64 protein-coding genes, 1 riboswitch and 1 other annotated feature (2 of these 66 running past the window's edge) are annotated in these 57,671 nt (G+C 36.8%); of the genes, 56 read left to right on the plus strand and 8 right to left on the minus strand.

Features of this window, described 5'->3' with window-relative positions:
- The 17 genes from BK577_RS09570 to gndA form a co-directional block, all read left to right on the plus strand.
- A protein-coding gene (locus BK577_RS09570; RefSeq protein WP_078432678.1) for a M20/M25/M40 family metallo-hydrolase crosses the window boundary here: on the plus strand, window positions 1-667 show its 3' portion. Its footprint begins 455 nt before the window's first position; the window shows 667 of its 1,122 coding nt (coding positions 456-1,122); the start codon falls outside the window, past its left edge; the stop codon is at window positions 665-667.
- Window positions 668-818: 151 nt separating this feature from the next.
- Window positions 819-1,850: a CAP domain-containing protein gene (locus tag BK577_RS09575; protein ID WP_425435924.1), complete on the plus strand. Its 1,032-nt coding sequence runs from the start codon at window positions 819-821 to the stop codon at window positions 1,848-1,850.
- Between the two features lie 292 nt (window positions 1,851-2,142).
- Window positions 2,143-3,387 (plus strand): urea ABC transporter substrate-binding protein, encoded by a 1,245-nt coding sequence (gene urtA / locus BK577_RS09580; protein WP_078433522.1) that lies wholly within the window; start codon window positions 2,143-2,145, stop codon window positions 3,385-3,387.
- 166 nt (window positions 3,388-3,553) lie between these two features.
- Window positions 3,554-4,456: an urea ABC transporter permease subunit UrtB gene (gene urtB / locus BK577_RS09585; RefSeq protein ID WP_078432679.1), complete on the plus strand. Its 903-nt coding sequence runs from the start codon at window positions 3,554-3,556 to the stop codon at window positions 4,454-4,456.
- A 15-nt stretch (window positions 4,457-4,471) separates the two neighbouring features.
- A complete protein-coding gene (gene urtC, locus BK577_RS09590; protein ID WP_425435940.1) occupies window positions 4,472-5,545 on the plus strand; it encodes an urea ABC transporter permease subunit UrtC in 1,074 nt (357 codons plus the stop codon).
- Window positions 5,520-6,263, plus strand: a complete 744-nt coding sequence (gene urtD, locus BK577_RS09595) for an urea ABC transporter ATP-binding protein UrtD (protein WP_078432681.1) — start codon at window positions 5,520-5,522, stop codon at window positions 6,261-6,263. The genes urtC and urtD overlap by 26 nt, the downstream gene beginning before the upstream one ends.
- Window position 6,264: 1 nt before the next feature.
- Entirely contained in the window at window positions 6,265-6,966 is a 702-nt protein-coding gene (gene urtE / locus BK577_RS09600) for an urea ABC transporter ATP-binding subunit UrtE (protein ID WP_078432682.1), read from the plus strand.
- A gap of 13 nt (window positions 6,967-6,979) precedes the next feature.
- Complete coding sequence (locus BK577_RS09605) at window positions 6,980-7,282, plus strand: urease subunit gamma (RefSeq protein ID WP_078432683.1); 303 nt, start codon at window positions 6,980-6,982, stop codon at window positions 7,280-7,282.
- Between the two features lie 23 nt (window positions 7,283-7,305).
- Window positions 7,306-7,623 (plus strand): urease subunit beta, encoded by a 318-nt coding sequence (locus BK577_RS09610; protein WP_078432684.1) that lies wholly within the window; start codon window positions 7,306-7,308, stop codon window positions 7,621-7,623.
- Window positions 7,624-7,625: 2 nt separating this feature from the next.
- Window positions 7,626-9,332: an urease subunit alpha gene (ureC, locus tag BK577_RS09615; RefSeq protein WP_078432685.1), complete on the plus strand. Its 1,707-nt coding sequence runs from the start codon at window positions 7,626-7,628 to the stop codon at window positions 9,330-9,332.
- Window positions 9,333-9,341: 9 nt separating this feature from the next.
- Entirely contained in the window at window positions 9,342-9,788 is a 447-nt protein-coding gene (gene ureE / locus BK577_RS09620; protein WP_078432686.1) for an urease accessory protein UreE, read from the plus strand.
- Window positions 9,781-10,467 carry an urease accessory protein UreF gene (locus tag BK577_RS09625; RefSeq protein ID WP_078432687.1) on the plus strand — a complete coding sequence of 229 codons (687 nt, stop codon included), beginning with the start codon at window positions 9,781-9,783 and terminating at the stop codon, window positions 10,465-10,467. The genes ureE and BK577_RS09625 overlap by 8 nt, the downstream gene beginning before the upstream one ends.
- 29 nt (window positions 10,468-10,496) lie before the next feature.
- Complete coding sequence (gene ureG / locus BK577_RS09630; protein WP_078432688.1) at window positions 10,497-11,114, plus strand: urease accessory protein UreG; 618 nt, start codon at window positions 10,497-10,499, stop codon at window positions 11,112-11,114.
- Window positions 11,111-11,923 (plus strand): urease accessory protein UreD, encoded by an 813-nt coding sequence (locus tag BK577_RS09635; RefSeq protein ID WP_078432689.1) that lies wholly within the window; start codon window positions 11,111-11,113, stop codon window positions 11,921-11,923. The genes ureG and BK577_RS09635 overlap by 4 nt, the downstream gene beginning before the upstream one ends.
- A 113-nt stretch (window positions 11,924-12,036) precedes the next feature.
- Window positions 12,037-12,501: a chemotaxis protein CheW gene (locus tag BK577_RS09640; protein ID WP_078432690.1), complete on the plus strand. Its 465-nt coding sequence runs from the start codon at window positions 12,037-12,039 to the stop codon at window positions 12,499-12,501.
- A 92-nt stretch (window positions 12,502-12,593) separates the two neighbouring features.
- The gene (locus BK577_RS09645; RefSeq protein ID WP_281252597.1) at window positions 12,594-13,835 is read left to right on the plus strand and encodes a DNA polymerase IV; all 1,242 of its coding nucleotides are present in this window, start codon (window positions 12,594-12,596) and stop codon (window positions 13,833-13,835) included.
- Between the two features lie 207 nt (window positions 13,836-14,042).
- Window positions 14,043-15,455, plus strand: coding sequence for an NADP-dependent phosphogluconate dehydrogenase (gene gndA / locus BK577_RS09650; protein WP_078432692.1), 1,413 nt, complete (start codon window positions 14,043-14,045; stop codon window positions 15,453-15,455).
- A gap of 384 nt (window positions 15,456-15,839) precedes the next feature.
- Here the strand turns inward: gndA and zwf are convergent, their stop codons facing one another.
- A complete protein-coding gene (zwf, locus tag BK577_RS09655) occupies window positions 15,840-17,321 on the minus strand; it encodes a glucose-6-phosphate dehydrogenase (RefSeq protein ID WP_078432693.1) in 1,482 nt (493 codons plus the stop codon).
- Window positions 17,322-17,737: 416 nt separating this feature from the next.
- On the opposite strand from zwf, the gene rnz reads away from it, so the two are divergent.
- Entirely contained in the window at window positions 17,738-18,676 is a 939-nt protein-coding gene (rnz, locus tag BK577_RS09660) for a ribonuclease Z (protein ID WP_078432694.1), read from the plus strand.
- Between the two features lie 37 nt (window positions 18,677-18,713).
- Here rnz and namA read toward each other — a convergent pair whose 3' ends face one another.
- Entirely contained in the window at window positions 18,714-19,730 is a 1,017-nt protein-coding gene (gene namA / locus BK577_RS09665; protein WP_078432695.1) for an NADPH dehydrogenase NamA, read from the minus strand.
- A gap of 533 nt (window positions 19,731-20,263) precedes the next feature.
- Here namA and BK577_RS26805 point away from each other — a divergent pair.
- Window positions 20,264-20,452 carry a cysteine-rich CWC family protein gene (locus tag BK577_RS26805; RefSeq protein ID WP_078432696.1) on the plus strand — a complete coding sequence of 63 codons (189 nt, stop codon included), beginning with the start codon at window positions 20,264-20,266 and terminating at the stop codon, window positions 20,450-20,452.
- Between the two features lie 43 nt (window positions 20,453-20,495).
- Here BK577_RS26805 and proC read toward each other — a convergent pair whose 3' ends face one another.
- Window positions 20,496-21,338 (minus strand): pyrroline-5-carboxylate reductase, encoded by an 843-nt coding sequence (proC, locus tag BK577_RS09675; protein WP_078432697.1) that lies wholly within the window; start codon window positions 21,336-21,338, stop codon window positions 20,496-20,498.
- 42 nt (window positions 21,339-21,380) lie between these two features.
- Window positions 21,381-21,588 (minus strand) — a binding site (T-box leader).
- Window positions 21,589-22,000: 412 nt separating this feature from the next.
- Between proC and BK577_RS09680 the strand changes: the two genes are divergently transcribed.
- The 3 genes from BK577_RS09680 to BK577_RS09690 are packed head-to-tail and all read left to right on the plus strand — an operon-like array spanning window position 22,001 to window position 24,385.
- On the plus strand, window positions 22,001-22,795 hold the full coding sequence (locus BK577_RS09680) for an SDR family NAD(P)-dependent oxidoreductase (RefSeq protein ID WP_078432698.1): 795 nt from the start codon (window positions 22,001-22,003) through the stop codon (window positions 22,793-22,795).
- A 51-nt stretch (window positions 22,796-22,846) separates the two neighbouring features.
- Entirely contained in the window at window positions 22,847-23,389 is a 543-nt protein-coding gene (locus tag BK577_RS09685; protein ID WP_078432699.1) for a GNAT family N-acetyltransferase, read from the plus strand.
- A 51-nt stretch (window positions 23,390-23,440) separates the two neighbouring features.
- The gene (locus BK577_RS09690) at window positions 23,441-24,385 is read left to right on the plus strand and encodes a TRM11 family SAM-dependent methyltransferase (protein ID WP_245823458.1); all 945 of its coding nucleotides are present in this window, start codon (window positions 23,441-23,443) and stop codon (window positions 24,383-24,385) included.
- Window positions 24,386-24,422: 37 nt separating this feature from the next.
- Here the strand turns inward: BK577_RS09690 and BK577_RS09695 are convergent, their stop codons facing one another.
- Window positions 24,423-24,617 (minus strand): YqzH family protein, encoded by a 195-nt coding sequence (locus BK577_RS09695; RefSeq protein ID WP_078432700.1) that lies wholly within the window; start codon window positions 24,615-24,617, stop codon window positions 24,423-24,425.
- 173 nt (window positions 24,618-24,790) lie between these two features.
- Here BK577_RS09695 and BK577_RS09700 point away from each other — a divergent pair, with 173 nt between their 5' ends.
- The 8 genes from BK577_RS09700 to BK577_RS09735 all read left to right on the plus strand — a co-directional run bounded on the left by BK577_RS09700 (window position 24,791) and on the right by BK577_RS09735 (window position 31,705).
- Window positions 24,791-26,053: a Y-family DNA polymerase gene (locus BK577_RS09700; RefSeq protein ID WP_180321206.1), complete on the plus strand. Its 1,263-nt coding sequence runs from the start codon at window positions 24,791-24,793 to the stop codon at window positions 26,051-26,053.
- Between the two features lie 116 nt (window positions 26,054-26,169).
- On the plus strand, window positions 26,170-26,820 hold the full coding sequence (locus BK577_RS09705) for a GDSL-type esterase/lipase family protein (RefSeq protein ID WP_245823499.1): 651 nt from the start codon (window positions 26,170-26,172) through the stop codon (window positions 26,818-26,820).
- Window positions 26,821-26,844: 24 nt separating this feature from the next.
- Window positions 26,845-27,177, plus strand: a complete 333-nt coding sequence (locus tag BK577_RS09710) for a YolD-like family protein (RefSeq protein WP_078432702.1) — start codon at window positions 26,845-26,847, stop codon at window positions 27,175-27,177.
- A 163-nt stretch (window positions 27,178-27,340) separates the two neighbouring features.
- A complete protein-coding gene (locus BK577_RS09715) occupies window positions 27,341-28,420 on the plus strand; it encodes an endospore germination permease (protein WP_078432703.1) in 1,080 nt (359 codons plus the stop codon).
- A gap of 9 nt (window positions 28,421-28,429) precedes the next feature.
- Window positions 28,430-29,887: a spore germination protein gene (locus BK577_RS09720; RefSeq protein WP_078433525.1), complete on the plus strand. Its 1,458-nt coding sequence runs from the start codon at window positions 28,430-28,432 to the stop codon at window positions 29,885-29,887.
- Window positions 29,884-31,041 (plus strand): Ger(x)C family spore germination protein, encoded by a 1,158-nt coding sequence (locus tag BK577_RS09725; RefSeq protein WP_078432704.1) that lies wholly within the window; start codon window positions 29,884-29,886, stop codon window positions 31,039-31,041. The genes BK577_RS09720 and BK577_RS09725 overlap by 4 nt, the downstream gene beginning before the upstream one ends.
- 85 nt (window positions 31,042-31,126) lie before the next feature.
- On the plus strand, window positions 31,127-31,450 hold the full coding sequence (locus BK577_RS09730) for an iron-sulfur cluster biosynthesis family protein (RefSeq protein ID WP_078432705.1): 324 nt from the start codon (window positions 31,127-31,129) through the stop codon (window positions 31,448-31,450).
- A gap of 12 nt (window positions 31,451-31,462) precedes the next feature.
- Complete coding sequence (locus tag BK577_RS09735; protein WP_078432706.1) at window positions 31,463-31,705, plus strand: DUF2552 family protein; 243 nt, start codon at window positions 31,463-31,465, stop codon at window positions 31,703-31,705.
- Window positions 31,706-31,737: 32 nt separating this feature from the next.
- Here the strand turns inward: BK577_RS09735 and BK577_RS09740 are convergent, their stop codons facing one another.
- The gene (locus BK577_RS09740) at window positions 31,738-32,661 is read right to left on the minus strand and encodes an alpha/beta hydrolase (RefSeq protein ID WP_078432707.1); all 924 of its coding nucleotides are present in this window, start codon (window positions 32,659-32,661) and stop codon (window positions 31,738-31,740) included.
- 415 nt (window positions 32,662-33,076) lie between these two features.
- Between BK577_RS09740 and BK577_RS09745 the strand changes: the two genes are divergently transcribed.
- Window positions 33,077-33,310, plus strand: coding sequence for a YqkE family protein (locus BK577_RS09745; protein WP_078432708.1), 234 nt, complete (start codon window positions 33,077-33,079; stop codon window positions 33,308-33,310).
- Between the two features lie 47 nt (window positions 33,311-33,357).
- Here BK577_RS09745 and BK577_RS09750 read toward each other — a convergent pair whose 3' ends face one another.
- Together BK577_RS09750 and mciZ are read right to left on the minus strand one after the other, a co-directional pair.
- Window positions 33,358-34,266, minus strand: coding sequence for an aldo/keto reductase (locus BK577_RS09750; RefSeq protein WP_078432709.1), 909 nt, complete (start codon window positions 34,264-34,266; stop codon window positions 33,358-33,360).
- A gap of 88 nt (window positions 34,267-34,354) precedes the next feature.
- Entirely contained in the window at window positions 34,355-34,528 is a 174-nt protein-coding gene (gene mciZ, locus BK577_RS09755; protein WP_078432710.1) for a Z-ring formation inhibitor MciZ, read from the minus strand.
- Window positions 34,529-34,605: 77 nt separating this feature from the next.
- Between mciZ and BK577_RS09760 the strand changes: the two genes are divergently transcribed.
- From BK577_RS09760 to lysA, 22 genes are all read left to right on the plus strand, one after another.
- Window positions 34,606-35,157 (plus strand): NUDIX hydrolase, encoded by a 552-nt coding sequence (locus BK577_RS09760; protein WP_078432711.1) that lies wholly within the window; start codon window positions 34,606-34,608, stop codon window positions 35,155-35,157.
- A 26-nt stretch (window positions 35,158-35,183) separates the two neighbouring features.
- Window positions 35,184-36,350 (plus strand): TIGR00375 family protein, encoded by a 1,167-nt coding sequence (locus BK577_RS09765; RefSeq protein ID WP_078432712.1) that lies wholly within the window; start codon window positions 35,184-35,186, stop codon window positions 36,348-36,350.
- Window positions 36,351-36,522: 172 nt separating this feature from the next.
- A complete protein-coding gene (spoIIM, locus tag BK577_RS09770; protein ID WP_078432713.1) occupies window positions 36,523-37,179 on the plus strand; it encodes a stage II sporulation protein M in 657 nt (218 codons plus the stop codon).
- Between the two features lie 117 nt (window positions 37,180-37,296).
- Window positions 37,297-37,755, plus strand: a complete 459-nt coding sequence (gene fur, locus BK577_RS09775; protein WP_078432714.1) for a ferric iron uptake transcriptional regulator — start codon at window positions 37,297-37,299, stop codon at window positions 37,753-37,755.
- Between the two features lie 124 nt (window positions 37,756-37,879).
- The gene (locus tag BK577_RS09780) at window positions 37,880-38,107 is read left to right on the plus strand and encodes a YqzK family protein (RefSeq protein WP_078432715.1); all 228 of its coding nucleotides are present in this window, start codon (window positions 37,880-37,882) and stop codon (window positions 38,105-38,107) included.
- A gap of 6 nt (window positions 38,108-38,113) precedes the next feature.
- Entirely contained in the window at window positions 38,114-39,007 is an 894-nt protein-coding gene (xerD, locus tag BK577_RS09785; RefSeq protein WP_078432716.1) for a site-specific tyrosine recombinase XerD, read from the plus strand.
- Between the two features lie 531 nt (window positions 39,008-39,538).
- Complete coding sequence (ltrA, locus tag BK577_RS09790; protein ID WP_078432717.1) at window positions 39,539-40,813, plus strand: group II intron reverse transcriptase/maturase; 1,275 nt, start codon at window positions 39,539-39,541, stop codon at window positions 40,811-40,813.
- Between the two features lie 318 nt (window positions 40,814-41,131).
- Window positions 41,132-42,316, plus strand: a complete 1,185-nt coding sequence (gene deoB, locus BK577_RS09795; protein WP_078432718.1) for a phosphopentomutase — start codon at window positions 41,132-41,134, stop codon at window positions 42,314-42,316.
- Between the two features lie 13 nt (window positions 42,317-42,329).
- Window positions 42,330-43,151, plus strand: coding sequence for a purine-nucleoside phosphorylase (locus BK577_RS09800; RefSeq protein WP_078432719.1), 822 nt, complete (start codon window positions 42,330-42,332; stop codon window positions 43,149-43,151).
- A 23-nt stretch (window positions 43,152-43,174) separates the two neighbouring features.
- A complete protein-coding gene (locus BK577_RS09805; RefSeq protein ID WP_078432720.1) occupies window positions 43,175-44,476 on the plus strand; it encodes a pyrimidine-nucleoside phosphorylase in 1,302 nt (433 codons plus the stop codon).
- Between the two features lie 250 nt (window positions 44,477-44,726).
- Window positions 44,727-45,890, plus strand: coding sequence for a D-alanyl-D-alanine carboxypeptidase family protein (locus BK577_RS09810; RefSeq protein WP_078432721.1), 1,164 nt, complete (start codon window positions 44,727-44,729; stop codon window positions 45,888-45,890).
- A 97-nt stretch (window positions 45,891-45,987) separates the two neighbouring features.
- Complete coding sequence (gene spoIIAA / locus BK577_RS09815) at window positions 45,988-46,341, plus strand: anti-sigma F factor antagonist (protein ID WP_026558930.1); 354 nt, start codon at window positions 45,988-45,990, stop codon at window positions 46,339-46,341.
- The gene (gene spoIIAB / locus BK577_RS09820) at window positions 46,338-46,778 is read left to right on the plus strand and encodes an anti-sigma F factor (protein WP_078432722.1); all 441 of its coding nucleotides are present in this window, start codon (window positions 46,338-46,340) and stop codon (window positions 46,776-46,778) included. Before spoIIAA ends, spoIIAB begins: the two co-directional genes overlap by 4 nt.
- Before the next feature lie 13 nt (window positions 46,779-46,791).
- Window positions 46,792-47,553 (plus strand): RNA polymerase sporulation sigma factor SigF, encoded by a 762-nt coding sequence (gene sigF, locus BK577_RS09825; protein ID WP_078432723.1) that lies wholly within the window; start codon window positions 46,792-46,794, stop codon window positions 47,551-47,553.
- Between the two features lie 251 nt (window positions 47,554-47,804).
- Window positions 47,805-48,431: a stage V sporulation protein AA gene (locus tag BK577_RS09835; protein ID WP_078432725.1), complete on the plus strand. Its 627-nt coding sequence runs from the start codon at window positions 47,805-47,807 to the stop codon at window positions 48,429-48,431.
- Window positions 48,418-48,840, plus strand: coding sequence for a stage V sporulation protein AB (locus BK577_RS09840; RefSeq protein WP_078433526.1), 423 nt, complete (start codon window positions 48,418-48,420; stop codon window positions 48,838-48,840). The genes BK577_RS09835 and BK577_RS09840 overlap by 14 nt, the downstream gene beginning before the upstream one ends.
- 16 nt (window positions 48,841-48,856) lie before the next feature.
- Window positions 48,857-49,306: a stage V sporulation protein AC gene (gene spoVAC, locus BK577_RS09845; protein ID WP_026558935.1), complete on the plus strand. Its 450-nt coding sequence runs from the start codon at window positions 48,857-48,859 to the stop codon at window positions 49,304-49,306.
- A 15-nt stretch (window positions 49,307-49,321) separates the two neighbouring features.
- Window positions 49,322-50,344, plus strand: coding sequence for a stage V sporulation protein AD (spoVAD, locus tag BK577_RS09850; protein ID WP_078432726.1), 1,023 nt, complete (start codon window positions 49,322-49,324; stop codon window positions 50,342-50,344).
- Window positions 50,344-50,694, plus strand: a complete 351-nt coding sequence (gene spoVAE / locus BK577_RS09855; protein ID WP_078432727.1) for a stage V sporulation protein AE — start codon at window positions 50,344-50,346, stop codon at window positions 50,692-50,694. The genes spoVAD and spoVAE overlap by 1 nt, the downstream gene beginning before the upstream one ends.
- Before the next feature lie 6 nt (window positions 50,695-50,700).
- A complete protein-coding gene (spoVAEA, locus tag BK577_RS09860) occupies window positions 50,701-51,267 on the plus strand; it encodes a stage V sporulation protein SpoVABEA (protein ID WP_078432728.1) in 567 nt (188 codons plus the stop codon).
- Window positions 51,264-52,742, plus strand: a complete 1,479-nt coding sequence (locus BK577_RS09865; protein WP_078432729.1) for a spore germination protein — start codon at window positions 51,264-51,266, stop codon at window positions 52,740-52,742. Before spoVAEA ends, BK577_RS09865 begins: the two co-directional genes overlap by 4 nt.
- 187 nt (window positions 52,743-52,929) lie before the next feature.
- On the plus strand, window positions 52,930-54,252 hold the full coding sequence (gene lysA, locus BK577_RS09870; protein ID WP_078432730.1) for a diaminopimelate decarboxylase: 1,323 nt from the start codon (window positions 52,930-52,932) through the stop codon (window positions 54,250-54,252).
- 41 nt (window positions 54,253-54,293) lie between these two features.
- On the opposite strand, the gene BK577_RS09875 is transcribed toward lysA, so the two are convergent.
- Window positions 54,294-55,178 (minus strand): DUF1002 domain-containing protein, encoded by an 885-nt coding sequence (locus BK577_RS09875; RefSeq protein WP_180321207.1) that lies wholly within the window; start codon window positions 55,176-55,178, stop codon window positions 54,294-54,296.
- Window positions 55,179-55,382: 204 nt separating this feature from the next.
- Between BK577_RS09875 and BK577_RS09880 the strand changes: the two genes are divergently transcribed.
- The 3 genes from BK577_RS09880 to BK577_RS09890 all read left to right on the plus strand — a co-directional run.
- Window positions 55,383-55,817, plus strand: coding sequence for a peptidylprolyl isomerase (locus BK577_RS09880; protein ID WP_078432731.1), 435 nt, complete (start codon window positions 55,383-55,385; stop codon window positions 55,815-55,817).
- Between the two features lie 167 nt (window positions 55,818-55,984).
- Window positions 55,985-56,134: riboswitch (FMN riboswitch) on the plus strand.
- Between the two features lie 196 nt (window positions 56,135-56,330).
- Window positions 56,331-56,978 carry a riboflavin synthase gene (ribE, locus tag BK577_RS09885; protein WP_078432732.1) on the plus strand — a complete coding sequence of 216 codons (648 nt, stop codon included), beginning with the start codon at window positions 56,331-56,333 and terminating at the stop codon, window positions 56,976-56,978.
- 73 nt (window positions 56,979-57,051) lie between these two features.
- On the plus strand, window positions 57,052-57,671 hold the 5' portion of the coding sequence (locus tag BK577_RS09890; RefSeq protein ID WP_078432733.1) for a bifunctional 3,4-dihydroxy-2-butanone-4-phosphate synthase/GTP cyclohydrolase II. The gene runs 574 nt beyond the window's last position; 620 of the gene's 1,194 nt are visible here — the first part of the coding sequence; it begins with the start codon at window positions 57,052-57,054; the stop codon falls past the right edge of the window.

Below are 57,671 nucleotides of genomic sequence, written 5' to 3' on the forward strand. Positions count from 1 at the left end.
TAGCCTTATGACGGCCAAATATGGATATGCGCTCGACAGTGATGGTAAAGTAGGTACAATCATTGTAGCTGCACCAACTCAAGCTAAAGTAAAAGCGACGATTTATGGAAAAACTGCACATGCCGGTGTAGCGCCTGAAAAAGGTGTTTCTGCTATCACAATCGCTGCAAAGGCTATTGCCAAAATGCCATTAGGAAGAATTGATCACGAAACGACAGCGAACATCGGTCGCTTTGAGGGTGGGACACAGACTAATATTGTTTGTGACCTTGTTCATATTCTAGCTGAAGCAAGATCGCTTATTCCGGAAAAAATGGAAGCGCAAGTGAAAAAAATGAAAGAAGCATTTGAAAATGTTGCCTCTGAAATGGGTGGAAGAGCTGAAGTAGAAGTGGATGTTATGTACCCTGGGTTTAAATTTGGTCATGGCGATCATGTTGTTGAAGTGGCAAAGCGAGCTGCAGCTAAAATAGGTCGTGACAGTGAGCTTCAAACAAGTGGTGGCGGCAGTGATGCAAACGTCATTGCAGGGAATGGGGTTCCAACTGTCAATTTAGCTGTTGGGTACGAAGAAATTCATACAACAAACGAAAAAATGCCAATTGAAGAACTTGAGAAAACCGCTGAACTGGTTTTGGCTATCATTCAAGAAGTGGCACAACAATAAAAACAAGAAGCTGTCTTATATGACAGCTTTTTGGTGTTTATTACCCAAAATGTATGAATTCCTCCATTTCACAAGATTATTACCATCAATACTTTTAAGAAAAAGAAAGAAAATAAAAGGGTAGGTGATCTTATAAAAGGAGGGGTTTGTATTGATAAAAAAGAAGTTCGGATTAGTTGCAACTAGTGTAATGATTGTTGGTCTAGTAGCGTGTAACAACAATGAAGGTGCATTAGATGGTGAATATAGAGATAATGTTGATGTTGCAGAAAATGTAAATTACAATGGGCGTAGCTATGGTCCGCTTGCTCGGGATATCGATACGAGAAATCCTGACAACAACATGAACGACGATGATTTCAGTAATGTACCAGACCGGATGCTAACGAAAGATCCAAATGGTATGACAATATCCAGTTCAAAAACAGATTTATCAAGTAAAGATTTTCCACATACAAGAGCCATTGCTGTCCAAGACGCTAAATATAAATTTATAAAAGCAAATTCAAAAGAAGAAGCTGAAAAGCAGGCAAGACAATTTATTGATCAGCAAAAGCAGCAAGCTCTTCAATATGGTAATCAAATTGCAAAGCAATATCAATCACAGCAACAACAGTCAGCAAACAGACAGCAGGCACCTACTGATAGACAACAAGCGCAAAATAATCAACAACAGCAAAATCAAGCTCCTGCTGAGCAACAAGAGCAAGCAACTGATCAGCAGCAAAAACAAGAACCAGCTCAACCTCAACAACAACAACCAGCTGCTGAAGCACCAAAGAAAGATGAGTCTCAGGCTCAAGGTGTTAGTCAAGTTGCACAACAGGTCATTGACTTAACAAATGCTGAAAGAAAAAAGAATGGTTTACCAGCTCTTAAAGCTGACACACAATTAAGCGGTGTTGCTCAGAAAAAATCGGAAGATATGCGACAAAATAATTATTTCTCACATACAAGTCCTACCTACGGTTCACCGTTCGATATGATGAGGGATTTTGGCGTGACGTATAAAACGGCTGGGGAAAATATTGCTCAGGGTCAACGATCAGCGCAAGAAGTCGTTCAAGCTTGGATGAATAGTGAAGGGCATAGAAAGAATATTTTAAGTAAAGATTTTACTCATATTGGAATTGGTTATGACTCTAATGGACATCACTGGACACAAATGTTTATTGGAAAATAACTCTACTTGAGGCTATCTAATTATAGATAGCCTTTTGTTTATGTCATAAAATCTAACAATAAAAAAGTTAGCGATAAAAACTATGTTTAATACTAATGAAATCGGATACAAAAAACAAAGTTATTAGCGATTAAAACAAAAAGTTTTAGGAATTTTCAAAAAAATATTGTTAAGTTAGGGAAATTATGTATAATTTGATTATATAGATGTTAACTTTTCTTACATAAAGAGTTGGTATTTATGACGTTAAATGTGAGTTGATGCAAAAAGAAGGAGTGTTGTTGTGTTGAAAATGAATAAAGGTTTTTTAGCAATGATGATGTCTGTATTTATGCTCGGTGCTTGTGCAGCCCAAACGAGTGAACCGTCTTCAGGAAATCAAACAAGTGATTCATCTGCAACAGTGAGTACTGAAAGTGATACAGTTCAGGTCGGAATTTTGCATTCGTTAAGTGGAACAATGGCAATAAGTGAGGTTTCTTTACGTGACGCAGAGCTAATGGCAATAGAGGAAATTAATGCAGCAGGAGGAGTACTAGGAAAGCAGATTGAACCAATCGTTGAGGATGGTGCTTCTGATTGGCCTACTTTTGCTGAGAAGGCTAGAAAACTTCTTCAACAAGATAAAGTAGCTACCATTTTTGGAGGATGGACATCTGCTAGCCGTAAAGCGATGCTTCCAGTTGTTGAACAAAATAATGGTTTACTATGGTATCCGGTTCAGTATGAAGGGATGGAACAATCTCCAAATATTTTTTATACAGGGGCTACAACAAATCAACAAATCGTTCCTGCAATTGACTGGATGTTAGAAAATCAAGGGAAGAATATTTTCTTGGTAGGATCTGATTATGTATTTCCTCGTACAGCAAATAAAATTGTAAATGCACAATTAAAAGCAAAAGGCGGAACAGTAGTTGCTGAAGAATATACACCTCTTGGACACACAGACTACAACACAATTATTAGCAAAATTAAAGCCGAAAAACCAGATGCTATTTTTAATACGTTAAACGGAGATAGTAATGTTGCATTCTTTAAGCAGCTTAAAGATGCAGGAATTACTCCAGAAGATATTCCGGTTATGTCAGTAAGTGTTGCTGAAGAAGAAATACGTGGGATTGGTACAGATGTATTAGAAGGTCATTATGCTGCTTGGAACTATTACCAAACAACAGATACACCCGAAAACAAGACATTTGTTGAAAATTATAAAGCGAAATACGGTGAAGACCGAGTAACAGGTGACCCGATTGAAGCTGCTTATATTGCTGTTTATTTATGGAAAGAAGCAGTTGAAAAAGCTGGATCATTTGAAGTGGATAAAGTTAAAGAAGCTTCAGATGGAATTGAATTCAAAGCACCTGGTGGTGTTGTGAAAATTGATGGTGAAACACAGCATATTTATAAGACTGTCCGAATCGGAGAAGTTCAGGCTGATGGTCTATTCAAAGAGGTTTGGAACTCAGGTGAGCAAGTAAAGCCTGATCCATACTTAAAGTCGTATGACTGGGCTGAAGGTTTAAGTCAAGAATAAGAAATGTAATAGATACCTAGCTTGCTAGATTTGCTAGGTATCTAAAATGACAAGAAGGTAACAAGCTAAATAGGGCCGGAGAAGTGATACTCGTCCTCATGGGATAATCTAACTCCATTTATTGTCATACTTACCTGTTATCTTCACAGTAAAGGAGGAAAAATCCTTGTCGATTATTATTTCACAATTATTTAACGGGCTAAGCCTAGGGTCGATTTTATTGTTGATTGCACTAGGTCTTGCGATTACTTTTGGACTTATGAATATTATAAACATGGCTCATGGGGAATTTATCATGATTGGGGCTTACACAACATATCTACTCCAACAAGTGTTTGTTCAACATCTTCCGAAATCTTTATTTGATTATTATTTTATTCTAGCCATACCATTGTCCTTTATAGTTGCCGCGCTTATTGGTCTTATTATGGAGAAAACAATTGTAAGATTTTTATATGAAAGGCCACTTGATAGCCTGCTGGCGACATGGGGAGTCAGTCTTATATTACAGCAAACAGCCCGGTCGATTTTTGGTGCACCTAATGTTGCAGTTGTAGCTCCAGAATGGTTAAGTGGAGGCCTTGCTGTAGCTGGACTTACTTTTCCGTACAAACGTCTATTTATTATTGCTCTTGTCCTCATTAGTATTCTTTTGCTGTTTATCTATTTATATAAAACCTCATCAGGAAGAAGAATGAAAGCAGTAACGTTAAATCGTGAAATGGCGTCCTGTCTGGGAGTTTCAACTAGAAAGGTAGATAGTACAGCTTTTGCTCTGGGAAGTGGATTTGCCGGGATTGCCGGATGTTCATTGACGTTAATTGGTTCAATTGGTCCAACGCTTGGTACGTCATATATAGTAGATGCTTTTATGATTGTTATCTTAGGTGGGGTTGGAAAATTAAAAGGAACAATCCTGGCAGCCATTATGTTAGGTGTTTTAAGTACATTTGTCGAGTTATCTACTAGTGCAACGATTGCAAAAGTAATTGTTTTTGCATTTATTATCATTTTCCTACAGTGGAAGCCAACTGGTCTCGTCAATGTAAAGGTTCGGGCATTAGACTAACGGAGGTGCAGTATGATTAAAAAATATAGCCAAGGTGCTTATTATGGAGTCTTTTTCCTCATGTTACTTGTAGCTCCATTGCTTCTTTCCGAGTTTAGAATGGGTTTGTTGGCAAAGTTTTTATGCTTTGCAATTATCGCGGTTGGAATAAGTTTGATATGGGGGTTCACAGGTATTTTAAGCTTGGGTCATGGTGTTTTTTTCGGGTTAGGTGCTTATTGTATGGCTATGTATTTAAAGCTTGAAGCATCACCATCAGGTATCCCGGATTTTATGGAATGGAACGGGATAACCGAAGTACCTTTTGTGTGGACGTTGTTTAAAAATCCTGTTTTTGCGATATTAGCAGCGTTATTATTGCCGTTTATCATTGCTGTTATAATCGGATATTTTACATTTAAAAATCGTATTAAGGGAGTATTTTTTTCACTAATTTCTCAAGCTGTTGTTGTGGTAACTGTTACCTTATTTATCGGTGGACAACACATTACCGGCGGTACAAGTGGATTGACAAACTTTTTTACAGTCTTTCAAGTCCCATTAGCAGATTCAGCTACGAAGCAAACACTATATTTTGTAACAGTTGCTTTACTAGCCATCATTATGGGGGTTGCACTATTATTAACAAAGTCTCGATTTGGACGGTTGCTTATCGCGATCCGGGATGGGGAAAACCGCCTTCGATTCCTCGGGTATAATCCTACATTTTATAAAGTGTTTATTTACGCATTATCAGCAGCATTTGCAGGAGTGGCCGGAGCACTTTTTGTTTTACAAGTTGGCATTATAACCCCGGAAATGATGGGGATCATCCCTTCAATTGAAATGGTCCTGTGGGTTGCAATTGGAGGTCGTTATTCCATTTTAGGTGCCGCGATAGGTGCTATTTTGACAAACACAGCCAAAAGCTTTTTGAGTGAATCATATCCGGATTTCTGGACGATCTTCCTAGGTGCATTATTTTTAATTGTTGTTCTATATTTACCAAATGGCTTAGCTGGTTTAGTTGAACAATTGAAAATGAAATTCTTTAAAAAAGAGAAGGTAAAGGAGGCGAAACAAAGTGAAGCCGATACTCTCGTGTCATGATGTTGTTGTTGATTTTTCGGGCTTTAAGGCTTTGCAAGGAGTTAATTTGGATGTGGAAACCAGCGGAGTTTTGTTTTTAATTGGTCCAAATGGCGCTGGGAAGACAACGTTATTAGACGTGATTTGTGGAAAAACCAGAGCCACAGGAGGGGAAATTACCTTTAAAGACGAGATTTCATTAGTAAAACTTCAAGAGCAGAAGATTGTCGAAGCAGGCATTGCTCGTAAGTTTCAAGCTCCAAGTATTTTTTTACACCTGACTCCTTTCGAAAATTTAGAAATTGCCATGAAACAAAAGAAAAAATTATTTTCTATTCTTTTTGCGAAATTAACAGATGTACAAAAAGACAAAATTAATACAATGTTAAGGAAAATTGGATTATTTGAAGTTAGACATGAAAAAGCCGGATCTTTATCACATGGGCAGAAGCAGTGGCTGGAAATCGGAATGCAATTAATTCAAGAGCCGACATTGTTATTATTAGATGAACCGATCGCAGGAATGTCTGGTGAAGAAAGAACAAAAACAGGTGAATTAATTTTAGAAATTTCAAAAGAATGTTCTGTTTTAATTGTGGAGCATGATATGGATTTTGTGAGGAAATATTCTACTCAAGTGGTGGTTATGCATGAAGGGAAGGTACTTTGTCAGGGTGAGATGAAGGATATTCAGGAAAATGAAGAAGTGAAAAATGTATATCTGGGAAGGAGCGGGTAAAATGCTTCACGTATCACACCTGCAAGCGGGATATGATGAGACCATTATTTTACGTGATGTTGATTTTGAAGTGCCTAAAGGGAAAATTGTAGGTCTTCTTGGACGTAATGGTGTAGGGAAAACAACTTTAATGAAAGTGTTAATGGGCCTGTTGCCTATGAAGAATGGAAACATTCAGTATGAAGGGGAAAAACTAAAAAAGGAAAGACCGGAACATCGTGCAAGATCCGGAATTGCTTATGTACCACAAGGTAGGGAAATCTTTTCTGATTTAACGATTAGAGAGAATCTTCTACTAGGAATGGAGGCATTACCTAAATCTAAACGTTCGACTACCATACCTGAGGAAATTTTTACATGGTTTCCGGTTTTAAAAGAAATGATTGATCGAAAAGGCGGGGATCTAAGTGGAGGGCAACAGCAACAGCTGGCTATAGCTAGAGCCTTAATTTCAAATCCGAAGCTATTGTTATTAGATGAGCCGATGGAGGGGATTCAACCTTCTATTGTACAGTTGATTCAAGATGTGCTTGTTCAAATTGCAAAGGAAAAAGAGATGGGAATTATGCTGGTGGAACATAATTTAGATGCAGTATTATCCTGTGCTGATCAATTTTATATTCTGGATAGAGGGCGAATGGTGATGAGTGGAAGCTGTGATGAAATAAAAGAAGAGGATCTTCAAAGGCACTTAGCGGTATAAGGAGGTAGGTAAGATGAAGCTTACATCTCGTGAGCAGGAAAAACTGATGATTGTTGTTGCGGCAGATTTAGCCAGGCGGAGACAAAATAGAGGCTTAAAGCTTAATTATCCGGAAGCTATCGCCATTTTAACTTATGAGGTACTAGAGGGAGCCCGTGATGGTAAGACAGTATCAGAACTAATGCAGTATGGCCGTCAAATACTATCGAGAGATGATGTGATGGAGGGTATTCCGGAGATGATTCATGACATACAGGTTGAAGCAACGTTTCCGGATGGAACGAAGTTAGTGACCGTTCATGAACCAATACAATAGTTTATAGTCAGGAGTGTGGAAAAATGATACCTGGTGAGCTTAAGCTCAAACAAGAAGCTATCCTTTGTAATCAACATAAACAAGCGATGAAACTGGAAGTAATAAACAATGGTGATCGTCCAGTTCAAATTGGCTCCCATTTTCATTTTTATGAGGTTAATAGATCACTAGAGTTTGATCGAAAGAAATCCTATGGAAAAAGATTGAATATTCCGGCAGGTACGGCTGTTCGATTTGAACCTGGTGATAAAAAAATAATCGAGCTGATTTCCTTTTCGGGAGAAAGAAAAATTTACGGACTTAATAATTTAACAAATGATGCACTAGATAAAGGAGTGTAGATATGAGCTTTCGTATGTCGAGACATCAATATGCAGACATGTTTGGTCCAACAGTTGGCGACCAGGTGAGACTAGGAGACACGGAACTTTTCATTGAAGTAGAGAAGGATTATACGACTTATGGTGATGAGGTGAAATTTGGTGGTGGTAAAGTAATACGTGATGGAATGGGACAACATCCTTTAGCAACAAGGAAAGAAACTGTTGACCTTGTTGTAACGAATGCTCTAATTTTTGATTATACAGGAATATATAAGGCGGATATCGGTATTAAAGAGGGAATGATCACATCGATTGGAAAGGCAGGAAACCCTCTTATCATGGATCATGTTGATATTGTCATAGGAGCTTCTACTGAAGTAATCGCTGCAGAGGGACTGATTGTTACAGCAGGGGGAATTGATGCACATATTCATTTTATTTGCCCTCAACAAATCTGGACGGCGATTGAATCAGGTGTTACAACGATGATCGGAGGAGGAACAGGTCCTGCAACCGGTACGAATGCGACAACTTGCACACCTGGTGCATGGAATATTCACCAAATGCTGAAAGCTGCTGATGAGTTTCCAGTTAATTTAGGTTTTCTTGGAAAAGGTAACGCTTCCAATGAAGAGGCTTTAATTGAACAAATTCAAGCAGGGGCAATTGGACTTAAGCTTCATGAAGATTGGGGAACAACGACGTCAAACATTGATAAAGCATTATCAGTTGCTGATCTGTATGATGTTCAAATCGCGATACATACCGATACCCTTAATGAAGGTGGTTTTGTAGAGGATACATTAAAGGCTATTGATGGCCGTGTAATTCATACATACCATACTGAAGGTGCCGGTGGGGGGCATGCCCCGGACATCATAAAGGCGGCATCGTACCCGAATATACTTCCATCCTCAACAAATCCGACGCGCCCCTTTACTGTTAATACGATTGCAGAACATTTAGATATGTTGATGGTCTGTCACCATTTAGATCCGTCGGTTCCAGAGGATTTGGCTTTTGCAGATTCACGTATTCGAAAAGAAACAATTGCAGCTGAAGACATTCTTCACGATTTAGGAGTTTTTAGTATGATTAGCTCTGATTCTCAGGCAATGGGCAGAGTTGGTGAAGTTATCTCAAGAACATGGCAAACAGCAGATAAGATGAAGCGCCAACGTGGGAAACTTGTTGAAGGGGAAGAAAATGATAATGCAAGAGCGAAAAGATATATTGCCAAATATACAATTAATCCAGCTATCACACATGGGATTTCAGAGTATGTTGGATCAATAGAGGTAGGGAAAATGGCTGACTTTGTCTTGTGGGATCCGGCCTTTTTTGGAGCAAAACCTGAATTAGTTGTGAAGGGCGGGATGATTGTATGGAGTGTAATGGGAGACCCGAATGCATCTATTCCAACACCGCAGCCAGTATTATATCGCCCGATGTTTGCGAATTTCGGCAAGGCAAAGCATTCAACATCAATGACGTTTCTTTCAAAAGCTGCATTTGACAATCACAGACATGAAGAGCTTGGGCTTGAAAAAAAGATTGGTGTTGTCAAAAATATTCGCCAACTTAAAAAGAAGGATATGAAATTAAATGGAGAAACACCAACTATCGAGGTTGATCCGCAAACTTATGAGGTCATGGTTGACGGTGAGTTAATTACTTGTGAGCCAGATAAAAAGGTTTCATTGGCGCAACGATATTTTTTATTTTGAGGTGAAAAGATGATTATTGAACAAATTATAGGAAACGTAAAAGAATTGGAAAAAGCTCCACATCATGTAGAACGTGTGTATTTAAGAAGTGATGACTTAGTGAAGAAAATCCAGCGTGTGAAAACAGATCATGGAAAAGAGCTGGGTATAAGACTTAAACAGGGGAAAGAGTTGGAAGACGGTGACATTCTGTACCAAGACCAAAAAAATTCGATCATTATAAGTGTGCTTGCAGATGATGTTATTGTCATTAAGCCAACTAGTATCTTGCAAATGGGAGAAATCGCTCATCAACTTGGTAACAGACATTTACCTGCACAATTTGAAAATAATGAAATGATTGTTCAATATGATTATCTTGTAGAAAGATTATTAGTAGAGTTGGATGTACCTTACACAAGAGAGGAACGTAAAATGAGCAAAGCCTTTAGACATATCGGACATTCCCATGACTAATCAACTGTTTCACCTTCTTCAAATTTGCGATTCCAATTTTCCATCAGGGACGTTTTCGCATTCCTTCGGGTTAGAAACGTATATCCAGGAAAATAAAATAACGGATAAAGAAACCTTTCTGGCTGCTTTAAAACAATACTTACAAACACAATTTGTATACACTGATGGTCTGGCATGCAGGTTAGTCTATGAATCTATTAAAGCAAACAAAATTGAACCGGTTTGGATGATAGATAAAGAGCTGAATGCACTTGCGATGGCGAGAGAAACTCGTGAAGGTAATCGGAGAGTTGGCAGACAAATGGTAAAGGTCATGAATCAGCTCTTTCCAAATGAGCATTTGAATATGTACCAAGTAAAAATCAAAAATAAACAAGTTTATGGTCACAGCTCAGTTGTGTTTGCAATGGTTTGTCTGGAACTGGGTATTGATATTGAAACAACGCTTTCTACTTATCTCTTTGCTACCACTTCATCACTTGTTCAAAACGCAATAAGAGGAATTCCGATTGGCCAGACAGATGGGCAAAAAATATTAGTTACATTGAAACCATACTTAATAGAAAAAGTGAATGAAATTTTGGTTTTAAATGAAGAAGATTTTGGAGCAGGTGCACCAGGCCTTGAAATAGCGCAAATGCATCATGAACAGCTTTCTGTTCGTTTATTTATGTCATAAAAAATGAATGTAAAGAAAGGATGAAAAAAATGAGTGAACCAATACGCATAGGAATCGGGGGCCCTGTTGGGGCAGGGAAAACGTTATTAGTTGACAAGTTGACAAGAGAGCTAATGAAAGATCTTGAGGTTGCGGTTATTACAAATGATATCTATACAAAAGAGGATGCTCAATTTTTAATCAAGAATGGTGCACTGCCAGAAGATCGCATCATAGGTGTTGAAACAGGTGGATGTCCACATACAGCAATTCGTGAGGATGCTTCAATGAATTTTGATGCCATTGATGAATTGAATGAACGCCACCCAAATCTTGATCTGATTTTTGTGGAAAGTGGCGGGGATAATTTGGCGGCCACCTTCAGTCCGGAATTAGTCGACTTTTCCATTTATATAATTGATGTGGCCCAGGGAGAGAAAATTCCCCGTAAAGGTGGTCAGGGAATGATTAAATCTGACTTGTTTATTATAAATAAAATTGATTTAGCCCCATATGTAGGAGCAGATCTTGAAGTGATGAGGAAAGATACATTAGTATCTCGTGGTAATCGCCCTTATATTTTTACAAATCTAAAAGACGGTACCGGGGTAAAGGAAGTGGTTGATTGGATACGCAAAGAGGCCTTTTTAGTTGGTCTTGAGGCATGACATATACCGGCTACCTGGAGTTAACGGTAGAAAAAAAGCATAACCGTTCTGTCATAAGCAATAGCTTTTTTGACGGAGTTTTAAAAATTACGAGACCAACATATCTGCCTGAAGGTCTTCCTTTATTAACGCTTATCCATGTTGGTGGTGGTTATGTTGATGGCGACTCATATAAAACAGAGGTAGTTGTTGGAGAAGGTGCGAAACTCGCCTTAACTACACAAGCTTCTACTAAAATTTACAAGTCACTTCAATTTGGTGTTCGTCAGGAAATGGATTGCTTTTTACAAGCCGGAAGCGAATTACTTGTTAAACAAGACCCATTAATAGCTTATAAAGACGCACAATTTTCTCAAGTTACGAATGTCTATATGGAGCAAACATCGATTTTTTATTATACAGATATTATTACACCAGGCTGGTCTGAAGATGGGAAGTTATTTCAGTATAAGAAGATTTCTTCTAAACTGAAACTATTTATTGATGGTGAATTACAAGTATTTGATCATCAATTATTGATGCCAGGAGAAAATTTGCAAAAATTGATGCAGCTTGAAGGCTACACTCATATCGGAACATTGTTTATGATTCATCCTCAGGTTGACGAAAATTTAATTGAAAAAATAAGAGTTGAATTACGTTCTGTAAACCATTCGCGATTTGGTATTAGTGCCCTTAGTGCAAAAGGACTATCAATGAGGGTTTTAGCATTTAGTACCCCGGAGATTGAAGAAGTCTTTTCTGTATGTGAAGAGGTCATTCGTCACCACTTAGAAAACAAAGAGAAGATCGAATGGCGGAAGTGGTAACCATTTTTCATGACAAACCGGAATAAATACTAATCGTATCTTTAAATACTAAAACATTCATAGTATGATAGTCTTAGTATTTCACCTCAAGTATTGATGGAGGAGATGATAGCATGAATGTTTCAAAATTAGTCGTTTTCCGAACAGGTAATGAAGAATATGGTATTCCTATTGAACATGTCATTTCGATTGAGAAATTGGAAGATATAAATACCATTCCCAATATGCCCTTTTATATGAAAGGTGTCGTAAAGGTAAGGGGAGAACTGATACCTGTCCTTGATACGTATCAGATTTTTTATCATCAAAATATACCAATTGATAACGACGTGAAATTAATTGTCATTCAATCTGATGAGATTTCAGCAGCATTAATTGTAAAAGAAGCAAAAGAAATTATTGATATTGAAGAGAGTCAATTAAAGACAATTGCGGTCGGTGCATTTCAATCGACTAAATATTTTTCTGCAGTAGCAAGCTTAGAGGAGCGTTTGATTACTATTATCAACCCGAATCTGTTATTGGAAAGCCTTGATAATTTTGCTATTGTGAAGGAAGAGATGATGAGCCACCAATAGAGGTGGCTTTTGTTGTTTCTAATGTTATTTTTAAAAAGCATTTCTTACAGAAAAAATGGTAAACTAGTAAGAGAATGAACTATGTGAGTGTGGTGTGGCTTGTGGAGCAGGTTGTAAGTCGGAGAATTATTTTACATGTTGATATGAATAGCTTTTATGCATCAGTAGAAATGGCATATGATCCATCTTTAAAGGGAAAGCCTTTGGCGATTGCTGGTAATGTGGAAGAGAGAAAAGGAATTATTGTAACTTGCAGTTACGAAGCACGTGCCAAAGGTGTGACGGCGACAATGCCACTTTGGCAGGCGCGTAGACTTTGTCCAGATCTTATCATCCGTAAGCCCAACTTTGAACGATACCGTACAGCCTCACAAGCGATGTTTGAATTACTTAGAGAATACACTCATTTAGTTGAGCCTGTTTCTATTGATGAGGGATATATGGATTTAAGTAATTTTGAAGGCTCCAGACCTTTGGAAATAGCGAAGTTAATTCAGGAACGATTACTTGATGAATTATTGTTGCCATGTAGTATCGGGGTAGCTCCGAATAAATTTTTAGCTAAAATGGCTTCAAATATGAAAAAGCCACTCGGGATTACCATATTAAGAAAAAGAGATATGCCAAAGACCTTATGGCCTCTACCAGTTCATGAAATGCATGGAGTCGGAGGAAAAACAGCTGAAAAACTTCACACAATTGGTGTTCATACTATTTATGATTTAGCTCATGCTAATGAGGTGCAGGTGAAAAAACTGTTAGGGGTTAATGGAGAAAGACTTATACAAAAAGCAAATGGTGTTGATAACAGAGAGGTTAATCCAAATGCAATTTATGATTTTAAAAGCATAGGGAATTCCACAACTTTAGCTAAAAATACAACGAAAGAAAATGAAATAAGAGAAGTATTAAAAAAACTATCTCATTCAGTGTCTGTTCGTTTGAAAAGAAAAGAAGTTCTTGCAACAAAATTACTTGTCACCATTCGTTATGGAAATTTAAAAACGATAACAAGAAGTAAAAAGCTGAACAATCCGATCGGTGAAGAAAAAGATTTATTTCATGAAGCAACAGAGCTCTTTTTTTCTCATTGGAATGATGAACCAGTTCGATTATTGGGTATTACGGGACAAGATTTAGTTGAAAAGGATGATGCTGTTAAACAGTTAGACTTATTTTCATATGAACAAGACGCAAAGGATGAGCCGATTCTATCGATTATTGATCAAATTAATCAAAAATATGGAGAACAGCTATTAAAAAAAGGTGTCAAAGGGAAGGGAAAAGAAACTCCAACTCCCGGAACAAGCTTTAGCAAAGATTTTTTTACGTAGAAAACGATTACATAAGTTAAGTCACTTGAAATGTTACAGAAAAATGTGTATTTTTAAAGTTGTAGTCAAATGAAATAATTCGAATTATGTGTCAATTTAGCAGTTATTGGCGGAAAACTAAACTTTTTATCGCTATCACAAAATGATAGAAGAGTTTTTCATTTGTTTAGTTTTACATATTATTAGGATTAGAAGGGACGTAAGGGAATGTCGAAACAACAAATTGGTGTTATTGGTTTGGCTGTAATGGGTAAGAACTTAGCGTTAAATATTGAAAGTCGTGGATTTTCAGTCTCAGTTTTTAACCGTTCAGCAGGAAAAACAGAAGAATTTTTAACTGAAGCAAAAGGGAAAAATGTGGTTGGAACTTACAGCATTGAAGAATTTGTTCAATCATTGGAAACTCCACGCAAAATTCTATTAATGGTTAAAGCTGGTGGACCAACTGATGCTACAATCGAACAACTTTTACCACATCTTGATAAAGGTGATATTTTAATCGATGGTGGTAACACATTATATACTGATACACAACGTCGTAACAAAGAGTTGGCGGAAAGTGGCATTCACTTCATCGGAACAGGTGTATCAGGTGGAGAAGAAGGAGCATTAAAAGGACCTTCTATCATGCCTGGCGGTCAAAAAGAAGCATTTGACTTAGTACAACCGATTCTTGAAGCAATTTCCGCAAAAGTAAATGGTGATCCATGCTGTACTTACATCGGTCCGGATGGTGCAGGTCACTATGTAAAAATGGTTCACAACGGTATTGAGTATGGAGATATGCAATTAATTTCTGAAGCGTATTTCTTACTTAAAAATGTATTAGGTTTAACAGCTGACGAGCTTCATGAAGTGTTTGCAGAGTGGAACAAAGGTGAACTTGATAGCTACTTAATTGAAATTACTGCTGACATCTTCACGAAGAAAGATGAAGAAACTGGCAAACCTATGGTTGATGTCATTCTTGACACTGCCGGTCAAAAAGGAACTGGAAAATGGACAAGTAAGAGTGCTCTTGATTTAGGAGTACCACTTCCAATTATTACAGAGTCTGTTTTTGCCCGCTTTATTTCCGCAATGAAAGAAGAACGCCAAAAAGCTAGTAAAATTCTTTCAGGACCTTCTGCAAAATCATACGAAGGAAACAAAGAAGAGCTTATTGAAGCAGTTCGTAAAGCATTATATATGAGTAAAATTTGTTCTTATGCTCAAGGATTTGCTCAAATGAGAGCAGCGTCAGAAGAGTATAATTGGGATTTAAAATACGGAGATATTGCCATGATCTTCCGTGGCGGTTGTATTATCCGTGCAGCTTTCCTTCAAAAAATTAAAGATGCATATGATAAAGACTCACAATTGGCAAACCTTTTACTGGATGATTACTTTAAAGAAATCGTTGAAGGTTACCAAGGTGCGCTTCGCCAAATCTTAACGGTTGCAATTGAAAATGGAGTTCCAGTACCATGCTTCTCATCTGCACTTGCTTACTATGATAGCTACCGTACTGAAACGTTACCAGCTAATCTACTTCAAGCTCAACGTGATTATTTTGGTGCCCACACATACCAACGTGTTGACAAAGAAGGAGTCTTCCACACTGAGTGGATGGAAAAATAATAGGATAACAAAAAACAAAGCTCAAATTTGAGCTTTGTTTTTTTGTATTGAATATAAATCAAGCGGAACTGTATAGAGCCTTTTAAGGGCCATATAAGGATTAATTAAGAAAGAGAGTACAAAGATTTAATCTACGACCATTTTAAACATGTTAAGAGGGGATAAAAAGAAGCTATCACAAATGTGATAGCTTAAAGTTAAGGAGACACAAGGGGTTGCTTCTTGCACTAACTAGTTTATTCTTCTGAATAAATTTTGTATGAGGCAAATAGACGAGCTCATTCGCACAATTTTTAGAAATAAATAAAAAGCCAATTGAATACAAGGACTCAATTGGCAAAATAAGTAATAAAATAAGATATCGATTCCAATACAATTAGTTAATTAATTAACAGGCCACCACTGGTTACCGTCTTCTTCAAGAAGTTCGTCAGCTTCTTTAGGTCCCATGGAACCGGAAGGATATGTTGCAAGTGTTGCTTTACCGTTTTTCCATGCGTCAGAAATTGGATCTACAAAGCTCCAGGATAGTGCAACTTCATCCCAATGTGTAAAGTTAGTCGCATCGCCACGCATGCAATCAAATAATAGTTTTTCATACGCTTCAGGTGTATTAATCCCGTCATAGAGGTTATTTGATAAATCAAATTTAACAGGTTTTGAATAACCACCTTCAGATTCATCTTTTTTCGCATTCAATTGCAGGGTGATCCCTTCCTCTGGCTGAATGTTAATAACTAGTAAGTTAGGAGGTACTGTTTCACCTTTGTTGTAGTAAAGATTCATTGGAATATCTTTAAATTGTACAACAATTTTTGTTGATTTAGCAGCCATACGTTTTCCTGTACGAATATAGAAAGGAACACCAGCCCATCTGAAATTATCAATCATTAACTTGCCTGCTACATATGTTTCTGTTTCAGATTTTTTATCAACATTTCCTTCTTCACGGTAACCAATGAACTCTTTATCATTAAATTTACCTGCTGCATATTGGCCTCTCACAAAGTATTCTCCAACTTGCGTGTCACTAACAGGTCTTAATGCTCTTAGTACCTTCACCTTTTCACTTCGAATCTCATCGGTTGTTAATTTAATTGGCGGTTCCATCGCAAGTAAGGCAACCATTTGAAGCATATGATTTTGAACCATATCGCGAAGTGCCCCGGATTTTTCGTAATAGCCTCCACGATCTTCGACACCTAATATTTCACTGGAAGTAACTTGAATATTAGATATGTAACGATTATTCCATAATGGTTCAAACAGAGCATTGGCAAAACGAATAACCTCAATATTTTGTACCATTTCTTTTCCTAAATAATGGTCAATACGATAGATTTGATCTTCGTTAAATGCTTCACGAATTTCCTGATTTAGTTTTTGGGCAGAAGGTAGATCATGTCCAAACGGCTTTTCAATGACAAGTCTGCTCCAGCCCTGAGTAGCTGTTAAGCCTTCTTTTTTTAAGTTTTGAGCGATTGTACCAAAGAATTCCGGTGCCATTGCTAAATAAAAGATACGGTTTCCTTCTGTTTGATAGGAGCCATCAAGCTCATTTAACAATCCGTTTAACTCTAAATAAGAGGAAGGATTTGTAACATCAAAAGGATGATAATAGAAATGAGAAGTGAATTCTTCTAAATCTTTTGATTCCTTCATCGATGTTTGAATAGAATCTGATACATTGCTTCGAAACTCTTCAGTGGTCCAAGGTCTTCTTGCAACCCCTACAACAGCAAAATTTTTACCGATTTTTTCGTTTTGAACAAGGCGATAAATAGATGGAAACAATTTTCGTTTCGCCAGATCACCAGTTGCTCCAAAGATGACAATAACTGATTTAGGATGTTCTTGTGTATTCACGTTCGTACCTCACTTTGTCATTAATACATTTATTTTTTCATCAGTATTTTGAGTTGAAATCGATTGTTGAAAAAGAAAATAAATGATGGCATCGAATTTCTTATTTATACTGATTGGAAATTACTCCTATACAAATACTTAATTTTAAAGGTAATTTCCCTTTAAATCAAACATTATAGCCTATAATGTCTTTCCACATAGTTTATTATAAACGATTATGGAAAAATTATCGTCTATTATGCACCTATTTTGTAGAAATCTTTCTATAATTCAGTCTATTTTAGACATAATATTGAATTTGGTCAAGATGATGTGCTGATTTTGTTATAGAATTTCTGAAAAAATAAAATCAATGTTATTTCGCTATTTTCAGCATTCGTGTATGCTTAAAGAAAATACGGAGGAGGAAAGCGCAAGTGAATGTAACATTTCTTGGAACGGGTGCAGGAATACCTGCCAAAGCCCGGAATGTAACAAGTATTGCTCTTCAATTATTAGAAGAGAGAAATGAAATATGGTTATTTGATTGCGGGGAGGCAACTCAACATCAAATTTTACATACCTCTATAAAACCGAGGAAAATTGAAAAGATTTTTATTACCCATTTGCATGGTGATCATATATATGGCTTGCCCGGTCTACTTAGCAGTCGTTCCTTTCAAGGAGGAGAAACACCGTTAACCATATATGGACCAAAAGGCACAGAGCAATTTGTAAGAACTGCTTTATCTGTTAGTCACACCTATCTCACATATTCAATTGAATTTGTAGATGTAAAGGAAGGAATTATTTTTGAAGATTCATCCTTTCAAGTTAAGGCAAAGAAAATTGAACATGGCATTGAATCCTATGGTTATCGCGTGATAGAAAAGGATTTACCGGGAACACTGCTAGTCGAAGAACTTAAAAAGATCGGTATTCGACCAGGACCGGTTTATCAAAAACTAAAAAATGCAGAATCTGTTCAATTAGAGGATGGTTCGATTATTCATGGAAGTGATTTCATCGGACCCTCAATAAAAGGAAGAATCATCTCTATTCTAGGTGACACTCGGTACACAGATAAAAGTGTGGAGCTTGCAGAAAATGCCGACTTATTAATTCATGAAGCAACTTTTTCAAGAGAGGATCACTATCTTGCTTATGACTATTACCATTCTACAACTGAAGATGCTGCCAATATCGCTAAAGCATCAAATGTGAAGAAATTAGTTTTAACCCATATTAGTTCGAGATATCAATCACCTGAACAACTCGATGCACTAGTTGAAGAAGCGAAATCAGTTTTTCCGCCAACTGTTATTGCTGCAGATTTAATGCAAATTGACATTCCAAAAAAACGTTCTAATCTATAAGAAAAGAGAGTTGAATCTGATCAACTCTCTTTTCTGATCACCATCCCCGATCATATTGCTTTGGAGCTTCAATTGTTTCTCCCAGCTCTTTAGCTGCAGTTCTGGGGAAATACGGGTCTCTAAGAAGTTCTCTCGCGATAAATATCAGGTCTGCTCGATTATTTTGCAAAATTTCTTCTGCTTGTATGCCGCTAGTGATTAATCCAACAGCTCCTGAAGCAATACCTGCCTTTTCTTTAACTTTTTCAGCAAATCTTACTTGGTAGCCTGGAAATACATTAATCTTTGCAGGAACAACAGCTCCTGAGCTAACATCGATCAAATCAACTCCTTGCTCTTTCATCTTACTTGCATACCCCTCATAATCTTTTATATCCAATCCCTCGGGATGATAATCCGATGCTGAAATACGAACAAATAGTGGTCCATCCCACACTTCTTTCACAGCATCAATTACTTCGCTTAAAAATCGGTATCGATTATCTTTCGAACCACCATATTCATCATCTCGCTTATTCGAAAGAGGTGATAAAAACTCATTGATAAGGTAACCGTGGGCTGCATGAATCTCGATAATATCGATGCCAGCTTTCTTTGCTCTTTTAGCTCCATCTTGAAAAGCTTGAACAGTCTCTTTAATTTCTTCCTTTGTCATGCTTTTCGGAGTTTTGTATGTATTATCAAATGGGATAGATGATGGTGCAATAATTTCTCCATTAACTGTCGATTTTCTCCCTGCATGTGCTAGCTGAATAGCTGTTGCTGAACCGTATTCTTTAATTCTTGATACTAATTCTTGAAGGGCTGGAACATGGTCATCGCTCCAAATCCCAAGATCTTGTGCTGATATACGGCCTTGAGGTGTAACAGCAGTAGCTTCAACCATTATTAAGCCAACTTGCCCAACTGCACGGCTTATATAGTGCGTGAAATGGAAATCTTCTATAAACCCCTGTTCACCTGTTGATGAATACATACACATCGGGGACATAACAATACGATTTTTAAGGGTAACATTCTTTATTTGATAAGGCTGGAATAGTTTCGTCTTCATCTTTTATCCTCCCATTTGTAGATACTTTGTTTGAAAAAATTATAACAGTTGCTGCAGCTGTTAAGCATGTTTCTTGCTTGATTAATTTCTCCTAACAGGTTTTCAGGGAGGTGGTTGGTGTAATTATCTATTGATCAGGATGAGCAGTTGAGAAAAAATAAAACAGGAATAGTAAGCAGCAAAGTACTTACCATCCTGTTCTAAGTTAATGTGAAACCTGAGATACGTAATGAATATTTTTTGCTTATATAAACTGAGGCACACTAATCAGACTTTTTATTCTTATAAGTAAATGCCTGTAAGTTGAAGCTGCCTTATGCCCTGCAAGAAACAGTGTAGTTAATAAGCTAAATAAAATATTCATCCTTTTATCCCTCCACATTAAGAATAGTGTTAATATAACACTATAGTTAGCTTGTTCTATAGAATTTTGATTTATTCTCTTCCTTAGAGACTAAGATTAATTTTCTACAGAAGAACGAACTTTTATTTTTATTGGAAAAATACTGATAGTATGGAAGAAAGGTAAAAAAATGAATAAATGTCCGATATGTAATGGTGAAAATAACTGTGGAATTTTGGATAAGAAGGCATCTTGTTGGTGTATGGACATAACGATCCCAGAAAAGGTACTTGCTCTTTCTGGAAGTAATAAGGATCGTTGCATATGCTTAACATGTATTCTCAAAGATTGGGATCAAACGATAAATTTGAAGAAGTGAGACAATACTGGAATAAATGAGGAGTGCTTTGTAAGCACTCCCGTTATTTTTTATATGATATAAGTTCTTCTGAAAACATGGATTTTAACTCTTCTGATCTTTCAGTAGCACGTCTTATGCATGAAATAAACGCATCCTCAACCTGTCTTTCTTTGAGAATGGAGATTCCGGCTTCTGTTGTCCCATTTGGGCTCGTTACTTCTTTTCTTAACTGGGAAGGATGTTTGTCTGACACAGCAATCATCTCAGATGCCCCAAGTAATGTTTGAACAATTAAATCACGAGCAACAAAAGGATCTAGTCCTACGTCAACTGCCGCTTTTTCCATTGCTTCTACCAGGTAGTAAATATAAGCAGGACCACTGCCTGATAGACCTGTAACAGCATCAAGTTGTTTTTCTTCAACAATTTTACATATACCAATTGCTTCAAAGAGAGTTTTACATCTATTCATTTGATTAGGTGTAACATTTTGACTGCCGGCAATGGCGGTTGCTGACTTAAGAATGGCTGCAGAAGTATTTGGCATCGCCCGAACAATTGCTGCTTCTTTTCCAAGTATATTTTCAATCGTATCGATAGAGATACCCGCTAATACAGACACAATAACCTGTTTATCGATCAAATGCTGAACACCATCAAGTCCCGCTTTCACATCTTTAGGCTTCATGGCTAGAACAATAATTGATGCATCTTTCACTAGTTTTTGTTTATCATGGGTTGTTTCAACACCATACTTTTGAGAAAATTCATGTAATCTTGCTGAATTTGATCGATTTGCCACTATTATTTGTCCTGCAGTAAATACTTTACCTTTAATAAGTCCTGCAACCATAGCCTCAGCCATGGAACCCGCTCCGATAAACCCTATTTTATCCATTTTTATGACTCCTTACTTTTAAAATAAAAAGCCATTCCGCCCTTACAACATAAGGACGGAATGGCTCCGCGTTACCACCTTGATTGGAGTGAATCATACTCCCAGCTTTTAAGTCTTTATCGCAGACATACGGTTAGGTTTACCTAACAGCTCCTGGGGTAGGTTCAAAAAAATGGTGGGCAATGGAGTTTTTCAGCCTTAGAACTCCAATCTCTATTACTCCATTTTTTTTACTAGTCCCAATCAACGCTAAAACTTATTTTCTATACATTAAATTAAATTTTTATTCATTATGCAGTGATGGACAGGTCCTTGTCAAGCTTTTTAAAGGTGTATGGATCTGTGAATTATTTGAATATAATGACTAAAAGAGTGTCTTCATTGTAAAATATGTCTATCTGACGTTTTTAGTTATGGATGAATGGCTTAAAGGTTTGATTGTTTTAGAAACATCGGACTTGTACATAAATTTTTAGTGGATAAACTGGTGACTGCTTTTGATGTTTGCAAAGCACTTTTCTCTGCCATTTACGTTAAGCAGCTTTATTGATAATGTCGGAAACTGCTGGATGGCTTGACTATTTACAAGAAATCGGTCAAATTAAAATCGATGAAACAAATGAAAAATATTTATATTATGCTACCTAAAGCGGTAAGAGGTGATCCATTTGAATGCACGTATACAAGGCTGCTATGTTGCAATTACTGGTGCTTCCGGCGGAATTGGAGAAAAGATTGCAATTGAATGTGCGAGACATGGGGCACATTTAGTTTTATTGGCGAGAAGAGAAGAGCTTTTAGCCAAACTTTCTGAACGGATTCAGAATGATTATGGTGTATCGTGCTACTATTATTTACTGGATGTTCAGGATGTTCACTCGATACAACAAGTATTTTCAACCATTGAATCAGAGATTGGACAAATTGACATACTTGTCAATAATGCCGGATTCGGTATTTTTAATGAAGTTCTTCATTCTTCACTTGATGAAATGAAGAACATGTTTGAAGTAAATGTGTTTGGCTTAATTGCCAGTACGAAGATGGTGTTGCCTTCAATGGTGAAAAGAAGAAGAGGTCATATTATTAATATTGCTTCACAAGCTGCTAAAATTGCTACACCTAAATCAAGTCTTTATTCTGCGAGTAAGCATGCAGTATTGGGTTTTACAAACAGTCTTCGTATGGAGGTAAAGCCACACAATGTATTCGTCACCTCAGTTAACCCGGGGCCAATTAAAACAGATTTTTTCACTATTGCCGATAAGGAAGGAAATTATGTGAAAAATGTAGAACGTTGGATGCTTGATCCTGATAAGGTTGCGCGTATTATCGTTGCTTCAATGCTTACCCCAAAGCGGGAAATTAATTTACCTGGCTGGATGAATGCGGGCAGTACAATCTATCAAATTATGCCAAATCTGTTTGAAAAACTGGCTGGAAATGCGTTTTTTAAAAAATAACTTTTTTTCAACAGCTATATAAGGAGAGTTAAATATAAAAGGAGTTCTTCTATGATTGAGTTAAACTATTTTAACCGTAGGCAAATACCTCAGCTAATAAGCTGGATTGAGACACCGGAGTTTCTACTCCAATGGGCAGGACCGACGTTTCGCTTTCCGTTGACTGAACAGCAAATTGAAAAGTACATTGAGAATGCCAATTCAGATCGTTCTACTTCATTTGTTTACAGCGTTTTGTTAAAAGAAACAAGAGAAGTGATTGGACATATTGCTTTAACGAATATTGATAGAGAGCATAAGTCTGCCCGAGTGGGAAAAGTATTAATTGGGGATCAACGTGTCCGTGGTAAAGGGATTGGATACTTGATGATGAAAGAAGTATTGAAAATTGCTTTTGAACAGTTGGATTTGCATCGAGTAAGTCTTGGCGTTTTTGACTTTAATACGTCAGCTATTGTTTGTTATGAAAAAGCAGGGTTTAAAAAGGAAGGTTTACTTCGTGAGTGTAGAAAAATTGGAAATCAATATTGGAGCCTCTGGGAGATGAGTATATTAGCCCATGAATGGCAGAAAACTTATAAAGTATTAAGTTAGGACACTCACTGTCTTAACTCAGGAGAAAAGGCTAGTAAAGGTGGAAAACGCTTGGTTGATCAGAAACAGAAGTTTATTTACACATTTTCATGTCATGAAGATGAGATTTCTTTATGTCAATTAGAAATGCGGTCATTATTTGGGTTTTACACAGGAACTAACATACTTGAAAGCTCTGTGCAAATTAATCCAAGCCGAAGTCCGTTTATAAAAGAAAGAATTGATATAATTTATAAGGCAGATTGTTTAGACGAACTCGTTCAGAAGGTGAGTGGCTATCAGGCTGAAAAGACGTTTAAAGTAATTGTAATTGAACATAGTCAAGCTATCGATTTGCAAAAAATAGGCTTTGAGCAAAGGCGTAAAATTGAACGGGAAATTGGATTGCAATTATCAGGGCAAGTAGATTTACAAAATCCTGATCAGCTTTTTGCAGTTATAAAGGTAAAAGATCACTGGGTGTTCGGACATTATAAAAAAAGTGAATCCATTTGGTTATTCCATCAAAAAAAGCCCAATAATTATTCGACAGCTCTGAGTACCCGGGTGGCTAGAGCGGTCGTAAACATTGCTGTTCCAACGATTGCGGATAAAAAAGTCATTGACCCTTGCTGTGGCGCCGGAACTGTAATCATAGAAGCATTATCGATGGGGATTGATATCGTAGGAAGTGACTTGAACCCTCTTGTTACCCGACCTGCTCGTGAAAACATTGCTCATTTTGGTTATAAGGCAAAGGTTTTATTAAGAGATATACGGGATGTGACCGAAAGGTATAATGTTGCGATTATTGACATGCCTTATAATCTCTGTTCTGTTTTAGAGCCGGAAACACAGCTTGAAATGCTTAAAAGTGCACGGGGGTTTGCCGGAAAAGTTGTTGTTATTACAACTGAAACAATTGACCCTTTAATTGAAAGGGCAGGTTTTACTATCACAGATCGGTGTGTGGCTAAAAAAGGGAGCTTTTCGAGACAAATTCTTGTTTGTTGTTAACAGTAAAGAGCCTATGATCTCATTAGGCTCTTATTTTCTATTCTTGATTCGTTAAATAGCTATATACAACATCCTCTACGACCTCATACCACTCACTTTCCTCGTTTTTATCAACTGTAATTTTCTGTATTAAGTAAATGTTATCCTCCTCTGAAAGAGGGTCTACATCCAGATTTCGGCCGTATTGGAGAAAGCTTTTTTTAAGCATCTTTTTTAATATCTGGTCTTCCATTTTCCACCTCTCTATTGGTAGTATACCGTTTTTGTATGAGTTTTTCGATCACGCTTAACATTGGAATTTGTCGTTTTCTTGGGGAAAACTACCATTGAAATCGAACGTATATTCCCTTAGTATATAGAATATAATAAACGCGAACATATATTCTATTTTAGGAGAAAGTAGCTATGATTGAAAACTACGATCAATTGCCGAAACGAAAGATTCTTTGCATTGATATGAAAAGCTTTTATGCAAGCTGTGCTGCCGTTTTACTGGGATTAGATCCATTAACTTGCTATTTAGCTGTTGTAGGTGATAAGGATCGGCAGGGAAGCATTGTCTTGGCAGCTTCTCCACGACTTAAAAAGGAATTTGGCATTAAAACAGGTTCAAGACGTTTTGAAGTACCAAATGATCCCCGTATCGCCATTGTGGATCCGAAAATGGGGATGTATATTAGGATCTCAACAGAATTAACAAAGTTGTTTCACCGCTATGTACCAAAGGATGCTATTCATACTTATAGTGTGGATGAAAGCTTTATTGAAGTAGACGGTGTGGAACATATTTGGGGAGACGCACAGACAATTGCGAAAAAAATTCGCGATGATATGGAGCGTGAATTTGGCCTTCCAAGTGCAATTGGCATCGGTCCTAATATGCTGTTAGCTAAAGTTTGTCTAGATACTGAAGCGAAAAAGAAAGGTGTGGCAGAATGGACATACGATGATGTGAAAAAAAAGCTTTGGAAGCTCGAGCCATTAAGCGAAATGTGGGGAATCGGCTCAAGAGTACAAAAAACACTAAACCGAATGGGAATCTCTAATGTGGGTCAGCTTGCAAATTATCCTCTTAAGCTGCTTGAAAAGAAGTTTGGGGTAATGGGAAACCAGCTTTACTATCATGCGTGGGGCGTGGATTTATCTGAAATTGGAGCCCCGATCATGCAAGGGCAAATCAGCTTTGGAAAAAGCCAAATTTTACTTCGTGATTACCCGGATCCGGAAGAAGTAAAGCATGTCATATTAGAGATCAGTGAAGAGGTTGCCCGCAGAGCACGTCAGCATGGAAAGGCCGGCCGAACAATTAGTCTTGGAATTGGATATAGCCGCGATGAGTTTGGCGGAGGATTTTATCGTTCTAAAACAATTGATGAGCCGACCAATATCACCATGGATATTTATGAAACATGCCTGCAATTGTTTGAAAAGTTTTATGCAAACAAAACGGTGAGAAAAATTTCAATTGCGCTTTCAAACATTGAAAATGACTGTGAAATGCAGCTTGATTTGTTCCGGCCAAACCGTGCAAATCAGCGAACACTGGGGTATGTTGTAGACTCAATTCGTCATAAGTATGGCTCAGATGCCATCTTACGTGCTGTATCTTATACTCCAGCTGGAACAGCGAAGCATCGCGCGAAGCTTGTTGGAGGCCATAAAGCGTAGGTAGAAACCAATAGATATGGCTTTTGCCTATTTCACCAAAGGAAAAGCTGCGTTTGTCTCTCCTTCGAATATTGTATAAAAACGTATTCGCTTTTGAGGGAGGATATCAAGTGGAAATGAATCAATCGTGTTTATCATATGTGGCTTTAGGTGATTCCTTGACAGTCGGAGTTGGAGCATCATTTTTAACACCCGGATTTGTCGGGCGCTATGCGAGATTAACTGAAAAAACTCTAGATAGACGTGTGATAACGAATATCTTTGCAAAATCGGGAATTGAAAGTAGCAGTGTACTGGATATTGTAAGCAGTGAACCACTACATGACAAAATAAATCGTGCCAATATCATCACCATTACTGCCGGTGGAAATGATCTTATCCAAGCAAGTAAAGACTTTATTGAATCACGTGATCAAACAGAAATTGCACAATCAGTCAAAGAGTGTCACAGCAATATGATGAAAATAATGCAGACAATTCATGAACTGAAAAAAGATTGTGGTGTACCATATATTGTGTATTTACTTAATCTATACAATCCGTTACCACAAATCACATTGGCAGATAAGTGGGTTCGATTGTTTAATCAACAGTTAAGCAGCTTTGATAACAAAAAAACAATTAGAGTTGTTGATATTTATACAGTATTTAAAGATAGGCAAGAAGAGCTTTTATCTGGAGATCGTATTCATCCAAATAGTTTTGGATATCAAGAGATAGCAAACACATTGCTTCAATTAGGCTATCCAAAAGAATTTAATGAATAATAGTAGTGAAAGCAGGGGTAAACCATGATACGAGATAGAGGGAATATCAAATGGACATCGATGATGCTTCCCGAACATGTTAAATTGCTAAGAGATTGGTCTGAAGAAGATACGTATCAAGAAAGGCCGGAGCTTGATGAACAACAGTTAGAGCAGTTTAACGAAACAATTTGCATGGCGATGGAGGAGCATATGGAGCTTGTTTTTACTTACTATAAAGATCATTTCTTGCATACATGTTCAGGGTATGTGCACTATATAGACCCCATTCGGCATATATTACGAATTGTTGATGAACAATCAGGAAATCAACTTACATTACCTCTTCACGACATCATTGATGTTAAACAAAAATAAGAGGATGAATCCTTATGAATCATCCTCTTACTCATTTACTCACCTAACATATTATTTTACGTTTCCTCATTTGAAACACATAGTACCCCATTGTAATAACAACTTCATAGTATAGAAAAAAAACCAGTACAAATAATAACGTTGAAAGTAGGTGAGGAAGAAATTGGGACCAATAAAATTTCCGTTATTAGTTTTTATGCTGATGCTGACAATAGGTTTATTTGCACATGTCCAAACCATCCCTGCTTTATTATCTGTTACCGGACGAGATGCTTGGCTGACAATCATCATAACGATTGTACCAACGGTCATCTGGCTATTCGGATTAAGCAAGCTATTAAAATTAATGGAAAAAATAAGTGTGACGGAATGGAAGAGAACACTATCACCGGTAAAATACTATCTCCTTGTTAGTCCACTTATTGTATACCTATTCCTATCAGCGTATATAACGACAAAAGATATTGTCATGTGGAGCCATATATCATACATTCCGGATATCAATTATAGCATAATCGTTGTTGCATTTTTGTTTTTATGCTTTATTGGGACAAGGTCAGGAGTTAAGTCTTTGGCGATATTAAGTGGGATTTTATTGCCGCTTGTTTCGGCATTAGGCTTCTTTGTTATGACCGTCAATGTAAAGAAAAAAGAGTATGAACAATTATTACCACTTATTGAGCATGGGTGGTCCCCCGTATTTCAAGGTTTAATATATACATTACTTCCTATAGTGGAATTATTTATTCTTATAATTATACCTTCTATACATAAACACAAAATTGGGATTGGAAAACTACTCATAGTAGGGGGCATTATATTAGGATTAATGCTCGGACCGACAATTGGGGCAATAGCAGAATTCGGTCCATTGCAAGCCTCTGAATTTAGGTATCCGGCATTTGAACAGTGGAGAATTCTAACAATAGGTAATTATTTTTCACATGTGGATTTTTTTGCAATATATCAATGGCTTTCAGGGGGAGTACTTAGAACCAGCTTATACATTTTGTTAGCTAATCAACTGCTAGTAAGGAAAGAAAAAGGGAAATATTCCGTCATTATCTGCTATCTTTGTCTTGTTATATTTTGTTTATATCGAGTCGATCAGAATACATTTTATGAACTTCTTTACGTTTATTTTATGCCGATTGCATTAGGAGTATTAGTTATTCAAATAACAATCATATTTGTCTACTTGCATATTAAAAATCGAAAAAAGAAGATTGAGGAGGTAGGATAGTTGGAAAAAGTGCTTCAACACTCAGACATTGAGTATACAATGGCAGGAATGAAGCAGTTATTTTCTTCATCCTCTGATATCACCATTAAAACAATGGAAAAAGGTGACAGTAAAGAAACGTTTCTATTAGTATACTGTGGACCATTAATTGACTCAGTATATCTAGATGAAGTTGTTTTGCCAAAGGTAAATCATTATTTTATAGAGGAAACTTTAGAAAACATAAGCAGTTTGATTCAGGTACAAAAAAAAGATAAAAAAGGTATAACAAGTGAAGATCTGAGCAATTCTATTTTTTCGGGAAAGCTTATGATGACAACAAACGAAATTAATCTAATTTATTTTTATGATATAAGCAAAGTACCAACAAGGTCGCCTGATGAATCAGTAACAGAGGTTTCAGTGAGAGGACCAAAAGATGGATTTGTTGAAGAACTTAATGTAAATCTTGGACTAGTAAGGAAACGGTTAAAAACCTCTTCTTTTATTGTAGAAGAATATATAGTTGGCACGCGGTCACAAACAAAGGTAGCGCTTCTCTATATAAAAGACATAATAAATATAGAGCTATTAAAGAATATTAAAGAGAAGTTAAACAAAATAGAAACTGATGTTTTGACAGGCAGTTCACAAATGGAAGAGTTAATTGTTGATAAACAAGTTTTCTCTCTGTTCCCTTTGGTAAATCACACAGGAAGACCTGATTTTGTTGTAGATTCGCTAAATCAAGGGAGGTTTTCTCTATTAGTGGATGGAGCTCCAACAGCCTTAATTGCACCTGCAAACCTGGCCTTTTTAATAAAAACATCTGAAGATCAGCATACAAGCTTTATTTTTGCATCTGTGGAAAGATTGCTCCGCGTAATAGGCTTATTTATTACCGTTTTTTTACCCGGATTATTTACAGCGTTAACCACACATAATGTAGGTCAGCTGCCACTGCCACTATTGGCAACCATATCGGTTTCAAGAATAGGATTACCCTTTACATCATTTATTGAAGTTATCCTTATGCTTGTGATGTTTGAGTTATTTAAAGAAGCGGGTGCCCGTCTTCCAAAGGGAGTAGGGCAAACAGTGGCTGTTTTGGGAGGGTTAATTATAGGGGATGCGGCCATTCGAGGAGGTATTACATCTCCGACAATGCTCGTTGTAATAGGAGTGACGGCAATTTCGGGTTTTACTTTAGTCAATCAATCGTTATCTGGAAATCTTTTTGTTGTTCGTTTATATATTGTGGTGTTAAGTTTTTTTGCAGGTATATTCGGATTTATTATTGGTTTTATCTCGATTATCATGTATTTGTCAACAATCAGATCGTTCGGCTACCCGTATTTATCCTATTATCAAGATCTCACATGGAAAAACTTATTTTCAATCTTTGTGAAACTACCAGAGGTAATAAAGGATAAGCGGGCCCCGGAATTGGACACAAATGATTCGACAAGACAAGGTGACAGGCAATGAAGAAGATAAGAGCATTATTTTTGGTTAGTTTGTTAGCAGTATTAACAAGTTGTCATAATGTAAAAGAAATACATAATCAAGCCTATGCAGTAGGGATGGGGGTTGACTATGTAGAGGGTGAATATCATGTAATCATACAGTTTTTAGATTTTAGTAATGTAGCAAAAACGGACCAACAAAAAAGTGCAGAACCGGTTCCAGTGTGGATGTCGAAGGGGAAAGGAAGAACAATAGAAACAGCATTAAGTGATATATTCAATACGATTCAAATGAGAGTGAATTTTGAACAATTAAATTTGGTCTTGTTTGGAGAGAACATGATCGCCTCGACAGAGCAACTTGAAGAGGCTTTTAATACATTTACTTCAAGCTTTACCGTTCGTTTAACAGCCTGGAGTTATATAACAAAGGAAAAACTAGAAGATGTTTTTACGTCATCAATAATTTTTGATTTTCCTTTTTCATATTCAAGGCTAAACCAACCGGATGAAGGCAGTAAACAAAGTGCAACCGTTCAAGCTATCTCACTAAGAGAATTTGTGATGCAATTAAACGAGAAAACGAAAACAACGGTTGTTCCTTCAATCAAATTGAATAAAGATCTAATGATGAAGGAAAAGACAAAAGAACCAGCGGCAGTAATCGATGGTGCACATCTTTTTAAGGACAAAACATATAAGGGATGGCTTTCAATACAAGAATTAACAGGATTTATTTGGACGAACAACAAATCAGAAAGATCTATTACTGAATTTGAGCCGGAAAAGGGGAAGATTCTAGCTTTGGAGTTGCTGGAACCCAATTTGAAGCTGATACCAGAAAAGGCAAATGGAAGTTACAATATTGAGGTCGATTTAACGGCATTAATAAAAGAAAGTGTCGACCAACATGTTACCCAAAATAATATAAAGAAAGAAATCGAAAACCTTATTAAAGAAGAAGTAGAAAAAACGTATAAAACAGCTAAAAAGTTAGGTGCAGATATTTTTCAACTAGAGGATCATGCATATCGATATCACTTGAAAGATTGGAGAAAATATAAAGAAGAACAAAAAAACATAAACCTCTCCGAAGTGACTGTAAATGTCCAAACATTATACAGCATTGATAAATACAAAAGTATAAAAAATGATGCCAACACAAAGAGAGAATAAAATTGAGTGATTGTAACCTAATAACATGCAGAAAAAAACTCCATATGGTACACTAAGCTCAAAAGATGCAGTGAGGAGTTTTTACATGCAAGTAACATTCTCAAAAGAAGCGATAGAACAGTTAACACCAAAATTACATGACAATAAAGACAGGTTATTAAAATTAAAATACGATACAGATGGTTGCGGGTGTGTAATGAGCGGAGTAACAGCGATGTGGCTAGTGGAGAAAGAGGACCAAGGAGATGTAAAGCTTGATACAAATCTCGTACCTCTATTAGTAGAAAAAACCAAAATGGTCTTTTTAGATGAACAACTAACCATTTCTTATAATGAAACAGCCAACAGCTTCATGTTAAAAAGTCCTTCACAAATTCTAAATCCACGAATGAGTTTACTTGTAAAGTGAGGGATTGAATAAATGAAGGATCGATTAAAGGCGATAAAAAATGTAGCATTAAACAAAACATGGGTGTCATTTTTACATGAAAACCACCCGTATAGTCTTCTCCATTGGTCAATAGGCGGAGTTCAAGATGAAACAAAGGATGTATGGTTGCTTCAAGATGAAATGTCGTTTGAAGCACAAGAATTTCCGACAATTGATGAAGCTATTCAATGGATGGAAAAAAACATGGAAAATATTTCGGATGTTTTAGGTTAAATAGAGGATGGCTCAAGAGTAATACTTTTGAGTCATCCTCTGTTTTCTTCTGTTACGCCTATTTCTATAAAAAATTCATCAATGACCTTAGAGTATTCCTCGCGGTTTTCTGCATATGACATGGCGTGAGAGCCTTTTTCAGCTATAAATAGTTTCTTGGCACCTTTCTTTTTCTCATAAAGTAATTTTGACATGTCTGAAGGTATGTAATCATCATCTTTACTGTGTATAAAAAGGATAGGGCTTTTGACGTTTGGAACAGCTTGTAGGGGTGAGACTCCTTTAATGGAGTAACGGTCGCGCAGCTGAACAAACGGCTTTGCAATTGGCATAACTAAAACACTAGGTATGTTAAATTCAACTTTAAGTCGATATAATAGTTGCGCCTCGAGTTCGGAAAAAGGGCAGTCTGCGATATAGAAGTCTGCACCGTCTTCAACCATTCCAGCATAAAGAAGTGTTGTAACAGCTCCCATAGATTCACCGTGAACACCTAAAACAATGGTGTCTCCAACCTCTTTTTTTAACCAATGAACAACCGATTGAAGATCAAATTTTTCATAATGGCCGTAGCTGGTTGTTTTTCCGCCACTTTCACCATGTCTGCGATGGTCATAAATGAGAACATTCCAACCTTTTTGAAGGAATAAATTCATGTATTTGACAGAGTTCAGCCGATTTACGGTGACACCATGACAAATAATCATATATTTGTTCGTAACATGGGGTTCAAAAACAGAACCTTTAATTGAATAACCAAATTGAGATTCAATCGAGAAATCTCTTCTATCAAGAGAGTCATAATCTTGTTGGTTAAAAAGACCAAACTTACTATCACGATCAATAATGTCCTTATTATCCTTCTTTTTGATAAACATCAGTTTATTTGTGAAGAAAAAGCCGACAATTAATATGTAGGATAGAAGAATAAGGAGTGGAATAAAAGCTTTTTTCACTTGGCTACCTCCTTGAATAAGCATTACCTTTATTGTACATGAACGATGAGGTGACATCCAAGTAAGACATCAAATATCCACATTAGAAAAGCACGATTTTACTTAATAGGAATAGAATAAGAAAAGACAAGCAAGGTTGCCTGTCCTCTTAATTATTGGGGAGAATTTTGTCTTTTTGTTGGGTGAATCGCTTTTTCCATTTCCTCGGCTGCCATCTTATTATTGGTTGTGTCAGCATTCGGCTTCCCTTTTTGACCACGCTGTTTTGCCATTGAAATCTCTCCTTTCTCCCTCTTAAAATGTCATATTGCATCGGAAATTATACAAATGACGAACACAAGAAAATATACTTGAATATCCATGAATATATTTACTATAATTTGATAAAGACAGTCGGTAAGAGGAGGCACCTAAGATGAAAAAATCAAAGAAAAGCAAGGACGATCAAGCAGTCTCATTATCAGATCACTTAAACAGTGATTTATTAGAGCAGCTAAAGTCTGTTAAAAAGAATTTAACAAAGGAGCAAGAAGAGAAAGAGGCGGCTCTTGAACAGCAAAGAATAGCAGAGAGAAAACAACGAGAAAAAAATAAAAGCTTTGAAGAGCTCTTAAACGAAAGTTCTTTAACTTGGAAGGATTTTAAATAGACCCTAATAAAGCGGAGCATAATGCTCCGCTTTTATATGAATAAATTCTAACGATGTTGCTCATATTTTTCACATTTAGTAAGATCTTGAAGCTGACGATAAACTTGAGGAGATAGTCTTTCTGCAGATCCGGCATTCACATTTTCTATTAATTGTTGTACCTTACTAGCCCCGGGAATAACTGCGCCTACTACCTCATCAAATAAGCAATATTGTAGGGCTAACCCGGTCATTGAATGGGTTGAATCAACAGTCTCGAGTTGAGATAAAACCTGTATAAGTTCTTCATTTGAATAGGATAAGTAACTTTCTGATTTCAGTTTTTCTTCAAGGGGCTTTTCGGTTAGAAGACCTTTTGCCAGAGGACCACGTGCAATCACACTGACATTATGTTCTTTTAAGAGCGGAAACCATTCCTCAGGTCTGCGGTCTAACAAGCTATATTGCATCATGATAGAAACAATATTGGACTTTTTTAAGTATTCTTTAATGACATTCGGACGAATAGAAGAAATGCCATAGTACCGAATTACACCTTCTTGTTTTAATTCCTCAAAGGCTTCGATTGTTTCATCAATATGATCTTCAATCATCCCGCCATGTAGTTGATAGAGATCGATATAGTCTGTTTGAAGACGGTGCAGACTGCTTTTGACTGCTTGTTTAATATAGGCTTTTGAAGGATCCCACGTCCATCCGGATCGATCCTCTTTCCAACGGTTACCAACTTTTGTTGCTAAAATGATGTCATGCCTACGATTTTTAATGGCTTTACCGACAAGCTCCTCGTTCACGCCTGCATCATATAAATCTGCTGTATCGAAATAGTTAATACCCAAGTCAATCGCTTGGTCAATAAGTGAATGTGCATGCTGTTCTTCGGTACCAAGTGACATGCAGCCAAGTCCGACTTCACTAACAAATAAATCTGAATGTCCGAGTTGTCTTTTTTGCAAAAATACCACTCCTTAAATTTGAGTATTCTTATCATCGAGAGTAGTATAAAGCTAACCAAAGGTCAACTGATAGGTATTTAAGGCATGCTTACTTATGGTTTTTAAGATGGAAAGGTGAAGTGTTTTTCAAAGTTGCCTTGTTTTCATCATTGATCCATTCATAGACAGTTCCGTACAAATAGCTATATTCTTTTAATTTTGTACGAATTTCCCACGCCTTTCCAACTAGAATTATCCCTTTATCCAATCGATAGATTTTCATGCAAGGATCCATTCCCTTCCATTAAGATATGATAGAATGTATGAAGATACGAAAGTTTATAGAACAGGAGTGAGAAAATGGATCATTTAAAAGAAACTACACTAACTTCAAAGGAAATTTTTAAAGGTAGAATCATTGATTTATATTTAGAGGAAGTTAAGCTACCAAATGGAAATACGAGTACGAGAGAAATTGTAAAACACCCAGGAGCAGTAGCTGTAATCGCGATAACCCCTGAAAATAAAATCCTAATGGTCGAGCAATACAGAAAACCATTAGGGAGAACGATTGTAGAAATACCTGCCGGAAAGCTGGAAAAAGGTGAGAAGCCAATCATAACAGCTAAACGGGAACTGGAAGAAGAAACAGGCTATACTTGCGAGGATTTAAAACCACTTATTTCTTTTTATACGTCACCTGGCTTTGCAGATGAATTAGTTCATTTATTTATTACTGAGAATTTAGAGAAAATGACTGAGGCTGCAGAATTAGATGAAGATGAATTTGTTGAGGTATTGGAGGTAACACTAGAGGAAGCTCAAGAAATGATTCAAAACAACAAAATTTATGATGCAAAAACAGCATATGCAGTACAATACTTACTATTAAAGGAAGCTTTAAAAAAGTAGTAGACTTAAAAAGGGATGTTACATAAATGAACAGTTATTTTGCTGACTTACATATTCATATTGGACAAACAAGCTCCGGGAAGCCAGTAAAAATTACTGCTTCTAGAAACTTAACCTTAGAAAATATTTTGATAGAGGCGAGCGAACATAAAGGGATCGATATGGTAGGTATTATTGATTGTCATGTGCCTGAAATCATTGTCACACTTCAACATCTTATCGATTCTGGTGAGTGCATAGAACTAAAAGATGGAGGAATTCGGTTTCAAAATACTACACTTATTTTAGGTAGTGAGCTTGAAATATACGATAAAACGTGTAAAGGCCCAATTCATGTGTTGGTTTTTATGCCAACTCTTCAAAAAATGAAGGAATTATCATCATGGCTTTCCTCCCGGCTTACAAATATAACACTTAGCTCTCAGCGGATTTATGAGGACGGGAAAACTCTACAACGTTTTGTGAAACAGAGAGAGGGGCTATTTATTCCGGCACATATTTTCACGCCACATAAGAGTCTATATGGAAGCGGTGTGGTAAGTTCCTTAACTGAAGTGTTGGAAGCAGATTTAATTGATGCGGTTGAGTTAGGTTTAAGCTCAGATACGAAAATGGCTGATCAAATCACTGAATTACATAAGTACACATATATAACAAATTCAGATGCACATTCTTTACCTAAGATTGGGAGGGAATATCAGAAACTTACGATGAAAGAAACGAGTTTCCTTGAGCTGAAAAAGGTCTTGAAAAAGGAAGATGGTTGCAAAATTGAAGCCAATTACGGGTTGAATCCATACCTCGGAAAGTACTATGATACCACCTGTGAAAAATGTGGTGAAAAGCCGGAAAAACATCTAACGAGATGTTCGAAATGTGGAAGCATAAGATTTACGAAAGGAGTGTTCAATCGATTACAGGAGTTAGCAAGTGATGTTGAAAACAAGTGTGATCGTCCTCCATATATCCATCAGGTTCCACTACAATTCATTCCGGGAATCGGACCCAAAACCCTTGATAAATTAAAGGATCTGTTTGGGACTGAAATGAATATTTTGCATGAAATACCAAAAAACGAGCTTCAAAACGTTGTAACAGAAAAAGTGGCAAATTATATTGTGGCAGCTCGGGAAGGTCGATTGCAGGTTACCTCAGGAGGCGGAGGAACGTACGGGAAAGTAACGGGAATGTAAACAAGCAATAGAGGAGATAGGAGTAAAAAAATAAAATATAATAGATTGAACCTGCCTGTCTCTCCGCCAATATCGTACGAAAATCTATCAACCAAAAGAAAGCATTTTTTAAGTCATAGATTACGTTTCCTCTCATATACTCTAGTAAGTGAAGGACGGGAGGAAATAATTTATGCGAAGACAACAACTGCCAGTTAGTGCAATGATAAAGCAGCATCTTAAGGAGTATTCTTCGATATATTTGTTTGTATTTGTTTTATTTTTGATGGGAGTCATCTTTGGGGCTATTATTGTCAACAGCATGAATTTAAGCCAAAAAGAGGATTTATACTATTATTTAAATCGTTTTTTTGGACAAGTAGCAGAAGGAAAAGTTGCAAGTGCAGCCGATATGTTTCATCAAAGCTTCTTTCATAATTTAAAATATCTAGGATTAATGTGGATCCTTGGAATATCAATAATTGGACTACCTGTGATTCTTGTTATGCTTTTTATAAAAGGTATGGTAGTAGGGTTTACAGTTGGATTTTTAGTTAATCAGTTAGGCTTAAAAGGTTTTCTGCTATCGTTTGTAACGGTTTTACCACAAAATATCTTACTAATTCCAGCCTTTATCATTATGTGTTCTGTAGCAATATCCTTTTCATTAAAAATTATTAGGCAGCTCTTTGTGAAGAAATCAAGTACATTAGAGGCTCCATTGACACTTTTTATGCGATATGCGTCCGTTTTTGTCTTTATAGGAGTAATAGCACTACTTGCATCAGGTTTTGAGGCATATGCATCACCATTTCTAATGAAAAATATTGTAGAATTCGTCAGTAAATAATAATTATTATTAAATAAAAATGTTTATTTTTATTACATTAAAATCATTTTAGTTGGACACTTTCCTCACCTATGATATATAATAGTTTTGGGAACGCGGCGAGGGAGGAAAAGTGTTATGGAAAACCGCATTGATCGGATTAAAAAGCAGTTGCATACGGCAAGCTATAAGCTAACACCACAGCGTGAAGCAACTGTTCGGGTATTACTTGAAAACGAAGAAGATCATTTAAGTGCAGAGGATGTCTACCTTCTCGTTAAAGAAAAGGCACCTGAAATAGGTTTAGCCACTGTTTATCGTACATTGGAATTATTAACTGAATTAAAAGTAGTCGATAAAATTAACTTTGGTGACGGTGTTTCCAGATACGACCTTCGTAAAGAAGGCGCAGCACACTTTCATCATCATTTAGTTTGTATAGAATGTGGATCAGTAGCAGAAATTGAAGAAGATCTTCTTGAAGATGTAGAGGAAATAGTCGAACGCGACTGGAAATTCAAAATAAAAGATCATCGCTTAACTTTTCATGGTATTTGTGTAAAATGTCAGGAAAAAGGCGAGAACAATGAAGAATAAATCCTAAAAGTCTAACAAAATGTTAGGCTTTTTATTTTCTGAAAAAGCATGTATAAAGTTTGTCCTTTTTGGCATATCTTCTAATAATCACATAAAAAAGTAGAAAAGATTATTGGAGGTAGCTATGATTAGGTGGCTAAAAACCGTAAAGGATATGATCAAAGTTTTTGTCCTTTTTACTGGATTTACGATTTTGTTCTATTATGCTATTATTTGGGTGAACTTAGAATATCAACAAATGCATCGTTATGATCAACCGGAAGGTGCAGCATTGAAGGTAACAAAAATGATGAAGAATGAGGAAGAAAGCTGGTTAAACAGATTGATTTTCTTTATTGATAACGGGGAGTAGACAAATTTGAAGGATCAAATAAAAGATTTTATCCATTACCTAATCGTAGAAAGAGGATTATCAAACAACACAATTGTTTCCTATGAGCGAGATTTGAAAAGCTATCAAAAGCATTTAAATGAAGTCCAAAAAATTGTTTCTTTTAATGATGTATCCCGTCTTCATATCATTCAATTTTTAAAATTTTTAAAAGAATCCGGGAAATCGAGCAAAACGATTGCCAGGCATACAGCATCTATTCGTAACTTTCACCAATTTTTGTTGAGAGAAAAGCAGGCAGACCAAGATCCATCCGTGTTAATTGAATCACCGCAACTAGAAAGAAATTTACCTAAAGTTCTTTCGCTTCAGGAGGTAGAACAGCTCCTTGAAACTCCAAAAACAACAACTCCTTTTGGCTTACGGGATAAAGCCATGTTAGAGCTCCTGTATGCAACAGGCATACGTGTAAGTGAGATGATTAATTTGAATTTAACAGATGCTCACCTGACAATGGGCTTTATTCGTTGCTATGGAAAAGGGAACAAGGAAAGAATTGTTCCTATAGGCAGAACTGCGACAGATGCGATTATGAATTATGTTGAAGGTAGCCGCTCAAAGCTAATGAATAAAAAGGAACCAACAGAAGCCTTATTTATCAACCATCATGGTAAGAGAATAACAAGGCAGGGTTTTTGGAAAAATTTAAAGAAAATTGCCCTTGAGGCCAACATAAAAAATGAAATAACCCCTCATACGCTAAGGCACTCATTTGCCACACATTTACTTGAAAATGGAGCAGACTTACGAGCAGTTCAAGAGATGCTTGGACATTCTGATATATCTACCACTCAAATATATACACATGTAACAAAATCAAGACTTAAGGATGTTTACAATCAATTTCATCCTCGTGCATAAAAGCATCTCCAGGAGGGAGGTGCTTTTTTTAGTGTGCCAGGCATGGCAACTATCTAGGTGGTGAAAGTCCACTGTGGGGGTACACATCGACCAACCACTAAGGAAGCGCAAGGTACTTATCGTGAGATAAGGGCTGGAGGAAGCGTGGAATAAAATCTTGGCTCGACGAACAGAAATCTGATACTAAGGCTTTACAAAGGGATAAGACTCCTAAACAAGTTAAAGTCCAAAAGATGTACGTAACTTTGTAAAGTAGATCAGGCGAGTAAAAGAGGAAAGATGGTTGTCTTACCCTGGGAGATCTTGCGGATGTACAAAAGGTACAGTCGAAAAAGGTTAGTCGCAAGAAGTCAGCAGAAGCCATAGTAGTGAAGTAATTTCATGAAGGGCTGAACAATTTATAGTGTTTCAACACCACGAATGCGCAAGTGACATACTCCGAATGTGTTAATGGTGAAAGTATGGGCGTACCTCAAAGGATAACCAAAATGGAGCTATCACTTACTACGTGAGAGGAAAGGAGAAACGAGTGTGGAACTTTTAGAACAAATTCTAAGTAATCAAAATATGAATGAAGCCTACTTGCGTGTATATAAAAACAAAGGTGCTAGTGGGGTCGATGGAATAACGGTCGATGAACTGAAACAATATCTGAGAGAGAACAAGGATGAGCTACGTCAGCGCATCAGAACAAGAAAGTACCAACCACAAGCTGCCTTAAGAGTGGAGATCCCAAAAGAAAATGGTAAGATGCGCAAATTGGGAATACCAACAGTAGTGGATAGGGTAGTTCAACAAGCCATTCATCAAGTTCTCAGTCCAATATTTGAAAAGCAATTCAGTGAATTCAGTTATGGCTTTAGACCAAAAAGAAGTTGTGAGATGGCAATTATTAAAAGCTTGGAATTTCTAAATGACGGATACGATTGGATTGTGGATATTGACCTTGAAAGATTTTTCGATACAGTCCATCACGATAAACTCATGCGGATCATCTCTAATACAATAGATGATGGAGATGTCATTTCCCTTATAAGGAAATATCTTGTCAGTGGAGTTATGGAGAATGGAAGATATGAAGAAACACCAGTTGGAACTCCGCAAGGAGGAAACCTAAGCCCACTGCTGAGTAATATTATGTTGAACCAACTGGATAAGGAGCTAGAAAGTAGAGGACTTCAATTCGTGAGATACGCTGATGATGCCCTAATCTTCGTGAAGAGTGAGAAAGCAGCGAATAGAGTGATGGAATCAATCGTGAGATTTATAGAAAATAAATTAGGGTTAATAGTGAATGGAGAAAAGAGTAAAATCTCCCGTCCAAAAGATTTGAAATTCTTAGGATTTGGATATTATTACGATTTTAAGAATGAGAAATACCAAGTAAAACCCCATTCAACGTCAATACAAAAATTTCAAAGGAAGCTTCGAAAATTAACAAAGCGAAATTGGAGTGTTTCGCTAGGCTACCGAACCTTAAAACTAAAACAAGTCATACTTGGGTGGGTTAACTACTTTAGAATCTCGAATATGAAAAAAGCAATGACTGAGATAGATAAGAAGCTTCGCTCCAGAATTAGAGTCATCATCTGGAAGCAATGGAAGGTATCGAAGAAACGAATCAAATCGCTTATCCAATTAGGAATCCCTGAGGAAGAGGCGAAGGGATTAACCTTCTGTCGAAGAGGTTATCGATACATCGGATTATCGAAAGTTGTTCAAAGAGCAATCTCAAATAAAAGACTAAAGCAGAGGGGACTTCCCTCTGCTTTAGATCATTATCTAAAAGTACACACTGTAATATAAATTGAACCGCCGTATACGGAACCGTACGTACGGTGGTGTGAGAGGGGCGAAAATAATTAAATTATTTTTCCCTCTACTCGATCTATTTGAAAGTATAAAAACTAAGGGCTTCGCCATTAGGGCTTGGCGATAAGCCATGTTTTTCTAATATTAAAATAAGAGAATGATAGAGGAGTTAAGTTGTCAATATACTTTAATAAAGTATATAATGGAAATGGAATAGTTGTCAGACTTCTGACAAGTCCCTCTTATAGAATGGAATGTTATGATAAATGGAAAAGTATATTAAGGTATGAAGTAAAGGAGGACATTAATGGTATGGAGAAATATACATATAAGCGAGTATTTTTAATCGTATTAGACTCTGTAGGAATTGGTGAAGCACCCGATGCAGAAAAGTTCAACGATTTAGGTGCGGATACAATAGGACATATTGCTGAACATATGGGCGGCTTAAACATGCCGAATATGGCGAAATTAGGTTTAAGTCACATTCGCGAAATTAAAGGAATACCAAAACAACCTCATCCACTTGCTTTTTATACAAAAATGCAAGAAGCATCAAATGGTAAAGATACCATGACAGGACACTGGGAAATAATGGGTCTGAATATAGAGCAGCCATTTCAAGTATTCCCGGAAGGATTTCCAGATGATTTAATAAAAGAGTTAGAGGAAAAGTCAGGAAGAAAAATTATTGGAAACAAGCCTGCTTCTGGAACTGAAATCTTAGATGAACTAGGTGAAGAACATATGAAGACAGGTAGTCTCATTGTTTATACTTCAGCTGACTCCGTTCTACAGATTGCAGCACATGAAGAAATTGTCCCTCTTGATGAATTATATAAAATCTGTGAATTGGCAAGAGAGATGACGATGAATGATAAATATATGGTTGGACGAATTATTGCAAGACCATTCCTTGGAAATCCAGGTGAATTTACTCGTACAGCCAACCGCCATGATTATGCTCTAAAACCTTTTGATCGAACTGTAATGAATGAACTAAAAGACAGTGAATTCGATGTGATTTCAATTGGGAAGATTGCTGATATTTATGATGGAGAAGGAATTACTCAATCCTTACGTACAAAATCTAATATGGATGGTATGGACAAGTTAAATGAAACGTTAGATATGGAATTTACTGGATTAAGCTTTTTGAACTTAGTTGATTTTGATGCCCTTTTTGGCCATAGGAGGGATCCAAAAGGATATGGTAAAGCTCTTGAAGAATATGACGAAAGGTTATCAGAAGTATTAGATAAATTAAAGAAAGACGATCTGCTAATTATTACGGCTGATCATGGAAATGACCCGGTACATCATGGTACTGACCACACAAGAGAATATGTACCATTGTTAGTCTATAGCCCAAATTTTACCGAAGGAAAAGAACTTCCGTTAAGAGAAACGTTTGCTGATGTAGGGGCAACGATTGCTGATAACTTCAAAGTAAAACTGCCTGCATATGGCAAAAGCTTTCTGTCTGAGTTGAAATAGGAGGAGATACATAGTGAATATCGAAAAAATTAGAGAAGCAGCTAATTACTTAAAAGAAAAATACAATGATACGCCAAGCATAGGTTTAATTTTAGGCTCTGGTTTAGGTGTGCTGGCAGATGAAATTGAAAGCCCTGTAAAAATTCCATACAACGAGATTCCTAATTTTCCTGTGTCAACTGTTGAAGGGCATGCAGGCCAGCTCGTTTTTGGCCAATTAAAAGGTGTAAAAGTAGTAGCCATGCAAGGAAGATTTCACTTCTATGAAGGCTATAGCTTAGAGAAAGTAACTGCACCGGTTCGTGTTATGAAGGAATTAGGGGTTAATACATTAATCGTGACAAATGCTGCGGGAGGAGTCAACAAAACATTTGAAGCAGGAGATCTAATGCTAATAAGTGATCACATTAATAATATGGGCACAAACCCATTGATTGGTCCTAATGTTTCGGAATTTGGTGCCCGATTCCCGGATATGTCTGAGAGCTATGATCGTACTTTAAGAGAATTAGCGAAAAGTGTTGCAAGTGAGTTAAATATTAAATTGCAGGAAGGAGTCTATGTTGGAAATACAGGCCCATCATATGAAACTCCGGCTGAAGTACGTGCTCTCCGAATTATTGGAGGTGACGCAGTAGGTATGTCTACAGTTCCAGAAGTAATTGTAGCAAGACATGCCGGATTAAAAGTATTGGGTATTTCATGTATTTCAAACATGGCTGCAGGAATTCTCGATCAGCCTCTATCACATGATGAAGTAATAGAAACAACAGAGAAAGTCCGTGCTAACTTTTTGAACTTGGTGAAAAGTATTGTAGAAAAAATCAACTCCTAATCTGAATAAAAAGGTGATATGCAATGAGAATGGTTGATCTAATTGAAAAAAAACGTGATGGAAAAGAACTAACAAAGGAAGAAATCCATTATATTATAAAAGGCTACACCTCAGGAGACATACCTGATTATCAAATGAGTGCTTTTACAATGGCAATCTATTTTCAAGGAATGACAGATCATGAACGGGCTGAACTTACAATGGCGATGGTACATTCCGGAGATACCATTGATTTAAGTGAAGTAGAGGGTATTAAAGTTGATAAACATAGTACAGGAGGTGTGGGTGATACAACTACCCTTGTACTAGGTCCGTTGGTAGCAGCAGTAGGCGTACCGGTAGCAAAAATGTCAGGAAGAGGACTTGGACATACCGGTGGAACAATTGATAAGCTTGAATCAGTACCAGGATTTCATGTTGAGATTGAAAACAAACAATTTATTGAATTAGTGAACAAAAATAAAATTGCTGTTATTGGTCAAAGCGGGAATCTTACTCCTGCGGATAAAAGCTTATATGCATTGCGAGATGTAACCGCTACAGTAAACAGTATACCTCTCATAGCAAGCTCTATTATGAGTAAAAAAATTGCTGCAGGAGCAGATGCTATTGTTCTTGACGTCAAGACAGGTGCAGGTGCTTTTATGAAAGATCTTGATGACTCAAAAGAATTAGCAAAGGCAATGGTCGATATCGGAAACTTAGTTGGCCGCAGAACAATGGCCATCATCTCTGATATGAGTCAACCACTCGGATTTGCAATCGGCAATGCGTTAGAAGTAAAAGAAGCAATCGATACTTTAAGCGGCAAAGGTCCAAAAGACTTAGAAGAACTTTGCTTATCACTTGGAAGCTATATGGTACTCTTGGCTGAAAAAGCTCAGTCTTTAGAAGAAGCCAGATCTATGCTTATTGAAGTTATGAACAATGGCAAAGCGAGAGCGGCAATGAAAACGTTCCTTGAGGCCCAGGGTGGAGATGGATCAGTTGTAGATAAACCTGAAACGCTGCCACAAGCAACATATAAAATTGAACTTGAAGCAAAACAAGATGGCTATTTATCTGAAATGATTGCAGACTCAATTGGAACAGCCGCCATGCTACTAGGGGCAGGACGCGCAACAAAAGAATCCCAAATTGACCTGGCCGTCGGGCTTGTCTTAAACAAGAAAATTGGCGATACAGTTAAAAAGGGTGAATCCTTAGTGACAATCCATAGTAATCGCGAAAATGTAGAAGATGTAAAAGAAAAGCTTTATGCAAGTATTTCAATTAGTGACCAAAAGGTAGAAGCACCGAAATTAATTTATGCAACTGTTGAATAGTTACTAGGAGACCACAGCCGGAGGCTGTGGTTTTTTAGTTGGATATTGCATAGAAAAGAGAAGTGACGCAAACAAAGGCTACGACTTCATATAAATTACTTTCTTCACTAAATCTCAACTCCTCTGGAACTACGAGTAATACCACTTATTGTATTGAAATGTAAGCAACCTCAAAAAATTCTTCCAACCCTTGTATATTTTCCCTCCTACTGGAAAAAATGGAAAGTATAAAGAATGGAGGGCTTATGAAATGAAACGAGTGATATCGTGTTTAACGCTTATAACAATGCTGCTTTCTGTAACACCAATGGCTTTAGCTAAAGAATCAACAACTGTCGAGCTTGCAGATAAAGCGAAGTCTGCTGTTTTAATTGAACGGGATACCGGAACCATTTTGTATGATAAAAACAGTGATGAAAAACTTCCTCCAGCAAGTATGACAAAAATAATGACAATGCTTCTTATTATGGAAGCGCTAGATAAAGGACAAATTAAATGGGATGAAAAGGTCCGTACAAGTGAATATGCTGCTTCAATGGGAGGATCACAAATCTTTCTTGAGCCTGGAGAAGAAATGACTGTGGAGCAAATGCTAAAAGGAATTGCAATTGGATCAGGTAATGATGCTTCCGTTGCAATGGCTGAAAAAATCGCAGGATCTGCTGATGAATTCGTCAATATGATGAATAAAAAAGTAGAAGAACTTGAATTGAAAAATACACATTTCAAAAACCCAACAGGTTTACCGGAACCAGATCATTATAGTTCAGCTCATGATATGGCTTTAATGGCGAAAGAATTATTAAAATATGAAGAAATTACGAACTTTACTGGTAAATATGAAGACTATTTACGTGAAGGAACAGATAAAAAATTCTGGCTTGTGAACACAAATCGGCTTGTAAAGTTTTATCCTGGAGTAGATGGAGTGAAAACAGGCTTTACAAATGAAGCGAAATATTGTTTAACAGCAACTGCAAAAAAAGACAATATGCGTGTTATCGCAGTAGTATTTGGAGCAGATACTCCTAAAGATCGTAATGCACAAGTTACAAAAATGCTTGACTATGCGTTTAGTCAATATCAAACACATCCTTTATTCGAAAAAGATCATGTGTTATCACAATTGAAAGTTAGCAAAGGCAGTGAAAAAGAAGTAAATCTTATGACGTCAGAGCCTATTTCTGTTTTAACGAAAAAAGGTGAAAAGGTCGATGATGTGACACAAGAAATTTTAATGAAAAATGATATTAAAGCTCCTGTGAATAAAGGAGATGAGCTTGGAACTCTCCAATTAAAGAAAGACGGCAAATTGATTGCAGAGAGTAAACTTGTTGCAGAAAAGGATATTGACGAGGCGAGCTGGTGGACAATGTTTAAGAGAGTAATGGGCGACTTTACAAAGGCTGGCTAATGTTGACGAAATACCACTAGTTTTGTCATCGGGCAGGAAAATCAAAGTTCAATCAAGAATTGACTCTTTATCCAGAATTTAAGGAGGGGTAAAAACCTTGAGTCTAGCGATTGAACTTGATGTGAAAGAATCTGTACTTTGTATAAGACTCTCAGGTGAACTTGATCATCATGCAGCAGAAGAATTACGTACAAAAGTGACAGACACTTTAGCTGCAAATCAAATTCAGCATATTGTATTAAATCTTGGACAACTATCGTTTATGGATAGTTCAGGATTGGGTGTTATCTTAGGAAGATATAAACAAATTAAAGCAACCGGTGGAGAAATGGTTGTATGTGCAATTTCTCCGGCAGTCAAACGATTATTTGATATGTCAGGTTTATTTAAAATTATTCGATTAGAAGAGAATGAGCACAAAGCGCTCCAGACTTTGGGGGTGGCATCATGAAAAACGAAATGAACCTTCAATTTTCAGCGCTAAGTCAAAATGAATCATTTGCAAGGGTTACAGTAGCTGCTTTTATTACTCAGTTAGATCCGACAATGGATGAATTAACAGAGATTAAAACGGTGGTTTCGGAGGCAGTTACAAATGCCATTATCCACGGATATGATAATGATCCAAATGGTATTGTGTATATTTCTGTCACGTTAGAGGATGAAATGGTTCAATTAACAATCCGTGACGAAGGAATGGGGATTGTTGATGTTGAAGAGGCAAGACAGCCTCTCTATACAACAAAGCCTGAACTAGAAAGATCCGGGATGGGGTTTACGATCATGGAGAACTTCATGGATGAAATTTCAGTTGAGTCCTCTGAATCAAATGGAACAACTGTTAGACTGGTAAAACACTTATCGAAAAGTAAAGCTTTATGCAATTAAAGGGAGACTTGCTATGGATGTGGAGGTCAAGAACGATCAATCGAATACACAGTTAAAGGATCATGAAGTTAAGGAATTAATTCGTCGTAGTCAAGAAGGTGACCAAGAAGCACGAGATTTAATTATCCAAAAAAACATGAGATTAGTATGGTCTGTTGTCCAGCGTTTTTTAAATCGTGGATACGAACCTGATGACTTATTTCAAATTGGCAGTATCGGATTACTAAAATCTGTTGATAAATTTGATTTATCTTATGATGTTAGATTTTCGACGTATGCTGTACCGATGATTATTGGTGAAATTCAACGTTTTATTCGCGATGATGGTACAGTAAAAGTGAGCCGTTCCTTAAAGGAACTAGGAAATAAAATCAGACGGGCACGAGATGAATTATCTAAAACAATGGGAAAAGTACCAACGGTTGCTGAAATAGCCTCCTACCTAGATATTGCTCCTGAAGATGTTGTACTTGCACAGGAAGCTGTAAGAGCACCTTCATCTATCCATGAAACTGTTTATGAAAATGATGGAGATCCCATTACATTACTAGATCAAATAGCTGACAATACGGAAACAAAATGGTTTGATAAAATTGTATTGAAGGACGCCATTCGAGATTTAGATGAGCGAGAGAGACTTATTGTGTTCCTGAGATATTATAAAGATCAAACACAGTCAGAGGTAGCTGATCGGCTCGGAATCTCTCAAGTGCAAGTATCCAGACTTGAGAAAAAGATCTTGCAGCAAATGAAAGACAAAATGAATCAAATATAAAGAGGAAGAATAATTGATTATCACTCCATTTTCATTTTTGGAGGATAATGAGTATTCTTCTTTTTTTTTGTACTTTTTCAACCGCTTTTTCTCCTTTAAAAACCAATGGTAATTGTTGGACTTTCTTACAGGACTGCATGATTAAAATTAAGGCAATGCATACTACATATACAATCAAATGTTTTACTTGTTTCAAGGAGTAATGTAAAGGAAAGGTTTCAACAATCACAATCATTAGGAAGTGAACCTTGATGGATAAGACGGTATATATCAGACTTCGTCACCGAATTCAAGTACATCCTAACGATGTCATTACTATTGGAAAAATTGCACTCATCGTAGGCGATAAGGAGTTGACAGATAAACTAAAGAAAATTGTCATTCATAAAGTCCAATTAAGGGATAAAAATATGGTTGTTATCGATATTATGCATGTCTTAAAGGAAATAAGAAAATTTGATCGCCAAGTTGATATTCAGGCATTGGGATCAAACCAGACCATTGTTGAAATTATGTACAAAAAGAAGAAACTATCACCTTTATTATTTTGTATCGTCTGGCTTTTGCTCTTTATTGGAGCCGGGTTGGCGATTATGAATTTCCACGAAGATGTGAGCATGCAGGCTGTCCACCAACGTATATACAAGATTGTAACAGGAAGAGAGAATGACCAGCCGCTAATCCTGCAGATACCTTATTCACTAGGTCTCGGATTAGGAATGATATTGTTTTTCAATCACTTATTTAAAAAGAGAATTAATGAAGAACCAAGTCCCTTAGAGGTAGAAATATTTAATTATCAACTTGATTTAGATCAGTATGTTGCGATGAATGAAAATAAAGAAAATATAAATACAAATGATCATGATAATAAATAGTCTCATTCTCATTATAATCGGATTATCCGGGGGACTAGTTGTCGGTTCAGGCTTTGTAGCATTTTTGGCTGTTTTAGGGATTATTCCCAGACTAACACAGTTAACAAAGACCTATCAGTTTATCCATGTCTATGAGTGGGCAATTATATTAGGCACTGTTTTGGTAGGTTGGGCTAGTTTAAGAAATAGTTTGTTGTTTCAATCAGAGCTTTGGTTAATTCCAATTGGTCTTTTTTGTGGAATATTTATAGGAATGTTGGCGGCAGCCCTTACAGAAGTATTAAATGTTTTCCCTATTCTTGCTAAAAGGGTCGGGCTTGGTGAAAAGATTCTGGTTTTGTTAATGGCTATTGTGTTTGGTAAGATTGCCGGTTCATTATTTCATTGGATGTATTTTGTGAATCATTAAGGAGGTCTGAATGAATATGGCGAAAATGAAAGAAGATTATAAGAATAAAATTAAAGATTATCAACCAAAGCCACCATATTTTATTAATTGCCTAAAGGCGTTTTTAATAGGTGGATTTATTTGTTTATGTGGCCAAGGAATTCAAAATTTTTATATGAATGTTTTTCACTTTTCAGAAAAAGATGCAGGAAATCCGACTGTTGCCACGTTGATTTTAATATCTGCTTTATTAACAGGGTTTGGTATCTATGATAAGCTTGGACAATTTGCAGGAGCAGGATCTGCTGTACCTGTTACAGGGTTTGCTAACTCAATGACAAGTGCAGCAATTGAGCATAGAAGTGAAGGTGTTGTATTAGGAGTTGCAACCAATATGTTCAAGTTAGCAGGAAGTGTCATCGTTTTTGGTGTTGTGGCTGCCTATATCGTCGGAATGATTCGCTATTTTTATGGACTAGCATTTTAAGGTGGGGTGGAAAAATTGAAACTAACTGGAAAGCAAACATGGCAATTTGAGAATCCTTTATTTGTCCATTCAAGTGGAACCGCTGTTGGTCCAAAAGAAGCAGATGGACCACTTGGCCAGTATTTTGATATAAAGCATAAAGAACTTCACTGTGGTGAAGATAACTGGGAACTAGCAGAACGAAGGTTAATGGAGCAGGCAGTTGAGCAATGTCTTACAAAAGGAAATAAAACAATAGATGAAATTGATTTATTTTTAGCAGGAGATTTGCTGAATCAAAATGTAACGGCAAATTATGTAGCAAGACATCTCAGTCTTCCCTTTCTATGTATGTTTGGTGCTTGTTCAACATCAATGGAAACAGTCGCAATGGGATCAGCTTTAGTTGATGGAGGCTTTGCTAGTCAAGTAATTGCTGCAACAAGTAGTCATAATGCCACAGCAGAGAGACAGTTTCGCTATCCAACGGAATACGGTGGGCAAAAGCCTGATACTGCAACCTTTACTGTAACTGGTTCAGGTGCAGTACTAATTAATAAAGAAGTAAGTAATATTAAAATTACCTCTGCGACAATTGGAAAAGTAGCAGATTTAGGGATTAAGGATCCGTTCGATATGGGTTCTGCCATGGCACCGGCAGCAGCGGATACCATTGCACAACATTTAAAAGATTTAAATAGAACTCCAGATGATTATGACCTTTTTTTAACAGGAGATCTATCCGGTGTTGGCAGTCCAATTGTAAAAGAGTTATTAAAGGAAGAAGGCTACGATGTTCATGATAAGCATAATGATTGCGGCTTAATGGTCTATCGCCCGGATCAAAAAGTATTTGCTGGTGGTAGTGGATGCGGTTGTTCTGCTGTCGTAACATATTCACATATCTTTAACGAACTTAATGCAGGTAATTTAAAGCGAGTTTTTGTTGTAGCAACGGGTGCATTACTTAGCCCAACAATGATTCAACAGAAAGAATCGATTCCAACAATAGCACATGGAGTTGTTTTCGAAAGAGCGGATGGAGGAGTGAATAGCTAATGGAATATTTATTAGCATTCGTTGTCGGAGGAGCTATTTGTGTAATAGGTCAAATCCTTTTAGATGTATTTAAACTAACCCCGGCTCATGTCATGAGTTCCTTTGTAGTATCAGGGGCAATATTAGATGGATTTGGACTTTATGATAAATTAATAAAGTTTGCCGGAGCGGGGGCAACTGTACCTATTACTAGTTTTGGACACTCCCTTCTACATGGAGCAATGGAACAGGCTAAGGAGCATGGATTTATTGGAATTGGAATTGGAATATTTGAATTAACTTCAGCAGGTATTTCAGCAGCAATTTTATTTGCATTCCTTATGGCACTTATCTTTAAACCGAAAGGATAGGTTACATTGGCAGAAAAAGCGAGGGTCATTATTGTTACTGATGGAGATGAATATGCAGCAAGAACAATTGAATATGTAGCAGCTCAAATAGGGGGAAGAACCATTTCGCAAACCCAGGGAAATCCTACTATTCTTAGTGGTAGCCAAATAGTTGAGCTTATACTTCAGGCAAAAAATGACCCTGTCTTTGTCATGTTTGATGATTGTGGATTATTAGGTGAAGGCGCTGGTGAAGTAGCTTTAAAATATGTTGCAGAACATCCCAAAATAGAGGTCCTAGGTGTCATTGCAGTAGCGTCCAAAACACATCAAACAGAGTGGACGAGAGTTGATGTTAGCATTGACAGATTTGGTGAATTAACCGAATACGGTGTAGATAAAAGTGGACTTAAAGATCTTGAACTTGGAAGAATAAGCGGTGATACGGTGTATTGTTTAGATCAATTAGAGGTACCAGTTATTGTTGGAATTGGGGACATTGGCAAAATGGCTAGAAAAGATAGTGTGAAAATTGGATCACCAATTACAATGAAAGCTGTTGAATTAATACTAGAAAGGAGCGGTTATGATTGACTTCAGAGACAGAAGCTAAACAGTATCCGATAACGGGAAACTTAGCAGAAAGTGAAAAATTTTTCACCGAACATGTTGGACTTAATACAAGCTTTGATTTAGGTGTAAGGAAGTTGACCATACTAGACTTTCAAGTAAATATATATTATTTAAATGGTCTATGTGATACGAATTACATTACTCAAATATTAAAGAATGTATCATTAATAAATGATAGTGAAGTAAATCATATAAAATTCAAGGAAATTTTAGAAAATAGAATTGTTAACCAATCAGTCCAAAAGATAAGAACATTGGATGAAGTGGTTGACCAAGTACTTTCAGGGTTAATCGTTTTCCTTATGGAAGGTTCGGACTATGGCTTGGTTGTTGATGTAAGAAGCTATCCCGGCAGACAACCTCAAGAGCCTGATACAGAAAAAATTGTCCGTGGAGCAAGGGACGGGTTTGTCGAAAATATTATTGTTAACACAGGCTTAATCCGCAGAAGGATTAGAGATGAACGTTTGCGTTATGAAATGATGAAAATTGGTGAACGCTCGAAAACAGATGTTTGTCTTGCTTACATCAAAGATGTGGCCGACCCCGGACTAGTTAAAACCATTAAAAAAGAACTTGATACAATCAAAGTTGATGGAATTACAATGGCTGATAAAACAATCGAAGAATTTTTAGTCAAGCAGGGCTATAATCCGTATCCCTTAGTAAGGTATACAGAAAGACCGGATGTTGCGGCTAATCACTTATTAGAAGGGCATGTATTAATTATTGTGGATACATCGCCGAGTGTCATTATCACTCCTACTACATTCTTTCATCATGTTCAGCATGCGGAGGAATATCGCCAAGCACCAGCAGTAGGTACGTTTTTACGATGGGTCAGGTTTTTAGGAATCATAGCATCCATTTTCCTTTTACCATTATGGTTTTTGTTTGTTCTGGAACCTTCTCTTTTACCTGTAAATATAGCTTTTATTGGACCAAATGAAGAAAAAAATATTCCGATTGTGTTACAAATATTTTTAGCTGATTTTGGGATCGAGTTTTTAAGAATGGCTGCGATACATACACCAACATCTCTTTCAACTGCAATGGGTTTAATCGCTGCTGCGTTGATCGGTCAAATTGCGATTGATGTTGGTTTATTCGTGCCGGAGGTAATCTTATACGTAGCTGTTGCTGCAATTGGAACCTTTGCTACACCAAGTTATGAATTGAGTGTTGCAAATAAAATGGCGAGGTTAATTTTGTTAATTGCAGTTGCTGCTTTCAAATTAGAAGGCTTTGTTATTGGATGTACACTTTTTATCTTCTTACTTGCAAGAATAAAATCATTAAACACCCCTTACCTATGGCCGTTTCTTCCTTTTAATGCGATGGCCTTATGGCAAATCATTATCCGTACATCTGTCCCGGGAGCTAAGCTTAGACCGAGTATTGTTCATCCTCAAAACGTAAAAAAACAACCGGAATAGGGTAAAGTGACATTGAAAGAACCCCTCTTTTATGATATTGTATGTTTAATTTCATGCAGAATTTTCAAAACAGACAGTTAATGACCAGCTGGTGTTAACTGTCTTTTTCCTTGAATAATTAATCAAATAATTTACAGGCAAGATAAGTTAAACGTAAAAGCCTAGTTGTAGAAAGAGGGGATACATTTTGTTCTTACATGGTACTAGTAAGATAAATGAAAAAGGGCATTTAGAAATAGGCGGAGTGGATACCATTCAATTGGCAAAAGAATATGGTACACCTCTTTATATTTACGATGTAGCGTTAATAAGAGAACGTGCTCGAAGCTTTAAAGAAGCTTTTGAAAAAATGGGCGTTAAAGCACAAGTTGCTTATGCTAGTAAGGCATTTTCATCGATTGCCATGTTTCAGCTTATTGATGAAGAAGGTCTCTCATTGGATGTTGTATCAGGCGGTGAGTTATATACAGCCATTGCTTCAGGATTCCCTGCTTTAAAAATCCATTTACATGGTAACAATAAAAGCAAAGCAGAACTTAAAATGGCATTAGACCACGGTGTAGGGTGTATTGTTGTAGATAACTTCTTTGAAATTGAACTTTTAAAAGACCTCACCAAAACATCTGGACAAAAAATATCGGTCCTTCTACGAGTCACGCCAGGTGTTGAAGCACATACACATGATTATATTACAACAGGACAAGAGGATTCAAAGTTTGGATTTGGTTTATTAAATGGACAAATTGAAAAGGCGATCGAGACAGTATTGGATTCAAGTCATATTCAATTGCTGGGAATTCATTGCCATATTGGTTCTCAAATATTCGATACTGCTGGATTTGTCCTAGCAGCTGAAAGAGTATTTATGAAAATCAAGGAATGGAAAAGCCAATTCTCATTTATCCCCGAGGTTGTGAACCTGGGTGGAGGTTTTGGAATTCGCTATACAGCAGAAGATGAGCCGCTTCCGGCAACTTATTATGTGGAAAAAATTGTTGAGGCTGTAAAAAATCAAGTAAATGAAATGGGTATTGCAATGCCGGAGATTTGGATTGAACCAGGCCGATCACTAGTAGGTGATGCGGGAACAACATTGTATACAACTGGTTCAACAAAAACTGTTCCTAATATCAGAGAATATGTAGCGATTGATGGTGGGATGAGTGATAATATTCGTCCTGCTTTATATCAAGCAAAATATGAAGCAGTATTAGCAAATCGGGCTTTAGAAAAGCATGATGTCCCAGTTTCAATTGCAGGAAAATGCTGTGAAAGCGGAGATATGTTAATTTGGGACCTTCCATTACCGGAAGTAAAATCAAATGATATTTTGGCTGTTTTCTGTACAGGTGCTTATGGTTATTCAATGGCAAATAATTATAACAGAATCCCTAGACCAGCAGTTGTTTTCGTTGAAAACGGTGAGGCACAACTTGTAGTGAAAAGAGAGAGTTTTGAAGATTTGATTGTCAATGACTTACCGTTACAATCAAAAGTAATTAATAAATAACGGTAACATAAAACGAGAGCAGTATGTCACTGCTCTCGTTTTTATGCTGACTGCTCATTGTTTGTGAAGATAGAAATGAAAGCATTCCACAGTGAAATGAAGAACTCTTTTACTTGTTCTAAGAAAGTTTGCCCCTCCTCAGAATTAAGGAAGTTTGATATTTTATCTCTTGCTTGGTCAAGTTGGTCACCTACTTGATTCCAATCAATATTAATATCCTTCATTTTGTTAAATAAATCAATTAAACTGTTGATCTGTTCTTCAGACAGAGTAATTCCTAATTCATTCGCTGCATTTTCGATCATTGTACGTATGTCCGCATCTGTCTCAGGCATTCCATTTTGAGCAATTTCATCTTTGATTTTTGCCATTAAAGCAGATGCATTTTCCGCTCCAACCTCATCTCCAAGTTTGGCTGTTGTGACAAGTTCTTCATTAGCAACCTGTTTTACATCTTCAGGTATAGCTTCCTCGGAAGTAATCTCATATGCTTTTATCAAGCCTGTTAAAGCAGCAGTACCTGAAACTTCGAAAGGAGCTGTAACGTAAATAGATGCATCTTTAACACCGGCTGTCATAAGGGCATTTAAATACATTTCATCTGTAACCCAGTTAATATTCTTTGTTTTTACTTCAAGCCCTGAACCGGACTCTTCAATTGTAATGCTTGTAGATGAAATTGCTTTCGTACCTATAGTAGCTTTTGGAATATAGTCACCTAAATATTGATGTTCTTCCTCATTAGACACAGTAATGATTTGATCATCTGATGTCGCATTCATTTCTTTTAAAATGGTTTGTTTTTGCTCTTCTGTTAAATTTTCTCCAAGAGTAATGGTCATATCCCCAACTACAGCATCAGCGTAGGTTAAAGATGGAAAAGCAAATAAAAGTAAAGCAATGAAACCTATTATATATTTTTTCAAGATAATGCCTCCTTATTTAAAACAATGACTCTTCCCATCTATTATAGTGCTTTTTTGTAAAAGTCAATACATGGTTAATGGAAATTAAGAATTTCTTAATATTATTTAAATACGATCTATTTGGTATTCCTCCCTTGAGTATAGTAGAATAGGTAAGTATTCATGTCTATTAGACGTACAAAACATATTGGAGGTTTCATACATATGAAAAAAGCGCAAATTACGATGGAAAACGGAGATATCATGACATTGGAACTTTACTCGAATGAAGCACCAGGAACTGTAGCTAACTTTGAAAAGCTTGCTAATGAAGGTTTCTATAATGGATTAACTTTTCATCGTGTTATTCCTGGATTTGTAGCACAAGGTGGATGTCCGAATGGAACAGGAACAGGCGGTCCAGGCTATACAATTAAATGTGAAACACAAGGCAATCCACATAAGCATGAAGCAGGTTCACTTTCAATGGCACATGCTGGGAAAGACACTGGTGGAAGCCAATTCTTTATCGTTCACGAGCCACAGCCTCACTTAAATGGGGTTCACACTGTATTTGGTAAAGTAGTTGATAATCTTGAAGCAGTTTATAAAATTAAACCGAATGATGTAATGAAAGAAGTAAAAGTTTTTGAAGAATAAAATCTAACCTAAAAAAGGACTGTCTCAATTCCGGGACAGTTCTTTTTATTTGTTCTATGATACATTTTAACATCATACCAATTTTTAAATTTCTAAAAAAGAAACATAAAGATTGCAACATTCTCATTATACGGATAAAATATAATTTATAATTTCATATTTCGTATTACATTCTTCGGGGCAGGGTGAAATTCCCTACCGGCGGTGTTGAAGGGGATGACCCCTCTTAGTCCGTGACCCGTTAACTTAATTTGTTAACGGTGGATCTAGTGAGATTCTAGAGCCGACAGTGAAAGTCTGGATGGGAGAAGAATTGCGTGAATTTTTGCGGTGTATTAAAGTCTGTGAAAAAATAGACATTTAATACTCTTATTTGACATACTCAAATATCAATTTCTGACATTTACCAAAGCCCCTAGTCTTTTTGACAGTGGGCTTTTTTTGCTTTGCATAAAATAAGCAAAGCAATGTAAACGTAAATATGACATCTTTACACAGGAAGGGGGAAATTAAGTGTTTACAGGAATTATTGAAGAGATTGGCACAATTCAAAGTGTACAAAACTCTAAAGAAGCGATTGTATTCACAATAGGGGCGAAGCATATTCTTCACGATGTTTCTTTAGGTGATAGTATTTCAGTAAACGGAGTCTGCTTAACAGTCACAGAATTTTCAGCTGAATCATTCTCTGTTGATGTGATGCCCGAAACAGTTAGGAGTACTTCTTTATCCCAATTGAAAAAAAGGTCACCAGTAAACTTAGAGAGAGCGATGGCAGCTAATGGAAGATTCGGTGGTCACTTTGTTTCCGGTCATGTTGACGGTATCGGGAAAATTACAAAAAAACATCAGGTGTCGAACGCGGTTTACTATGAAATACAGGTACCCGAAGAATTGACAAGTACATTGATCCATAAAGGTTCTATTACAGTGGATGGTATTAGCTTGACAATTTTTGGGTTAGACAAAGAAAAAGTTGTTATCTCAATCATTCCTCACACTTTAGGGGAAACTATTTTAGGTACAAAAGGTGTTGGCGATATTGTGAACATTGAATGTGATATGGTTGGGAAATATATAAAAAAATTTGTTTCTCAGCAAGTGCACACGAAAGGTCCTTCATTAAGTAAATCATTTTTGGAAGAGAATGGATTTGCTTAAAACAGGTTTAAATATAAGCTAACTAGCTGACTTAATGCCTTTAACATGTAACATCTATGAAAGGAGTTATATCATGTTCCATACAATTGAAGAGGCGATAGCAGATTTAAGAGAGGGTAAAGTAGTCATTGTGGTTGATGACGAGGATCGTGAAAATGAAGGGGATTTTGTTTCACTTGCAGATAGAGTGACTCCTGAAGCGATTAATTTCATGATAAAGCACGGCAGAGGGCTTGTGTGTGTTCCATTAACTGAAAAACAGGCAGCTAAGTTGGATCTCTCCCCTATGGTCACTCATAACACAGATCCACATGGAACAGCTTTCACAGTGAGTGTTGATCATAAAACAAATGCAACAGGAATTAGTGCGTTTGAACGTGCTGATACAGTAAGAGCACTTTTATCAGATGAATCTAAGCCTTCAGATTTTAAAAGACCAGGACATACCTTTCCGTTAATTGCGAAAGAAGGTGGAGTTCTCCGTAGAGCAGGCCATACAGAAGCAGCGGTAGATTTGTCTCTTCTATGTGGTGCCAAGCCTGGTGGAGTTATTTGTGAGATCATAAAAGAAGATGGAACAATGGCAAGAGTACCTGATCTTCTCATCCTTGCTGAAGAGCTTGACCTAAAGATTATTACGATTAAGGACTTAATTCAATATCGCAACCGTAGAGAAAAGTTGGTGAAGAAAGA

Origin of the sequence: Metabacillus halosaccharovorans (assembly GCF_002019635.1) — a bacterium.
GTDB lineage: Bacteria > Bacillota > Bacilli > Bacillales > Bacillaceae > Metabacillus > Metabacillus halosaccharovorans.

What these genes read in the sequence shown, in the direction of transcription:
- BK577_RS09625 (WP_078432687.1), top strand. Translation starts at nt 9,781, where the DNA reads ATGACTAATCAACTGTTTCACCTTCTTCAAATTTGCGATTCCAATTTT.
- BK577_RS09730 (WP_078432705.1), top strand. Translation starts at nt 31,127, where the DNA reads ATGCAAGTAACATTCTCAAAAGAAGCGATAGAACAGTTAACACCAAAA.
- ureC (WP_078432685.1), top strand. Translation starts at nt 7,626, where the DNA reads ATGAGCTTTCGTATGTCGAGACATCAATATGCAGACATGTTTGGTCCA.
- urtE (WP_078432682.1), top strand. Translation starts at nt 6,265, where the DNA reads ATGCTTCACGTATCACACCTGCAAGCGGGATATGATGAGACCATTATT.
- BK577_RS09780 (WP_078432715.1), top strand. Translation starts at nt 37,880, where the DNA reads ATGATTAGGTGGCTAAAAACCGTAAAGGATATGATCAAAGTTTTTGTC.
- gndA (WP_078432692.1), top strand. Translation starts at nt 14,043, where the DNA reads ATGTCGAAACAACAAATTGGTGTTATTGGTTTGGCTGTAATGGGTAAG.
- sigF (WP_078432723.1), top strand. Translation starts at nt 46,792, where the DNA reads ATGGATGTGGAGGTCAAGAACGATCAATCGAATACACAGTTAAAGGAT.
- spoVAC (WP_026558935.1), top strand. Translation starts at nt 48,857, where the DNA reads ATGGCGAAAATGAAAGAAGATTATAAGAATAAAATTAAAGATTATCAA.
- BK577_RS09710 (WP_078432702.1), top strand. Translation starts at nt 26,845, where the DNA reads ATGATACGAGATAGAGGGAATATCAAATGGACATCGATGATGCTTCCC.
- deoB (WP_078432718.1), top strand. Translation starts at nt 41,132, where the DNA reads ATGGAGAAATATACATATAAGCGAGTATTTTTAATCGTATTAGACTCT.
- BK577_RS09840 (WP_078433526.1), top strand. Translation starts at nt 48,418, where the DNA reads ATGATAATAAATAGTCTCATTCTCATTATAATCGGATTATCCGGGGGA.
- BK577_RS09640 (WP_078432690.1), top strand. Translation starts at nt 12,037, where the DNA reads ATGAATGTTTCAAAATTAGTCGTTTTCCGAACAGGTAATGAAGAATAT.
- BK577_RS09685 (WP_078432699.1), top strand. Translation starts at nt 22,847, where the DNA reads ATGATTGAGTTAAACTATTTTAACCGTAGGCAAATACCTCAGCTAATA.
- spoIIAB (WP_078432722.1), top strand. Translation starts at nt 46,338, where the DNA reads ATGAAAAACGAAATGAACCTTCAATTTTCAGCGCTAAGTCAAAATGAA.
- BK577_RS09765 (WP_078432712.1), top strand. Translation starts at nt 35,184, where the DNA reads ATGAACAGTTATTTTGCTGACTTACATATTCATATTGGACAAACAAGC.
- namA (WP_078432695.1), bottom strand. Translation starts at nt 19,730, where the DNA reads ATGAAGACGAAACTATTCCAGCCTTATCAAATAAAGAATGTTACCCTT.
- fur (WP_078432714.1), top strand. Translation starts at nt 37,297, where the DNA reads ATGGAAAACCGCATTGATCGGATTAAAAAGCAGTTGCATACGGCAAGC.
- BK577_RS09745 (WP_078432708.1), top strand. Translation starts at nt 33,077, where the DNA reads ATGAAAAAATCAAAGAAAAGCAAGGACGATCAAGCAGTCTCATTATCA.
- spoVAE (WP_078432727.1), top strand. Translation starts at nt 50,344, where the DNA reads ATGGAATATTTATTAGCATTCGTTGTCGGAGGAGCTATTTGTGTAATA.
- BK577_RS09635 (WP_078432689.1), top strand. Translation starts at nt 11,111, where the DNA reads ATGACATATACCGGCTACCTGGAGTTAACGGTAGAAAAAAAGCATAAC.
- BK577_RS09880 (WP_078432731.1), top strand. Translation starts at nt 55,383, where the DNA reads ATGAAAAAAGCGCAAATTACGATGGAAAACGGAGATATCATGACATTG.
- BK577_RS09700 (WP_180321206.1), top strand. Translation starts at nt 24,791, where the DNA reads ATGATTGAAAACTACGATCAATTGCCGAAACGAAAGATTCTTTGCATT.
- mciZ (WP_078432710.1), bottom strand. Translation starts at nt 34,528, where the DNA reads ATGAAAATCTATCGATTGGATAAAGGGATAATTCTAGTTGGAAAGGCG.
- ureG (WP_078432688.1), top strand. Translation starts at nt 10,497, where the DNA reads ATGAGTGAACCAATACGCATAGGAATCGGGGGCCCTGTTGGGGCAGGG.
- spoIIM (WP_078432713.1), top strand. Translation starts at nt 36,523, where the DNA reads ATGCGAAGACAACAACTGCCAGTTAGTGCAATGATAAAGCAGCATCTT.
- urtA (WP_078433522.1), top strand. Translation starts at nt 2,143, where the DNA reads ATGAATAAAGGTTTTTTAGCAATGATGATGTCTGTATTTATGCTCGGT.
- BK577_RS09835 (WP_078432725.1), top strand. Translation starts at nt 47,805, where the DNA reads ATGGATAAGACGGTATATATCAGACTTCGTCACCGAATTCAAGTACAT.
- BK577_RS09810 (WP_078432721.1), top strand. Translation starts at nt 44,727, where the DNA reads ATGAAACGAGTGATATCGTGTTTAACGCTTATAACAATGCTGCTTTCT.
- BK577_RS09805 (WP_078432720.1), top strand. Translation starts at nt 43,175, where the DNA reads ATGAGAATGGTTGATCTAATTGAAAAAAAACGTGATGGAAAAGAACTA.
- BK577_RS09705 (WP_245823499.1), top strand. Translation starts at nt 26,170, where the DNA reads ATGAATCAATCGTGTTTATCATATGTGGCTTTAGGTGATTCCTTGACA.
- BK577_RS09735 (WP_078432706.1), top strand. Translation starts at nt 31,463, where the DNA reads ATGAAGGATCGATTAAAGGCGATAAAAAATGTAGCATTAAACAAAACA.
- BK577_RS09605 (WP_078432683.1), top strand. Translation starts at nt 6,980, where the DNA reads ATGAAGCTTACATCTCGTGAGCAGGAAAAACTGATGATTGTTGTTGCG.
- BK577_RS09695 (WP_078432700.1), bottom strand. Translation starts at nt 24,617, where the DNA reads ATGGAAGACCAGATATTAAAAAAGATGCTTAAAAAAAGCTTTCTCCAA.
- BK577_RS09725 (WP_078432704.1), top strand. Translation starts at nt 29,884, where the DNA reads ATGAAGAAGATAAGAGCATTATTTTTGGTTAGTTTGTTAGCAGTATTA.
- BK577_RS26805 (WP_078432696.1), top strand. Translation starts at nt 20,264, where the DNA reads ATGAATAAATGTCCGATATGTAATGGTGAAAATAACTGTGGAATTTTG.
- ureE (WP_078432686.1), top strand. Translation starts at nt 9,342, where the DNA reads ATGATTATTGAACAAATTATAGGAAACGTAAAAGAATTGGAAAAAGCT.
- BK577_RS09760 (WP_078432711.1), top strand. Translation starts at nt 34,606, where the DNA reads ATGGATCATTTAAAAGAAACTACACTAACTTCAAAGGAAATTTTTAAA.
- BK577_RS09610 (WP_078432684.1), top strand. Translation starts at nt 7,306, where the DNA reads ATGATACCTGGTGAGCTTAAGCTCAAACAAGAAGCTATCCTTTGTAAT.